This window comes from Shinella agrisoli (assembly GCF_046557955.1).
GTDB lineage: Bacteria > Pseudomonadota > Alphaproteobacteria > Rhizobiales > Rhizobiaceae > Shinella.
Genome location: NZ_JBJIEP010000003.1, coordinates 110,845 through 166,138, shown reverse-complemented (window position 1 = coordinate 166,138; position 55,294 = coordinate 110,845). Strand labels below are relative to the sequence as shown.

The 55,294-nt window shown below is 67.1% G+C and carries 55 protein-coding genes (1 of these 55 cut by a window edge); 35 read left to right on the top strand and 20 right to left on the bottom strand.

The annotated features are described in order from the left end of the window. Positions 1–19, top strand: the 3' portion of a protein-coding gene (locus tag ACIIOY_RS03600) for an ATP phosphoribosyltransferase regulatory subunit (protein WP_411033255.1). Its footprint begins 1,115 nt before the window's first position; only the last 19 of its 1,134 coding nucleotides appear in the window; the start codon falls outside the window, past its left edge; it ends in the stop codon at positions 17–19. Continuing rightward, entirely contained in the window at positions 16–711 is a 696-nt protein-coding gene (hisG, locus tag ACIIOY_RS03595) for an ATP phosphoribosyltransferase (protein WP_411033254.1), read from the top strand. The genes ACIIOY_RS03600 and hisG overlap by 4 nt, the downstream gene beginning before the upstream one ends. A gap of 3 nt (positions 712–714) precedes the next feature. Here hisG and ACIIOY_RS03590 read toward each other — a convergent pair whose 3' ends face one another. After that, the gene (locus ACIIOY_RS03590) at positions 715–1,089 is read right to left on the bottom strand and encodes a VOC family protein (RefSeq protein ID WP_411033253.1); all 375 of its coding nucleotides are present in this window, start codon (positions 1,087–1,089) and stop codon (positions 715–717) included. Between the two features lie 99 nt (positions 1,090–1,188). Between ACIIOY_RS03590 and ACIIOY_RS03585 the strand changes: the two genes are divergently transcribed. From ACIIOY_RS03585 to ACIIOY_RS03575, 3 genes are all read left to right on the top strand, one after another. After that, positions 1,189–1,896: a glutathione binding-like protein gene (locus tag ACIIOY_RS03585; protein ID WP_411033252.1), complete on the top strand. Its 708-nt coding sequence runs from the start codon at positions 1,189–1,191 to the stop codon at positions 1,894–1,896. 92 nt (positions 1,897–1,988) lie between these two features. Continuing rightward, a complete protein-coding gene (locus ACIIOY_RS03580) occupies positions 1,989–3,206 on the top strand; it encodes an NAD(P)/FAD-dependent oxidoreductase (RefSeq protein WP_411033251.1) in 1,218 nt (405 codons plus the stop codon). 187 nt (positions 3,207–3,393) lie between these two features. After that, positions 3,394–6,195 carry a bifunctional diguanylate cyclase/phosphodiesterase gene (locus tag ACIIOY_RS03575; protein WP_411033250.1) on the top strand — a complete coding sequence of 934 codons (2,802 nt, stop codon included), beginning with the start codon at positions 3,394–3,396 and terminating at the stop codon, positions 6,193–6,195. A 6-nt stretch (positions 6,196–6,201) separates the two neighbouring features. On the opposite strand, the gene ACIIOY_RS03570 is transcribed toward ACIIOY_RS03575, so the two are convergent. The 3 genes from ACIIOY_RS03570 to groES form a co-directional block, all read right to left on the bottom strand. Beyond that, the gene (locus tag ACIIOY_RS03570) at positions 6,202–6,648 is read right to left on the bottom strand and encodes a hypothetical protein (protein ID WP_411033249.1); all 447 of its coding nucleotides are present in this window, start codon (positions 6,646–6,648) and stop codon (positions 6,202–6,204) included. A 493-nt stretch (positions 6,649–7,141) separates the two neighbouring features. Then, complete coding sequence (gene groL, locus ACIIOY_RS03565; RefSeq protein ID WP_411033248.1) at positions 7,142–8,779, bottom strand: chaperonin GroEL; 1,638 nt, start codon at positions 8,777–8,779, stop codon at positions 7,142–7,144. Positions 8,780–8,835: 56 nt separating this feature from the next. Then, positions 8,836–9,132, bottom strand: a complete 297-nt coding sequence (groES, locus tag ACIIOY_RS03560) for a co-chaperone GroES (protein WP_004109735.1) — start codon at positions 9,130–9,132, stop codon at positions 8,836–8,838. A gap of 489 nt (positions 9,133–9,621) precedes the next feature. On the opposite strand from groES, the gene ACIIOY_RS03555 reads away from it, so the two are divergent. The 5 genes from ACIIOY_RS03555 to ACIIOY_RS03535 all read left to right on the top strand — a co-directional run bounded on the left by ACIIOY_RS03555 (position 9,622) and on the right by ACIIOY_RS03535 (position 16,082). Next, entirely contained in the window at positions 9,622–10,470 is an 849-nt protein-coding gene (locus ACIIOY_RS03555) for a TIGR01459 family HAD-type hydrolase (RefSeq protein ID WP_411033247.1), read from the top strand. A gap of 20 nt (positions 10,471–10,490) precedes the next feature. Further along, positions 10,491–11,471 carry a bifunctional riboflavin kinase/FAD synthetase gene (locus ACIIOY_RS03550; RefSeq protein WP_411033246.1) on the top strand — a complete coding sequence of 327 codons (981 nt, stop codon included), beginning with the start codon at positions 10,491–10,493 and terminating at the stop codon, positions 11,469–11,471. A 421-nt stretch (positions 11,472–11,892) separates the two neighbouring features. Then, positions 11,893–14,784, top strand: a complete 2,892-nt coding sequence (gene ileS / locus ACIIOY_RS03545; protein ID WP_411033245.1) for an isoleucine--tRNA ligase — start codon at positions 11,893–11,895, stop codon at positions 14,782–14,784. A 193-nt stretch (positions 14,785–14,977) separates the two neighbouring features. Beyond that, positions 14,978–15,592 carry a hypothetical protein gene (locus ACIIOY_RS03540; protein WP_411033244.1) on the top strand — a complete coding sequence of 205 codons (615 nt, stop codon included), beginning with the start codon at positions 14,978–14,980 and terminating at the stop codon, positions 15,590–15,592. Positions 15,593–15,596: 4 nt separating this feature from the next. Further along, positions 15,597–16,082 carry a GNAT family N-acetyltransferase gene (locus ACIIOY_RS03535; RefSeq protein ID WP_411033243.1) on the top strand — a complete coding sequence of 162 codons (486 nt, stop codon included), beginning with the start codon at positions 15,597–15,599 and terminating at the stop codon, positions 16,080–16,082. A 7-nt stretch (positions 16,083–16,089) separates the two neighbouring features. Here ACIIOY_RS03535 and ACIIOY_RS03530 read toward each other — a convergent pair whose 3' ends face one another. Continuing rightward, on the bottom strand, positions 16,090–16,386 hold the full coding sequence (locus tag ACIIOY_RS03530) for a hypothetical protein (RefSeq protein ID WP_411033242.1): 297 nt from the start codon (positions 16,384–16,386) through the stop codon (positions 16,090–16,092). Beyond that, positions 16,386–16,835, bottom strand: a complete 450-nt coding sequence (locus ACIIOY_RS03525; RefSeq protein ID WP_411033241.1) for a nucleoside deaminase — start codon at positions 16,833–16,835, stop codon at positions 16,386–16,388. The genes ACIIOY_RS03530 and ACIIOY_RS03525 overlap by 1 nt, the downstream gene beginning before the upstream one ends. A 70-nt stretch (positions 16,836–16,905) precedes the next feature. Here ACIIOY_RS03525 and ACIIOY_RS03520 point away from each other — a divergent pair, with 70 nt between their 5' ends. Genes ACIIOY_RS03520 through ACIIOY_RS03510 form a run of 3 tightly spaced genes read left to right on the top strand, consistent with a single transcriptional unit; the run spans position 16,906 to position 20,094 of the window. Next, entirely contained in the window at positions 16,906–18,627 is a 1,722-nt protein-coding gene (locus ACIIOY_RS03520) for a pseudouridine synthase (RefSeq protein ID WP_411033240.1), read from the top strand. 6 nt (positions 18,628–18,633) lie between these two features. Continuing rightward, a complete protein-coding gene (gene rsmD, locus ACIIOY_RS03515) occupies positions 18,634–19,194 on the top strand; it encodes a 16S rRNA (guanine(966)-N(2))-methyltransferase RsmD (protein ID WP_411033239.1) in 561 nt (186 codons plus the stop codon). Positions 19,195–19,224: 30 nt separating this feature from the next. After that, positions 19,225–20,094 carry a patatin-like phospholipase family protein gene (locus tag ACIIOY_RS03510; RefSeq protein ID WP_411033238.1) on the top strand — a complete coding sequence of 290 codons (870 nt, stop codon included), beginning with the start codon at positions 19,225–19,227 and terminating at the stop codon, positions 20,092–20,094. On the opposite strand, the gene ACIIOY_RS03505 is transcribed toward ACIIOY_RS03510, so the two are convergent. Next, positions 20,091–21,872, bottom strand: coding sequence for a monovalent cation:proton antiporter-2 (CPA2) family protein (locus ACIIOY_RS03505; RefSeq protein WP_411033237.1), 1,782 nt, complete (start codon positions 21,870–21,872; stop codon positions 20,091–20,093). The two genes, ACIIOY_RS03510 and ACIIOY_RS03505, sit on opposite strands and share 4 nt — an antisense overlap. Before the next feature lie 105 nt (positions 21,873–21,977). On the opposite strand from ACIIOY_RS03505, the gene ACIIOY_RS03500 reads away from it, so the two are divergent. The 6 genes from ACIIOY_RS03500 (at position 21,978) to lpxK (ending at position 27,815) form a co-directional block, all read left to right on the top strand. Continuing rightward, complete coding sequence (locus ACIIOY_RS03500) at positions 21,978–23,324, top strand: TldD/PmbA family protein (protein WP_411033236.1); 1,347 nt, start codon at positions 21,978–21,980, stop codon at positions 23,322–23,324. A gap of 4 nt (positions 23,325–23,328) precedes the next feature. Further along, positions 23,329–24,135, top strand: coding sequence for a 3'(2'),5'-bisphosphate nucleotidase CysQ (locus ACIIOY_RS03495; RefSeq protein WP_411033235.1), 807 nt, complete (start codon positions 23,329–23,331; stop codon positions 24,133–24,135). Positions 24,136–24,249: 114 nt separating this feature from the next. Then, positions 24,250–24,486 (top strand): DUF4170 domain-containing protein, encoded by a 237-nt coding sequence (locus tag ACIIOY_RS03490; RefSeq protein ID WP_411033234.1) that lies wholly within the window; start codon positions 24,250–24,252, stop codon positions 24,484–24,486. Between the two features lie 104 nt (positions 24,487–24,590). Then, positions 24,591–25,904 carry a lipid IV(A) 3-deoxy-D-manno-octulosonic acid transferase gene (gene waaA, locus ACIIOY_RS03485; protein WP_411033233.1) on the top strand — a complete coding sequence of 438 codons (1,314 nt, stop codon included), beginning with the start codon at positions 24,591–24,593 and terminating at the stop codon, positions 25,902–25,904. Positions 25,905–25,915: 11 nt separating this feature from the next. After that, complete coding sequence (locus ACIIOY_RS03480; RefSeq protein ID WP_411033232.1) at positions 25,916–26,650, top strand: HAD family hydrolase; 735 nt, start codon at positions 25,916–25,918, stop codon at positions 26,648–26,650. Between the two features lie 106 nt (positions 26,651–26,756). After that, the gene (gene lpxK, locus ACIIOY_RS03475; RefSeq protein WP_411033231.1) at positions 26,757–27,815 is read left to right on the top strand and encodes a tetraacyldisaccharide 4'-kinase; all 1,059 of its coding nucleotides are present in this window, start codon (positions 26,757–26,759) and stop codon (positions 27,813–27,815) included. Positions 27,816–27,930: 115 nt separating this feature from the next. On the opposite strand, the gene ACIIOY_RS03470 is transcribed toward lpxK, so the two are convergent. Further along, positions 27,931–28,164 carry a DUF2093 domain-containing protein gene (locus tag ACIIOY_RS03470; protein ID WP_411033349.1) on the bottom strand — a complete coding sequence of 78 codons (234 nt, stop codon included), beginning with the start codon at positions 28,162–28,164 and terminating at the stop codon, positions 27,931–27,933. 109 nt (positions 28,165–28,273) lie between these two features. Next, the gene (mutL, locus tag ACIIOY_RS03465) at positions 28,274–30,073 is read right to left on the bottom strand and encodes a DNA mismatch repair endonuclease MutL (protein ID WP_411033230.1); all 1,800 of its coding nucleotides are present in this window, start codon (positions 30,071–30,073) and stop codon (positions 28,274–28,276) included. Between the two features lie 264 nt (positions 30,074–30,337). On the opposite strand from mutL, the gene ACIIOY_RS03460 reads away from it, so the two are divergent. The 3 genes from ACIIOY_RS03460 to ACIIOY_RS03450 all read left to right on the top strand — a co-directional run bounded on the left by ACIIOY_RS03460 (position 30,338) and on the right by ACIIOY_RS03450 (position 34,025). Then, positions 30,338–32,077: a response regulator gene (locus tag ACIIOY_RS03460; protein ID WP_411033229.1), complete on the top strand. Its 1,740-nt coding sequence runs from the start codon at positions 30,338–30,340 to the stop codon at positions 32,075–32,077. Positions 32,078–32,217: 140 nt separating this feature from the next. Further along, the gene (locus ACIIOY_RS03455; protein ID WP_411033228.1) at positions 32,218–33,573 is read left to right on the top strand and encodes a putative bifunctional diguanylate cyclase/phosphodiesterase; all 1,356 of its coding nucleotides are present in this window, start codon (positions 32,218–32,220) and stop codon (positions 33,571–33,573) included. A 116-nt stretch (positions 33,574–33,689) separates the two neighbouring features. Beyond that, positions 33,690–34,025 carry a PilZ domain-containing protein gene (locus tag ACIIOY_RS03450; protein WP_411033227.1) on the top strand — a complete coding sequence of 112 codons (336 nt, stop codon included), beginning with the start codon at positions 33,690–33,692 and terminating at the stop codon, positions 34,023–34,025. Positions 34,026–34,134: 109 nt separating this feature from the next. On the opposite strand, the gene ACIIOY_RS03445 is transcribed toward ACIIOY_RS03450, so the two are convergent. Together ACIIOY_RS03445 and ACIIOY_RS03440 are read right to left on the bottom strand one after the other, a co-directional pair. Then, positions 34,135–34,440 carry a hypothetical protein gene (locus ACIIOY_RS03445; protein ID WP_411033226.1) on the bottom strand — a complete coding sequence of 102 codons (306 nt, stop codon included), beginning with the start codon at positions 34,438–34,440 and terminating at the stop codon, positions 34,135–34,137. 86 nt (positions 34,441–34,526) lie between these two features. After that, positions 34,527–35,459: a LysR substrate-binding domain-containing protein gene (locus ACIIOY_RS03440; protein ID WP_411033225.1), complete on the bottom strand. Its 933-nt coding sequence runs from the start codon at positions 35,457–35,459 to the stop codon at positions 34,527–34,529. Between the two features lie 88 nt (positions 35,460–35,547). Between ACIIOY_RS03440 and ACIIOY_RS03435 the strand changes: the two genes are divergently transcribed. Next, on the top strand, positions 35,548–37,098 hold the full coding sequence (locus ACIIOY_RS03435) for a trimethylamine methyltransferase family protein (protein WP_411033224.1): 1,551 nt from the start codon (positions 35,548–35,550) through the stop codon (positions 37,096–37,098). A 91-nt stretch (positions 37,099–37,189) separates the two neighbouring features. Here ACIIOY_RS03435 and ACIIOY_RS03430 read toward each other — a convergent pair whose 3' ends face one another. The 5 genes from ACIIOY_RS03430 to ACIIOY_RS03410 form a co-directional block, all read right to left on the bottom strand. After that, positions 37,190–37,897 (bottom strand): PRC-barrel domain-containing protein, encoded by a 708-nt coding sequence (locus ACIIOY_RS03430; protein ID WP_411033223.1) that lies wholly within the window; start codon positions 37,895–37,897, stop codon positions 37,190–37,192. 207 nt (positions 37,898–38,104) lie between these two features. Then, on the bottom strand, positions 38,105–38,989 hold the full coding sequence (locus ACIIOY_RS03425; RefSeq protein WP_411033222.1) for an SMP-30/gluconolactonase/LRE family protein: 885 nt from the start codon (positions 38,987–38,989) through the stop codon (positions 38,105–38,107). Next, positions 38,986–39,624, bottom strand: a complete 639-nt coding sequence (locus ACIIOY_RS03420) for a 2-dehydro-3-deoxy-6-phosphogalactonate aldolase (protein ID WP_411033221.1) — start codon at positions 39,622–39,624, stop codon at positions 38,986–38,988. The genes ACIIOY_RS03425 and ACIIOY_RS03420 overlap by 4 nt, the downstream gene beginning before the upstream one ends. A 76-nt stretch (positions 39,625–39,700) precedes the next feature. Next, positions 39,701–40,651, bottom strand: a complete 951-nt coding sequence (locus ACIIOY_RS03415) for a 2-dehydro-3-deoxygalactonokinase (RefSeq protein WP_411033220.1) — start codon at positions 40,649–40,651, stop codon at positions 39,701–39,703. Then, on the bottom strand, positions 40,651–41,412 hold the full coding sequence (locus ACIIOY_RS03410; RefSeq protein ID WP_411033219.1) for an SDR family NAD(P)-dependent oxidoreductase: 762 nt from the start codon (positions 41,410–41,412) through the stop codon (positions 40,651–40,653). Before ACIIOY_RS03410 ends, ACIIOY_RS03415 begins: the two co-directional genes overlap by 1 nt. A gap of 102 nt (positions 41,413–41,514) precedes the next feature. On the opposite strand from ACIIOY_RS03410, the gene ACIIOY_RS03405 reads away from it, so the two are divergent. The 12 genes from ACIIOY_RS03405 to ACIIOY_RS03350 all read left to right on the top strand — a co-directional run bounded on the left by ACIIOY_RS03405 (position 41,515) and on the right by ACIIOY_RS03350 (position 52,988). Beyond that, positions 41,515–42,306, top strand: a complete 792-nt coding sequence (locus ACIIOY_RS03405; RefSeq protein WP_411033218.1) for an IclR family transcriptional regulator — start codon at positions 41,515–41,517, stop codon at positions 42,304–42,306. 262 nt (positions 42,307–42,568) lie between these two features. Then, on the top strand, positions 42,569–43,306 hold the full coding sequence (locus ACIIOY_RS03400; protein ID WP_411033217.1) for a helix-turn-helix transcriptional regulator: 738 nt from the start codon (positions 42,569–42,571) through the stop codon (positions 43,304–43,306). A 73-nt stretch (positions 43,307–43,379) separates the two neighbouring features. Further along, a complete protein-coding gene (locus tag ACIIOY_RS03395; RefSeq protein WP_411033216.1) occupies positions 43,380–44,135 on the top strand; it encodes a helix-turn-helix transcriptional regulator in 756 nt (251 codons plus the stop codon). A 127-nt stretch (positions 44,136–44,262) separates the two neighbouring features. Then, positions 44,263–45,429 (top strand): iron-sulfur cluster carrier protein ApbC, encoded by a 1,167-nt coding sequence (apbC, locus tag ACIIOY_RS03390; RefSeq protein WP_411033215.1) that lies wholly within the window; start codon positions 44,263–44,265, stop codon positions 45,427–45,429. 189 nt (positions 45,430–45,618) lie between these two features. After that, on the top strand, positions 45,619–46,602 hold the full coding sequence (locus tag ACIIOY_RS03385) for a magnesium transporter CorA family protein (RefSeq protein ID WP_411033214.1): 984 nt from the start codon (positions 45,619–45,621) through the stop codon (positions 46,600–46,602). 17 nt (positions 46,603–46,619) lie between these two features. Beyond that, positions 46,620–48,521, top strand: coding sequence for a potassium transporter Kup (locus ACIIOY_RS03380; protein ID WP_411033213.1), 1,902 nt, complete (start codon positions 46,620–46,622; stop codon positions 48,519–48,521). Between the two features lie 345 nt (positions 48,522–48,866). Continuing rightward, on the top strand, positions 48,867–49,988 hold the full coding sequence (locus tag ACIIOY_RS03375; RefSeq protein WP_411033348.1) for a cell wall hydrolase: 1,122 nt from the start codon (positions 48,867–48,869) through the stop codon (positions 49,986–49,988). Between the two features lie 278 nt (positions 49,989–50,266). After that, a complete protein-coding gene (locus ACIIOY_RS03370; protein ID WP_411033212.1) occupies positions 50,267–50,662 on the top strand; it encodes an AtpZ/AtpI family protein in 396 nt (131 codons plus the stop codon). A 60-nt stretch (positions 50,663–50,722) separates the two neighbouring features. Then, positions 50,723–51,475 (top strand): F0F1 ATP synthase subunit A, encoded by a 753-nt coding sequence (locus ACIIOY_RS03365; protein ID WP_411033211.1) that lies wholly within the window; start codon positions 50,723–50,725, stop codon positions 51,473–51,475. A gap of 66 nt (positions 51,476–51,541) precedes the next feature. After that, positions 51,542–51,769 carry a F0F1 ATP synthase subunit C gene (locus tag ACIIOY_RS03360; RefSeq protein WP_024270186.1) on the top strand — a complete coding sequence of 76 codons (228 nt, stop codon included), beginning with the start codon at positions 51,542–51,544 and terminating at the stop codon, positions 51,767–51,769. A gap of 90 nt (positions 51,770–51,859) precedes the next feature. Beyond that, complete coding sequence (locus ACIIOY_RS03355) at positions 51,860–52,492, top strand: F0F1 ATP synthase subunit B (protein WP_411033210.1); 633 nt, start codon at positions 51,860–51,862, stop codon at positions 52,490–52,492. 10 nt (positions 52,493–52,502) lie between these two features. Next, a complete protein-coding gene (locus ACIIOY_RS03350; RefSeq protein ID WP_411033209.1) occupies positions 52,503–52,988 on the top strand; it encodes a F0F1 ATP synthase subunit B in 486 nt (161 codons plus the stop codon). Positions 52,989–53,041: 53 nt separating this feature from the next. On the opposite strand, the gene ACIIOY_RS03345 is transcribed toward ACIIOY_RS03350, so the two are convergent. The 4 genes from ACIIOY_RS03345 to rnhB form a co-directional block, all read right to left on the bottom strand. Next, positions 53,042–53,665, bottom strand: coding sequence for an ATP-dependent Clp protease proteolytic subunit (locus ACIIOY_RS03345; protein WP_411033208.1), 624 nt, complete (start codon positions 53,663–53,665; stop codon positions 53,042–53,044). Positions 53,666–53,710: 45 nt separating this feature from the next. After that, on the bottom strand, positions 53,711–54,058 hold the full coding sequence (locus ACIIOY_RS03340) for an SRPBCC family protein (RefSeq protein ID WP_411033207.1): 348 nt from the start codon (positions 54,056–54,058) through the stop codon (positions 53,711–53,713). Continuing rightward, a complete protein-coding gene (locus tag ACIIOY_RS03335; RefSeq protein ID WP_411033206.1) occupies positions 54,055–54,369 on the bottom strand; it encodes an ArsR/SmtB family transcription factor in 315 nt (104 codons plus the stop codon). Before ACIIOY_RS03335 ends, ACIIOY_RS03340 begins: the two co-directional genes overlap by 4 nt. A gap of 196 nt (positions 54,370–54,565) precedes the next feature. Further along, complete coding sequence (gene rnhB, locus ACIIOY_RS03330; RefSeq protein WP_502226611.1) at positions 54,566–55,216, bottom strand: ribonuclease HII; 651 nt, start codon at positions 55,214–55,216, stop codon at positions 54,566–54,568. Between the last annotated feature and the right edge of the window lie 78 nt (positions 55,217–55,294).

The following is a 55,294-nucleotide window of genomic DNA, read 5'->3' as shown; positions in this document are numbered from 1 at the left end:
GAAGGGAGCCGCCGCATGACCGTCACCATCGGCCTTCCCTCCAAGGGGCGCATGAAGGAAGACTCCTCGGCCGTGCTGGCCCGCGCCGGCTTCACCGTCACGGCCGTCGGCAACGACCGCTCCTATCGCGGCCGCGTCGAGGGCCGCGACGACATCGAGATCGCCTTCCTCTCCGCCTCGGAAATCTCCCGCGAGATCGCGGCCGGCACCGTCGATTTCGGCGTGACGGGCGAGGACCTCGTGCGCGAGGGTCTGGCGGAGGCCGATGCCCGCGTTGAGTTCTGCGCCCGCCTCGGGTTCGGTCATGCGGATGTGGTCGTCGCCGTGCCGGAAATCTGGCTCGACGTCGACACGATGGCCGACCTCGGCGACGTCGCCGCCGATTTCCGCGCCCGCCACGGCCGGCGCCTGACCATCGCCACGAAATACTGGCGGCTCACCCAGCAGTTCTTCTCCGGCAACCACGGCATCCAGCTCTACCGCATCGTCGAGAGCCTGGGGGCGACGGAGGGCGCGCCGGCCTCGGGCTCCGCCGACATCATCGTCGACATCACCTCGACCGGCTCGACGCTCAAGGCCAACCACCTGAAGATCCTCTCCGACGGCGTGATCCTGAAGTCGGAGGCCTGCCTCGTGCGCGCCCGCAAGCCGGGGCACGATGGCGACCCGGTGGTGGCGGAGATCATCGAGCGGGTGCGCAAGGCGCTCTGACCGTCACGCCTCGGGTGCGGGGCTGCACATTTGCAGCCTGTTGCCGAAAGGGTCGTAGAAGCTCGCGAAGGTGACGAAGCCGGGAAAATCCTGCGCGTCGTCGCAGCGCACCCCGCGGCCGCGCAGTTCCTCGACCGCCGCCCGGCAATCCTCGACGTTGAGGACGATGGTCGTGCCGAAGTCCGGCCGCCTGCCCGCTTCGGCACGCGTCAGCGCGATGTTGCCGCCCTGCGCGCCGGCGGAAAACTCGATCCATCCCGCCTCCGGCAGGTCGTAGACCGGTGCGCCGAGCCCGAGGGTATCGCGATAGAAGATGCGGGCCGTGTCGAGATCGTCGACTGAGACCGAGACGACGTTGATGCCCTGGAAGATCGTCATGCGCCCTCCGTTTCATCGGCGTTGGAATGTTTTCGACCTGGGCCTGACAAACCCGATTTCAATGTCCTATCTATGAACTCCCACCGCAAGGAGCCCCCCATGGCAGACCTGTCGTCCTTCCCCATCACCAAGAAGTGGCCCGCCAGCAATCCCGACATCATCCAGCTCTATTCGCTGCCGACGCCGAACGGCGTGAAGGTGTCGATCGCGCTGGAGGAGCTTGGCCTTCCCTACGAGCCGCACCGCATCGAGTTCGGGCCGGAGGGCGTGAAATCGCCGGAATTCGTCTCGCTCAACCCGAACGGCCGTATCCCCGCGATCATCGATCCGGACGGGCCGGGCGGCAAGCCGATCGGCCTCTTCGAGTCCGGCGCGATCCTGATCTACCTTGCGGAGAAGACCGGCAAGCTGATCCCCGCCGATGCGGCCGCGCGCTACGAGACGATCTGCTGGGTCATGTTCCAGATGGGCGGCATCGGGCCGATGTTCGGCCAGTTCGGCCATTTCTACAAGTTCGCCGCCGACAAGGTCGCCAACAATTCCTACCCGATGGAGCGCTACCGGGACGAGACGAAGCGCCTGCTTTCGGTGCTCGAAGGACGATTGAAGGACCGCCGCTGGATCATGGGCGACGAGCACACCATCGCCGACATCGCGACCTACCCGTGGGTGCGCGGTGCCGACGTCTTCTACGGCGGGCGCGAGGTCCTCGACTATGCGGGCTTCCCCGCGGTCACGGCCTGGCTGGAGCGGTGCCTTGCCCGTCCGGCGGCGCAGAAGGGCCTCGACATACCGGCGAAAGCCTGACGCAAACGAAGGAACGGGCGGCGCGACGGCACGTTGACGCCGCCTGCCGGGGCGCATTACCTCTTGCATGACGAAGGACGGGACGTAGCATCGTGACGGGAAGACTGGTTGTTGTGGGCGGCGGTCAGGCCGCGTTTGCGCTCGTTGCCAAATTGCGTGCGCTGAAGGACGAGCGGCCGATCACGATCGTTTCCGCCGAGGCCAGCCATCCCTATCAGCGTCCCCCCCTTTCCAAGAAATACCTGCTCGGCGAGGCCGACCTGTCCCGCCTGATGTTCCGCCCGGAAAACTGGTATGCGGAAAACAACGTCGACATCCGCCTGTCGACCGAGGTCACGTCCATCGACCGGGCGGAGAAGACGGTGACGCTCGGCGACGGCTCGGCCCTGCATTACGGCGTCCTGGCGCTCGCCACCGGCGCGACGCCCCGCCGCCTGCCGGCCGAGATCGGCGGCGACCTCGACGGCGTCTTCACCGTGCGCGACTACCGCGACGCCGACCGCCTCGGCGTCGAGATGCAGGAGGGCCGCCGGGCGCTGGTCGTCGGCGGCGGCTATATCGGGCTCGAAGCGGCGGCCGTCGCGCGGGGCAGGGGCCTCGACGTCACCGTCATCGAGATGGCCGACCGTATCCTCGCCCGCGTCGCCTCGCCGGCGACCGCGACCATCCTCAAGGCGATCCACACGGCGCGCGGCGTCGACGTGCGCGAGAAGACCGGCCTCGTGCGCCTCATCGGCGAGAACGGCCGCGTCACCGGCGCGGAGCTGACCGATGGCTTCGTGCTGCCGGTCGACGTGGTCATCGCCGGCATCGGCGTCGCGCCCAACGACCGGCTTGCCCGCGATGCGGGCCTGGAGGTCGCGAACGGCATCGTGGTCGATGCCCATGCCCGCACCTCGGATCCTTCGATCTTCGCCATGGGCGATTGCGCCGTCCTGCCGTTCGAGGGCAACCGCGTGCGGCTCGAATCCGTGCAGAACGCCGTCGACCAGGCCGAAGCGGCGGCCGCCATCATCGCCGGCGGCGATGCGCCCTACGAGCCCAAACCCTGGTTCTGGTCCGACCAGTATGACGTGAAGCTGCAGATCGCCGGCTTCTGCATGGGCTTCGACGATACATTCGTGCGCCCCGGCCAGCGGGAAGGCAGCGTCTCCGTCTGGTACTTCCGCCAGGGCAGGCTGATCGCGGTCGATGCGGTCAACGACGCGAAGGCCTACGTGGTCGGCAAGAAGCTGATCGAGATGGGCCGAACGCCCGATCGCGCCACCCTTGAGGATCCGGCGGCCGACCTCAAGGCGCTCACGCTCTGAGGCCTCTTCCGCCGCGTGGGTTGAACGGCATAATTGTTATATGTTGAAACAGTTGTATTGTTTTGACATTCGTTAAGTATGACAAAACGCAAGTCGCGCCGCCCCGGCGCGAAGGTTTCTCAATTCACTCATTTTTTAGTGTTCTCCGGCTGAGTGGGGCCATCTCGATCCTGCCCGGTGACCTTTCATGTTCCGCATTCTGACCTGCCTGACTGTCGAGCACGACCTGCGGCTCGTGCTCCTTGCGGCCTTCATCTGCTTCCTGTCCTGCTTCGTGGCGGTCACGCTGGCGCAGAGGGCGCGGGTGGCCGAGGGCATGGCCCGAACGCTGTGGCTGGGAGCGGCGGGCACGTCGAGCGGCTTCGGCATCTGGGCGACGCACTTCATCGCCATGCTGGCCTATGACCCCGGCGTGGTCATGGGCTACGACATGGCGCTCACGCTCGTCTCGCTTGCCGTCGCCATCGTGGTCACGACGGTCGGGCTTGCGCTCGCCACCTGCATTTCCGGTACGAGCGCGGTGGTGGCCGGCGGCCTCGTGCTCGGCGCCGGCATCACCTCGATGCACTACATCGGCATGTCCGCCGTGGAACTGCCGGGCACCATCCATTGGGACAGCGCCTATGTGCTGGCCTCGGTCGCCTCTGCGGGCCTCTTCGGCGCGCTCGCGCTCCTTGCCTGCATGCGTGCGCAGCCGCGTGCGCGCGACCGGGCCTATGCGACCGCCCTGATGGCTATGGGCGTCGTGTCGCTCCACTTCACGGCGATGGCGGCCGTGACGGTCGAGCCGGGCCTCGTGCCGGTAAGCGACGATACGTTGATTTCGACGGGCCTTATGGTGCCGTTGATCGCGGCCGTCGCCTTCTCGCTGCTCTTCACCGGCCTGACGGCCGCGGTTTTCGCGCGGCAGGCGGAGCTCGCCGCAAGCGAGAGCACGCGCCAGTTCGCCATGCTCGTCCAGGGCGTCAAGGATTACGCCATCTACATGCTCGATCCGGAAGGCCGCGTCGCCAACTGGAACGAGGGGGCCGAGCGCAACAAGGGCTACAAGGCGCACGAGATCGTCGGCCGGCATTTTTCCCAGTTCTACAGCGCTGAGGACCGCGCGGCCGGCCTGCCGGAACGCGCGCTCAGGACCGCCCGCGAAGAGGGCAAGTCCGAGTACGAAGGCTGGCGCTACCGCAAGGACGGATCGCGCTTCTGGGCGAACGTCGTCATCGACCCCATCCATGATGCCGGCGGCACGCTGATCGGCTATGCCAAGATCACCAAGGACGTGACGAAGGAAAAGACCGATGCCGACCGCCTCGCGGAGGTGACGAAGAACCTCGACCTGGCGCTGGAGAACATGTCGCAGGGGCTCTGCCTGTTCGACCGCGACGAGCGCCTGCTGCTCGCGAACAGGCGTTACGGCGAAATCTTCCGCTTTCCCGAAGGCCGCATCCGTCCCGGCATGACGTTCCGCGAGATCATCGAGCGCGGCCTTGCCGACATCTATCCCGACCCGGATGTCTGGCAGCCCAAGGCGCGCGACGTCTATGCACGCCACCGCGCCGCCATCCAGGCGAACGGCGGCGGCACGATCGTCGAGAAGCTGTCGAGCGGCGCCTCGGTGCAGATGCGCTACCGCACGCTGCCGGACGGTGCCTGGGTCGCGACCTATGAGGACATTTCCGAGCGCCTGCGGTCCGAAGAGCAGATCTCCTTCCTCGCCCGCCACGACAGCCTGACGGGGCTGCCGAACCGCGCGAGCTTCCACAACCGGCTGGAAGCCGATCTCGATTCGGCCGGCCGGTCCGGCGGCAAGGTCGCGGCCATCGGCATCGACCTCGACAAGTTCAAGGAGATCAACGATACGCGCGGCCATGCGGCGGGCGACGAAGTGCTCGTCACGCTCTCCAGGCGCATGCAGGCCTGCCTCCAGGCGGACGAGACGGTCGCCCGGTTCGGCGGCGACGAGTTCGCGGCGGCCAAACGCTTCGAGGACATGTCGGACCTCACCGACTTCATCCAGCGCCTCGAAACCTGCCTCAAGGAGGAAATCCGCATCGACGGCTACGACATCAAGCCGGGCGCCAGCCTCGGCGTGGCGATCTATCCGCAGGACGCGGACAACATCGAAGCGCTGCTCAACAATGCCGACCTTGCCATGTACCGCGCCAAGGAGGCGCTGACGGAGACGGTCTGCTTCTACGAGGTGTCGATGGACGAGGCCGCCCGCAGCCGCCGCCTCATCGCGAACGATCTCTGGCAGGCGGTGGAGCGCGGGGAGTTGCAGCTTCACTACCAGGTCCAGAAGGCGGTCCATTCCGGCGAGACGGTCGGTTACGAGGTGCTGCTGCGCTGGCACCACCCCGTGCGCGGCACGATCCCGCCATCCGAATTCATCCCGATCGCGGAGGAGTGCGGCGCCATCCTGCCGATCGGCGAATGGGTGCTGCGCGAGGCCTGCCGCGAGGCGGCGACCTGGGACAACGACCACAAGATCGCCGTCAACCTGTCGCCGGTCCAGCTCGGCAACGCCGATGTCGCCGACCTCGTGCACCGCGTCCTCCTGGAAACCGGCCTCAGCCCGCACCGCCTCGAACTGGAGATCACCGAATCGACCATCATCGGCGACAAGGAGCGCGCCCTCAACACGCTCCGCCGGATCAAGGCCTTCGGCGTTACCATCGCCATCGACGATTTCGGCACGGGATACTCGTCGCTGGAGACGCTGCGCGCCTTCCCCTTCGACAAGATCAAGCTCGACCGCAGCTTCATGAACGAGGTCGAGGCGAGCCCCGAGGCGAAGGCGATCATCCGCGCCATCCTGGCGCTGGGCCAGACGCTGCGCGTGCCGGTGCTGGCGGAAGGCGTGGAGACGCGCAGCCAGCTCGACATCCTTCTCGACGAAGGATGCGACGAGGCGCAGGGCTATTTCCTGGGGCGCCCGGTGCCGATCGAACGGATCCGGGTCGGCGAGGGGGCGGTGGTCGAAGCGGCCTGAACCGCTCTACTGCCGCTTGAAGCGCCGGCCGGCGAGGTCGATCTGGAAGCGCGGGAAGATGAAGACGCCGATGATCGTGCCGGCATATTTCTCCTCCAGGCCCGTCGATTCGCCGACGCAGAACACCGGCTGGCGCGGCGCGCCGTCGAGGTGGATCGTCGTGGAGAAGCAGAAGGACGAGGAGGAGGCCGCCGCCTGCTCGAAGAGTTCCAGCACGCGCGTGCGGTCGAGCGGCTCGTAGCAGCGGATGAGGTTCAGCAGGCCGCAGGTGCGCTGCGGCAGGCCGTGCGCCAGCGCCGCCTTGTCGCCGAGCGTGAAGAGGCCGTTGGAAAGATCGCCGGTCCAGCGCTCCGTCACGCAATATTGCGTCAGCAGCTCGTTGTCCGTCTCGTCGAATTCCATCGATCCCGGCAGGAACGGAGACGAGAGATCAGTCTTGATTATCTTGAACACCGACAACCCCAGGGCAGTTGCTCGAATTTGGTCCCCACGTCTCACCCTCTTGCGGCGTGCGACATGCTAAAAGAGAGTGCCGGCTGACATCCCTCGAAGTCCGCCGAACCACTTTCTCATGTACTGAACTTCGTCCGGCTCCGTCTGTCTTCAGCGGATCGGACGTACGCGTGAAGACCGCCGATGCCTCTCCATTCGGGCCGCACGGCGGTTCTTTCGAAACTTCAGGGATTGCCGCCGCAGGGCCGGCCGGCATGTCCTGCCGCCAACCAGTGCTTGAATCCCGCGTGAACATTAAAGTTCACTTGGAGCGCCTTTATAATTGGTTTTTTTATGCCAGCAACGGGTTTTTGAGAATTATTGTACAAATGAAAAAATTCTTTTCACGGCAACGATACAGGTCCGGTTGCGGCGAAAAACAGAAAGGGCGGCCCGAAGACCGCCCCTTCCGAAACCGAACCGGATGGCTCGAATGCGACAGGCTTTCGGCCTATCACATCATGTCCATGCCGCCCATGCCGCCCATGCCGCCCGGCATGGCCGGAGCGTCCTTCTTCGGCAGTTCGGCGATCATGGCTTCCGTCGTGATCAGCAGCGAGGCGACCGAAGCGGCGTTCTGGAGCGCCGTGCGGACGACCTTGACCGGGTCGACGATGCCGAGCTGGATCAGGTCGCCGTATTCGCCGGTCTGGGCGTTGTAGCCGTAGTTGTCCTCGTTCTTCTCGAGGATCTTGCCGACGACAATGGAGGCCTCGTCACCGGCGTTGTCGGCGATCTGGCGGACCAGCGACTGCAGCGCCTTGCGGACGATGTTGATGCCGGCTTCCTGGTCGTCGTTCTCGCCCTTGACGGCGATCTTCGTGGAGGAGCGCAGCAGGGCGACGCCGCCGCCCGGCACGATGCCTTCCTGAACGGCAGCGCGCGTCGCGTTGAGGGCGTCGTCGATGCGGTCCTTCTTTTCCTTCACCTCGACTTCCGTCGAGCCGCCGACGCGGATGACGGCGACGCCGCCGGCGAGCTTGGCCAGGCGCTCCTGGAGCTTCTCGCGGTCGTAGTCGGAGGTGGTTTCCTCGATCTGGGCCTTGATCTGCGCGACGCGGCCTTCGATCTCGGCCTTCTGGCCGGCACCGTCGACGATCGTCGTGTTTTCCTTGGAGATCGAGACCTTCTTGGCCTTGCCGAGCATGTCGAGCGTCACGTTCTCGAGCTTGATGCCGAGGTCTTCGGAGATGACCGTGCCGCCCGTCAGGATGGCGATGTCTTCCAGCATGGCCTTGCGGCGGTCGCCGAAGCCCGGGGCCTTGACGGCGGCGATCTTCAGGCCGCCGCGCAGCTTGTTGACGACGAGCGTCGCGAGGGCTTCGCCTTCGACGTCTTCAGCGACGATGACCAGCGGCTTGCCGGTCTGGACGACGGCTTCGAGAACCGGGAGCATGGCCTGGAGGTTCGAGAGCTTCTTCTCGTGCAGGAGAATGTAGGCGTCCTCGAGGTCGGCGACCATCTTTTCCGGGTTGGTGACGAAGTAGGGCGAGAGGTAGCCGCGGTCGAACTGCATGCCTTCGACGACTTCGAGTTCGGTCTCGGCGGTCTTGGCTTCCTCGACCGTGATGACGCCCTCGTTGCCGACCTTCTGCATGGCTTCGGCGATGTCGAGGCCGATCTGGCGCTCGCCGTTGGCCGAGATCGTGCCGACCTGCGCGACTTCTTCCGAGGTGTTGATCTTCTTGGCCTTGGCCTGGAGATCCTTGACGACTTCCGCGACGGCGAGGTCGATGCCGCGCTTCAGGTCCATCGGGTTCATGCCGGCGGCGACGGCCTTGGCGCCTTCGCGCACGATCGCCTGGGCGAGAACGGTTGCGGTGGTGGTGCCGTCACCGGCGACGTCGTTGGTCTTCGAAGCGACTTCGCGGACCATCTGCGCGCCCATGTTCTCGAACTTGTCTTCCAGTTCGATTTCCTTGGCGACGGAAACGCCGTCCTTGGTGATGCGCGGAGCGCCGAAGGACTTGTCGATGACGACGTTACGGCCCTTTGGGCCGAGCGTTACCTTGACTGCATCTGCGAGGACGTCGACGCCACGCAGCATCTTTTCGCGCGCGGTGCGGCCGAACTTGACTTCTTTGGCTGCCATTGTGAGAACTCCTGAAAAGAGGTGTCAGCGGATTTCGGAAGGGAATTACCGGCCGATCAGCCGATGATGCCCATGATGTCGGCTTCCTTCATGATCAGAAGGTCTTCGCCGTTGAGCTTGACTTCGGTGCCCGACCACTTGCCGAACAGGACGCGGTCGCCGACCTTGACGTCGAGCGCGACGACCTTGCCGCTTTCGTCACGGGCGCCGGAGCCGACGGCGACGATTTCGCCTTCCTGCGGCTTCTCCTTGGCGGTATCGGGGATGATGATGCCGCCCTTGGTCTTTTCCTCGGACTCGACGCGACGAACGACGACGCGGTCGTGAAGCGGGCGGAAGTTGGTGCTTGCCATTGTCTTTTCCCTCGATCAAATGACATTGCGGATCGCGATGCGGATCCGTTGGATTGATGTTAGCACTCGTCGCTTGTGAGTGCTAGCGCAGCCGAGATAGGCGGCTGCGCGTTTCGAGTCAAGAACGGCGGCCCGAAATTATTTCGCCGGGAATGGTTATCGGCGGGGGATGAGGGGTCTTCGCAACGCCCCCACCAGATGGGAAAGCCATCGCGCGCCATCAAGCCGGCTCGATGAATGTTCGGCAGTTTGCCTGTCGATGGGGCAAAATTGTGTGGAGAGGCGGTTCGATGGCAAATATCGCCCCAGATACGCCGTCGTCCTCGGCTTGACCCGAGGCCCATTCTTTTCAAAGGCTTATGGATGGCCGGGGCAAGCCCGGCCATGACAAAGGAGAGGTTTGGCGGACTTTGCCGGCAGTCTGGAGGCTTGTTTTCTTGCCGTCGCTTTGCAATGTCAGCCGGGCTCGACCTCGACACGGGATTCCTTATGGCTCAACGCATCCAATCCTTCGGCGACATCGCCTCGTTGTACGACGTGGTGCTTTGCGACGTCTGGGGCGTCCTGCACAACGGCGTGGAGGCTTTTTCGCAAGCCTCCGAGGCGCTTGCCGCCGCCCGCGCCGCCGGCCTCACGGTCGTCCTCATCACCAATTCGCCGCGTCCCCATCCGGGGGTGAAGGTGCAGATCCGCGGCCTCGGCGTGCTGGACGAAGCCTATGACCGCATCGTCACCTCCGGCGACGTCACCCGCGCGCTGATCGCCGAGGGCCCGAGGGAGATCTACTTCATCGGCGCGGAGAAGGACCTGCCCCTGCTCGGCGGCCTCGATGTCGAACCGGTCGGCCTCGATGAGGCCGGCATCGCGGTCTGCGCGGGCCTGCGCGAGGACGAGGCGGAAACCGTCGAGGACTACCGAGGGGAGCTTGCCCGGCTCGCCGCCCGCAAGCTGCCCTTCATCTGCGCCAATCCGGACCTGGTCGTCGAGCGCGGCCACCGGCTCATTCCCTGCGCCGGGGCGCTCGCCGCGCTCTATGGCGAGCTCGGCGGCACGACGCAGATCGCCGGCAAGCCGAACCGGCCGATCTACGAGAGGTCGCTCGCCGAAGCGCACGAGGTGCGCGGCGCCTTCGACCTGTCGCGGGTGATCGCCATCGGCGACGGCATGCCGACCGACGTGCGCGGCGCGGAAGCTTTCGGCCTCGACGTGCTCTACATTTCCGGCGGCATCCACGCGAAGGAATATGTGGACGCCGGCCGCACGGATGAGGCAAGGCTGGACGCCTTCCTCGCCCGGGAAGACGCCCGCCCGAAATGGTGGATGCCCCGGCTGCAGTGACGGGACGGAGACGGTCGGCCATGACGGTATTTCACAGGAACGAGACGAAAGAGCCGCTGCCGGAGCATCTGCGCGGCGGCGTCGTCGCCATCGGCAATTTCGACGGCGTGCACCGCGGCCACCAGGCGGTGTTGCAGCGTGCGCTCGACATCGCCACGAGCCGCGGCATCCCCGCGCTCGTGCTCACCTTCGAGCCCCATCCGCGCACGGTCTTCCGGCCCGAGCGCCCCGTCTTCCGCCTGACGCCGGCGCCCCTGAAGGCGCGCATCCTCGAAGGCATGGGCTTTGCCGCCGTCATCGAATATCCCTTCGACCGCACCTTCTCGGAAATGTCGGCGCACGACTTCATCCGCTCGGTGCTGCTGGACTGGCTGCACGCCTCCGAGGTCGTCACCGGCTTCGATTTCCATTTCGGCAAGGGCAGGGAAGGCGGCCCGGCCTTCCTGATGGCGGCGGGCCAGGAGAACGGTTTCGGCGTCACGCTGGTCGATGCCTTCCGCGACGAGAACGCCTCGGTCATCTCCTCCAGCTTCATCCGCGCGCTCCTCGGGGAAGGCGCGGTCGCGGAGGCGGCGGGCCAGCTCGGCTACCGCTATACGGTCGAGGCCGAGGTCATCGGCGGCAAGAAGCTCGGCCGCACGCTCGGCTACCCGACCGCCAACATGCAGCTTCCGCCGGAAGTGGAACTGCGCAACGGCATCTATGCCGTGCGTTTCCGCCGCCCCGACGGCAGCCTCCACGACGGCGTCGCCAGCTACGGCCGCCGCCCGACGGTCGATGCGGACGGCGCGCCGCTGCTCGAAACCTTCCTCTTCGATTTCTCCGGCGATCTCTACGGCGAGGTCTCAACCGTCTCCTTCTTCGGGCACCTGCGCGACGAGTTGAAATTCGACGGCCTCGACGCGCTCGTCGTGCAGATGAAGCGCGACGAGGAGGAGGCGAGGACGCTCATTGCCGGCGTCAGGCCGCTGGGGCCGATCGACGCGCGCCTCTGTTTCTGAGCTTTTCCGTGCGGATTGCCCCTCACCCCAACCCTCTCCCCGCAAGCGGGCAGAGGGGACTTGCCTCACGAACCGGCATTGTTTGAGGAATACGGTGCGGCATATCCCTTCGCCCCGCTTGCGGGGAGAAGGTGGCGGCAGCCGGATGAGGGGCAATCCGCTGCCAACCGCCGACAGCGCCCAAAATATCTCCGCCGTCTTTTCAAAACGCCGAAAAGGCCGTAAGACCGCGCGCATGATGCTCCACCGGCCGACCATCGATCTGCGAATTAGTGGCCCGGCCTTCCGCGCGCTCTGAGCGAGGCCGGAAGGTCCGGGATTTCGGGCGTTCTTGAAAGCGCCCCCGCCGTCACTGCCGGTGCATTGACCGATATTCCCCCGCATGCGCGAAGATGCGCGCGATGAGACGATAGCCATACCCATGACCGATACGCCCGAAAAAGTCGATTATTCGTCCACCCTCTACCTGCCGCAGACGGACTTCCCGATGCGCGCCGGCCTGCCGCAGAAGGAACCGGAGACGGTGGCCCGCTGGCAGCAGATGGACCTCTACCGGAAGCTGCGCGCCTCCGCCGCCGGCCGCGAGAAGTTCGTGCTGCACGACGGCCCGCCCTATGCCAACGGCAACATCCATATCGGCCACGCGCTGAACAAGATCCTGAAGGACGTCATCACCCGCTCCTTCCAGATGCGCGGCTACGACGCCAACTACGTGCCCGGCTGGGACTGCCACGGCCTGCCGATCGAATGGAAGATCGAGGAGAAGTACCGCGAGAAGGGCAAGAACAAGGACGAGGTCCCGGTCAACGAGTTCCGCAAGGAATGCCGCGACTTCGCGGCCGGCTGGATCAAGGTCCAGACCGACGAGTTCAAGCGCCTCGGCATCGAGGGCGACTTCGAGAACCCCTACACGACGATGAACTTCCACGCCGAGGCCCGCATCGCCGGCGAGCTCTTGAAGATCGCCAGGTCCGGCCAGCTCTACCGCGGCTCCAAGCCCGTCATGTGGTCGGTCGTCGAGCGCACGGCGCTGGCCGAGGCGGAAGTCGAATATGCCGACGTCGAGAGCGACACGATCTGGGTGAAGTTCCCGGTCGTCGAAGGTCCGGCCGACCTCCAGGGCAACCATGTCGTCATCTGGACGACCACGCCCTGGACGATCCCCGGCAACCGCGCCATCGCCTTCTCCTCGCGCTACCCTTACGGTCTCTATGAAGTCGAAACCGCGCAGAACGATTTCGGCCCGCAGCCGGGCGAGAGGCTGATCTTCGCGACGCGCCTTGCCGACGAGGCGGCTGCCAAGGCGAAGCTCACCTTCAGGTTCGTCCGCGACGTCGCGCCCGAGGAACTCGCCGCCATCACCTGCGCCCACCCGCTGAAGGACCTCGGCTACACCTTCCCCGTCCCGCTGCTCGACGGCGACCACGTCACCGACGATGCCGGCACGGGCTTCGTGCACACCGCGCCCGGCCATGGCCGCGAGGACTTCGACGCCTGGACGGCGGCGGCCCGCGAACTGGAGGCGCGCGGCATCCCGACCCGCATCCCCTTCACCGTCGACGACGCCGGCTTCTACACCGCCGACGCGCCCGGCTTCGAGGGCGCGCGTGTCATGGACGACAACGGCAGGAAGGGCGATGCCAACGAGCGCGTCATCAAGGCGCTGATCGCGGCCGACAAGCTGTTCGCCCGCGGGCGCCTCAAGCACTCGTACCCGCATTCCTGGCGCTCCAAGAAGCCGGTCATCTTCCGCAACACGCCGCAATGGTTCGTCTACATGGACAAGGAGCTCGGCGACGGCACCACGCTGCGCTCGCGCTCGCTTTCCGCCATCGACGCGACCCGCTTCGTGCCCGCCGCCGGCCAGAACCGCCTGCGCGCCATGATCGAGAGCCGCCCGGACTGGGTGCTCTCGCGCCAGCGTGCCTGGGGCGTGCCGATCGCCGTCTTCGCCGACGACAACGGCGAGGTGCTGGTCGACGACGCCGTCAACGCCCGCATCCTCGAAGCCTTCGAGAAGGAGGGGGCCGACGCCTGGTTCGCCGAGGGCGCCAAGGAGCGCTTCCTCGGCAACGACCACGACCCGGCAAAATGGCACCAGGTCATGGACATCCTCGACGTCTGGTTCGATTCGGGCTCGACGCACACCTTCACGCTGGAGGACCGCCCGGATCTCAAATGGCCGGCCGACGTCTATCTCGAAGGTTCCGACCAGCACCGCGGCTGGTTCCATTCCTCGCTGCTGGAAAGCTGCGCGACGCGCGGGCGCGCGCCGTATGACGCCGTCGTCACCCATGGCTTCACCATGGACGAGAAGGGCGAGAAGATGTCGAAGTCCAAGGGCAACGTCGTCTCGCCGCAGGACGTGATGAAGGAATCGGGCGCCGACATCCTGCGCCTGTGGGTGATGACGACCGACTACTGGGAGGACCAGCGCCTCGGCAAGACGATCATCCAGACCAACATCGACGCCTACCGCAAGCTCAGGAACACGATCCGCTGGATGCTGGGCACGCTCGCGCACGACACGGGCGAGGAGATCGCCCATGCCGACATGCCGGAGCTGGAGCGGCTGATGCTGCACCGGCTCTCCGAGCTGGACGCGGTCGTGCGCGAGGGCTACGACGCCTTCGACTTCAAGCGGATCACCCGCGCGCTGATCGATTTCTCCAACGTCGAGCTCTCGGCCTTCTACTTCGACATCCGCAAGGACGCGCTCTATTGCGACGCCCCGTCCTCGCTGAAGCGCCGCGCCGCCCTCTGCGTCATCCGCAAGCTGTTCGAGTGCCTCGTCACGTGGCTCGCGCCCATGCTGCCCTTCACCATGGAGGAAGCCTGGCTGTCGCGGAGGCCCGATGCCGTGTCGGTCCATCTCGAACAGTTCCCGGCGGTGCCGGCCGAGTGGCGCGACGACGCGCTCGAAGCCAAGTGGGAGAAGATCCGCGACGTGCGCTCGGTCGTCACCGGCGCGCTGGAGATCGAGCGCCGCGAGAAGCGCATCGGCGCCTCGCTGGAGGCGGCTCCGGTCGTCCATGTGAACGACCCGCAGCTGTTGGCGGCCCTCGAAGGCCAGGATTTCGCGGAGATCTGCATCACCTCGGCCATCGCCGTGGTTGCCGGCGAGGGACCGGCCGAAGCCTTCCGGCTGCCGGATGTCGCCGGGGTGTCCGTCGAGCCGAAGCTCGCCGAAGGCCGGAAATGCGCCCGTTCCTGGCGCATCACGACCGATGTCGGCTCCGACCCGGATTATCCGGACGTGTCGGCCCGCGATGCCGCGGCGCTGCGCGAGATCGGCTTTCGCCGCGCCGCCTGAGGGCGCGCCTGTTGACGGCCGGCGCTTTCCGGCCGTCGATTTGCCCGGATGAATTGCGCTTGGCGGCTTCATCCGGTATTGCTGCCTGAAAATGGTCGGATTGTTCCGCCATGGCACGGCGAATTAACGTTTTACGTTATTGCTAATGTCGTGCGATAGGTCTCGGCGTACCGGCTCTGCTGGAAGGGTGTTCATGGGAATGACGCGAAATATTCGGGTGCGTACCGGCCTTGTCGGCCTCTTCGGCGCAAGCCTCCTCCTGACCGGCTGCATGGGACCCACCTACGGCACGAGCAAGACGGCCGGCGAGCAACTGATCGACGACCTCGGCAACGCCGTCATGATCCAGCCGGACAACGAGGACGCCAAGAACATCCGCTACCAGCCGCGCGGCAGCCTCGTCGTGCCGAAGGACAAGCAGGCCCTTGTCGGCCCGCAGCAGTCCGTTGCCGGCAAGGACAATCCCGAATGGCTGGAAAGCCCCGAGGAGATGCGCGAGCGCCTGCGCGCCGAGGCGGACGAGAACATCGACAACCCCAACTATCGTTCGCCGCTCGTCACCCAGGGGGCGACGAACCGCAGGCTCTCGACCGCCGAGCAGACGGCTGCCTATCGCGAGGCCCGCCGGCTTCAGATGGGCGCCTATTCCGACAAGCGGCGCTTCCTGAGCGATCCGCCGATCGAATATCGCCGCCTGCCGGAAGAGGCGCAGGCCGATCTCGGCGAGCCGGAGAAGCAGAAGGAGCGCCGCCGCAAGAAGGAAGCGAAGGCGGCCAAGCAGAGCAAGTCCGGCTGGTGGCCTTTCTAGTCCCATGACGGCCTACCGCATCCGTCCGGCGACCGCGGCCGACGCCGCGGTCATCCTGCGTTTCATCCGCGAACTTGCCGAATACGAGAAAGCGCTCCACGAAGTCGCCGCGACGGAGGAGACCGTCGCCGCGTCGATCTTCGGCGAGGGGTCCGTGACCCGGGCGGTTATCTGCGAGACCGACGGGGGCGAGCCGGCCGGATTTGCCGTCTGGTTCAAGACCTACTCGACCTGGCAGGCGAGGAACGGCCTCTATCTCGAAGACCTCTATGTGACGCCCGGCCATCGCGGCGCCGGCGTCGGCAAGATGCTCCTGCGCCATCTGGCGCGTGTCGCCCTCGATGAAGGCTGCGGCCGCTTCGAGTGGAGCGTGCTCGACTGGAACGAGCCGGCGATCCGCGTCTATGACGCGATCGGGGCCGAACCGCAGGGCGAGTGGATCCGCTACCGGCTGGCCGGCGACAGGCTGAAGCGTTTCGCCGAGGGCTGAGAGCCGGTCATCCCCCGCGTTTGGCCAGCAGGAAGAGATGAAGCCCATGCACGCCGACGAAGGCGGCGCAGACCGGCAGGATGGCCGCGGCCGTCCCGTCGCGCGCCGCCACGATGGCAAGCACGATGGCCGCGAAGGCCGGCGTGAAGGCGAGGGCCGCATTTCGCGGCAGGGACCAGTTCGGCCTGCCGTCCCATTTCCATTGCATGGTGAGGCGTTCTGCACCGGGCGCGATGCGGCGCGCGGCGAGGGCCGACATGAGGGCGAGGAAAGCGACGGTGGCGAGGATGAGGGCGAGAGACATCAGGGATCACGCCTTTCCTTGAAGAAGTCCTTGAGAATCTCTGCCGCCTCCACGCCGCCGATGCCGGAATAGACGTCCGGCGCATGGTGGCAGGTCGGCTGGGCGAAGAAGCGCACGCCATTGTCCACCGCGCCCCCCTTCGGGTCTTCCGCGCCGTAATAGAGCCGGCGGATGCGGGCGAAGGAAATGGCCGCCGCGCAGAGCGTGCAGGGCTCGAGCGTCACGTAGAGGTCGGCGCCCGCCAGCCGTTCCTGCCCCAGCTTGCGCGCGGCTTCGCGGATGACGGCGACCTCGGCATGGGCGGTCACGTCGTTTTCCGCCCGCGTCCGGTTGCCGGATTGCGCGACGACCGCCCCGTCCAGCACCAGCACCGCGCCGACCGGCACCTCGCCCCGCGCGCCGGCGGCGCGGGCCTCGGCAAGCGCGATCTCCATGAAGCGATTTGTCATGACGGGCACGAATTCCTCTTAACCCCGGACGCCTGACCTGATAGGACACGGCAAAACGCAGGCAGCACAAATGACATCCAAAGACAAGCTAAAACGGCCGGGCGCCAAGCCCGCGGGCCGCAATACCAAGCCGCGTGGCGCCGCTTCGGCGGCCGCGGGCAAGAAACCCTTCCCCGCCGGCAAGCAGGGCGGCAAGCCCTTCGCCGGCAAGCCCGCGCGTGACGCCAGGCCCGCCCGCGCCGAAAGACCGGCGCCGGCCGCGTCCGCGGGCGCCGAGCTTGCGCCCGAGCGCATCTCCAAGCTCCTGGCGCGCGCGGGCGTCGCCTCGCGCCGCGATGTCGAGCGCATGATCATGGAGGGCCGCGTCAGCGTGAACGGCAAGGTGCTGGACACGCCCGTCTTCAACGCCACCTTCGCCGACCATATCGAGGTCGACGGCGAGCAGGTCCGCGGCATCGAGCGCACGCGCCTCTGGCTCTATCACAAGCCCGCCGGCCTCGTGACCACCAATGCCGACCCGGAAGGCCGGCCGACCGTCTTCGAGAACCTGCCCGCGGACCTGCCGCGCGTCATGTCCGTCGGCCGCCTCGACATCAACACCGAGGGGCTCCTGCTGCTCACCAACGACGGCGGCCTTGCCCGCATGCTGGAGCTGCCGACGACCGGCTGGCTGCGGCGCTACCGCGTGCGCGCCCACGGCAAGATCGAGCAGGCCGACCTCGACAAGCTGAAGGAAGGCATCGCCGTCGACGGCGTGCTCTACGGCGCGATCGACGCGACGCTCGACAAGGTGCAGGGCTCGAACGTCTGGCTCACCCTCGGCCTGCGCGAAGGCAAGAACCGCGAGGTCAAGAACGTGCTCGGCGCGCTCGGCCTCGACGTGAACCGCCTGATCCGCATTTCCTACGGCCCCTTCCAGCTCGGCGAGTTGCCGGAGGGCCATGCCCAGGAAATCCGCGGCCGCACGCTGCGCGACCAGCTGGGTCCGCGCCTCATCGAGCAGTCCAAGGCGAATTTCGACGCGCCCTTGTTCGACCGCAAGGCGGCCGAGGAGGAGGACGAGGCGCCGGTGAAGAAGACCCGTGACGCCGAAAGGCCGGCCCGCGGCGAAAAGCCGGCCGAGCGCCGCGAGAAGGCCCGCGCGCGCCTCGACACCAGGCGCGACGACCGTTTCGCCGACAAGTCGCGCGAGCCGCGCGGGCGCGACGACGACCGGTCGGAGGCCAGGCCGAAGCGCGAGCCCGGCGGCCGCGCCCGCAAATCCAATGTCTGGATGGCGCCCGGCGCCCGTCCGGTGGCCGAGAAGAAGGCGGAGGCTTCCGAAGGCGTGAAGCGCGCGCCGCGCCAGCGCCCGGAAGGCGCGCCGAAGGGCAAGCGCTACGGCCGCACCGCCGAGGGCGCGCTGGCCCGCCCGGCCCAGAAGTTCGATCCGGACCGCAAGGGCCCGGCCCGCGGCCCCGCGGGCGGCAAGGCCGACAAGCCGCGCATCCTGAAGACGCGCGACGAGGACGGCGAGTGGATCCGCGCCACCGAGCCGGAGAAGCGCGACCGCGACGAAGGCGGCCGCGGCGGCTTCGGCCGCAAGCGTTCCGGTGCCGGGGACGAACGCGCGTCCCGCGATTTCGGCGACCGCCCGGCGCGCGGCGATCGCAAGCCCCGTGCCGAGGGCGGCCGCGCCTTTTCGGATCGTCCGCCGCGCCGTGACGCCGGCAAGCCGTTCGGCGGAAAGCCCGGCGGCAAGTCCTTCGGCGGCAAGCCGGGCGGCGGGCGGCCGCGCGGCAAGGGGAAGTAAGCGCCCGTGCGGATCGTCGGCGGAGAGTTTCGCGGCCGGACGCTGGCGACGCCGAAGTCGGACGCCATCCGCCCGACGACGGACCGCACGCGCGAGAGCCTGTTCAACATCCTGTCGCACACCTATCCGGAGGCGCTGGACGGCACGCGCGTGCTCGATCTCTTCGCCGGAACGGGCGCCGTCGGGCTGGAGGCGCTCTCGCGCGGGGCGCGCGCCGTGCTCTTCGTCGAGCAGGGCGTCGAGGGCAGGGGGCTCCTGCATTCCAATATAGAAGCGCTCGGCGTGATCGGCCGGGCCAAGATCTTCAGGCGTGACGCCACGTCGCTCGGCGGCATCGGCACGATGGAGCCGTTCCATCTGCTCTTCGCCGATCCGCCCTATGCGCAGGGCCTCGGCGAGCGCGCGCTCGATGCGGCGGCGCGCGGCGGCTGGCTCGTCGACGGCGCCCTTGCGATCCTCGAGGAGCGTGCCGATATTCAGCCTGCCGCCGTCGACGGTTTCGAGCCCCTGGAGGTTCGCACTTTCGGCGATACGCGCATGCATTTCCACCGCTATCGGCCCGGCTGACAGTCCGGGCCTGCGCAGGAGACCCGAGCGATGACCGGTGCCCTCGTTTCCGTTGAACATCCGCGGGCGGGCGGGCCGACCGTCGCGCTTGCGCTCGGCGGCGGCGGCGCGCGGGGGCTTGCCCACATCCATGTCATCGAGGTGCTGGACGAACTCGGCATCCGCCCGGTGCTGATCGCCGGCGCCTCTATCGGTGCCATCATGGGCGCCGCCATGGCCGCGGGCATGACCGGCAGGGAGATCCGCGAGCACACGCTCGCCGCGGTCGGCCGCCCCAGCCAGATCATGAACCGGCTCTGGAGCCTGCGCCCGACGCGCTTTTCCGACGTCGTCGCCGGCGGTTTCCGCGTCGGGCAGTTCAATCTGGAGCGCGTGCTGAAGGCCTTCCTGCCGGACCGCCTGCCGGAGACCTTCGAGGCGCTCGGCATCCCGCTGAAGGTCATCGCGTCGGATTATTACGCCCAGTGCGAGTGCGTGCGCGAAAGCGGCCCGCTGCTGCCGGCCATCGCCGCTTCCGCCGCGTTGCCGGCCGTCTTCCGCCCGGTGGTGATCGACGGCCGCGTGATGATCGACGGCGGCCTCTGGAATCCGGTGCCCTTCGACCATCTCGCCGGCAAGGCCGACATCACCATCGGCGTCGACGTCATCGGCCATCCGCCGGCCGGCACGGCGGACCTGCCGAACAGCATCGACAGCCTCTACGGCGCTACCCAGCTCACCATGCGCTCCATCGTCACGCTGAAGCTCGAAAGGAGCGCGCCGGACATCTTCCTGCGGCCGGATGTCGGCCGCTTCCGGGTGCTCGACTTCGTCAAGGCCGAGGAGGTGCTCGCCGCCTCCGCCGGCATCCGCGACGAGCTGAAACGGGCGCTCGACGGGAAGCTGTCCACCCTCGGCTAGACCTCCTCCTCGTCCGCCTGCTTCTTCTTCGGCTTCACCAGCGGCTCCGGCGTCACCGGCTTGGAATGCAGCATGTGCCGACCGGCCGAAATCCCCTCGACCGCCTGCAATTCCAGCCGCGCCACGTCGCGCCGGCGGATGTCGTCGCTGATCGCCAGCGCGGCGTCGGGCTCGACGCCCAGCTCCTCCAGCGTCTCGCGGCCGAAGACGAGGGCGGATTCGAAGGTCTCGCGCACGTCGTGCTGTACGCCGCGGGCGCGCAGCGACAGGGTGTGCACGCGGTCGTAGGAGCGCACGAAGAGCGTGGCGTTCGGATATTCCGACTGCACGAGGTCGACGATGCGGTCGGTGGTTGCCTTGCCCTGCGTGCAGACGGCGACGATCTTGGCCCGCTCGATGCCGGCCGCGCGCAGCACGTCCTTGCGTGTGCCGTCGCCGAAATAGATGCGGAAGCCGAAGCTTGCCGCCTGGCGCACGCGGTCCGTCGAATGGTCGATGACGGTGACCTCGCGCCCGCCGGCGAGCAGGATCTGCGCGGCGATCTGCCCGAAGCGCGAGAAGCCGATCATCAGCACGTCCGCGCCCGCGCCCTCGAAATCCTCCTCCATCTCCTCCGCCGCGTCCTCGACGAGCAGGAAGCGCGAGAGGGCGGCGGCGATCGGCGTCAGCGCCATGGAGACGGTGACGATGGCGATCAGCAGCGAGGCGAGCCCGCCGGAGAAGATGCCGGCGGCGGAGGCCGCGGTGAACAGCACGAAGCCGAATTCGCCGCCCTGCGGCAGCACCAGCGCGATGCGCACGGCATCGTTGTGCGGGGAGCCGGTGAAGCGGCAGAGGGCGTAGATGACGAGGCTCTTCACCAGCATGACGGCGGGCGTGGCGACGAGGATCGTTAGCCAGCTGGAAAAGATCACGTCGAGATGCAGCGACAGGCCGACGGCCATGAAGAAGAGGCCGAGCAGGATGCCGCGGAAGGGCTCCACATCCGCCTGCAATTCGTGGCGGTAGGAGGAATCGGCGAGCAGCACCCCGGCAAGGAAGGCGCCCATCGCCATGGAGAGGCCGGCCATCTGCAGGAGCATGGCGGCGGCGAGCACGACGAAGAGCGCCGCCGCGATCATCGCCTCGCGCGCGCCGGTGCGGGCGATGACCTGGAACAGCGGGTTGAGCAGGTAGCGGCCGGCGACCAGCAGGGCGGCGATGGCGGAGACGGCGACGAGGAAGTCCTGGAAGGCGGTGGTCGTGTCCTCCGGCGCCTGCTCGGCGAGCAGCGGGATCAGCGCCAGCAGCGGCACGATGGCGAGGTCCTGCAGGAGCAGCATGGAGAAGGCGCGCTGGCCGTAGCGCGTGTTGGTGTCGCCCCGCTCGTCGAGGATCTGCATGGCGAAGGCGGTGGAGGAAAGCGCAAGGCCGAAGCCGATGATCAGCGCCCCGTCCCACCGTTCGAGGCCGAAGAGCCAGGCGAGCCCGGCAAGCACGAGCCCGGTCGCCGCCACCTGCGCGATGCCGAGCCCGAAGATGTCGTGCCGCATCGCCCACAGGCGCGAGGGCTTCAGCTCCAGCCCGATCAGGAACAGCAGGAAGACGACGCCGAGCTCGGCGACGCCCAGAAGCTCCTCGCCGTCGCGGATCTGGTGCAGGATCGGGCCGATGACCACGCCGGCGGCGAGATAGCCGAGGATGGTGCCGAGCCCGAGCCGCTTGAAGATCGGCGCGGCGAGAAGCGCGCCGCCGAGCATCATGAGGACCTCGCTGTACGGGCTGTGGGTATAGGTCATGCGGAAGGCTTTCTTCGAGGGGACCGGACCGGGCAAAAAAGGCGCGCCTGCCCTTGATGCCCGTGCCGGCGCACAATAAATGGGGCAGCAAAGAAAGGCCAAGTCATGTCAGAGACGATCGATTCCGCAAGCCTTCTCGCGCGCGCCGGCGAGCTCATCGACCGCGCCATCCAGGCAGGGGCGGATGGGGCCGATGCCGTGGTCGTCCGGGGCCGCTCCTCGTCGGTCAGCGTACGGCTCGGCAAGGTCGAGGGCACCGAATCGTCCGAGAGCGACGACTTCTCGCTGCGCGTCTTCGTCGGCCGGCGCGTCGCCAGCGTCTCGGCCAATCCGGGCTTCGACCTCAAGGTGCTCGCCGAGCGCGCCGTCGCCATGGCCAAGGCCTCGCCGGAGGACCCTTACGCCACGCTCGCCGACGAGGCGGATCTTGCCAGGGAATGGCCGGACCTCGACCTTTACGACCCGACCGAAGTTTCCGCCGACGAGCTTACGGAGGCCGCGCTTGCCGCGGAAGCGGCGGCGCTCGCCGTCTCCGGCGTCACGAATTCCGGCGGGGCGGGCGCCTCCGCCGGCATGGGCGGCCTCGTGCTCGCCACCTCGCACGGCTTTTCCGGCGCCTACAGCGCCAGCCGCTTCGGCCGCTCCGTCAGCGTGATCGCCGGCGAGGGCACGAAGATGGAGCGCGACTACGATTTCGATTCGAGCCTCTACTTCGCCGAGCTGCGCGATGCGCAGGAGATCGGCCGCGAGGCGGCGGCGCGCGCCGTACGGCGCCTCAACCCGCGCCAGGTGCCGACGGCGAAGAACGTCACCGTCGTCTACGATCCCCGCGTGGCGCGCGGCATCGCCGGCCACATCGCCGGCGCGATCAACGGTGCCTCCGTCGCCCGCAAGACCAGCTTCCTGCGCGACCGCATGGGCCGGCAGGTGCTCAAGGCGGGGCTGACCGTCACCGACGATCCGCTGATCGTGCGGGGACCTTCCTCCCGGCCCTTCGACGGCGAGGGCATCACCGGAAAGCGCCTCGCCATGATCGAGGACGGCGTGCTGCAGCACTGGTTCCTCTCCACCTCCACCGCCCGCGAGCTCGGCCTCAGGACCAACGGCCGCGGCGTGCGCGGCGGAACCGCGGTGAACCCGGCGTCCACCAACCTTGCGCTGGAGCCCGGCGACATCTCCCCGCAGGACCTCATCCGCTCCGTCGGCACCGGCTTCTACGTCACCGAGCTGATCGGCCAGGGCGTCAACATGGTGACGGGCGAATACAGCCGCGGCGCCTCCGGCTACTGGATCGAGAACGGCGAGCTGACCTTCCCGGTCTCGGAGGTGACGGTCGCCTCCAACCTCGCCGACATGTTCCTGCGCATCACGCCGGCGAACGACATCGACCGCTCCTTCGGCACCGCCGCGCCGACGCTCGCCATCGAAGGCATGACGCTTGCCGGGAAGTGACGCCATGCCCAGCCCCGCCTCCGCCTGGACCGCCGATCTCGATCTTCTCGTCGGCGCCGCGCGGCTTGCGGGCGCCCGGGCGCTCGATTTCTTCCGCAAGGGGCCGGACGTCTGGTGGAAGAACGGCGGCCGCTCGCCGGTGAGCGCGGCCGATTTCGCCGCCAACGACATCCTCAAGAAGGAGCTGCTCTCCGCCCGGCCGAACTACGGCTGGCTGTCGGAGGAGACGGACGACGACGCCGGCCGGCTCGATTGCGAGACGGTCTTCGTCATCGACCCGATCGACGGCACGCGCGCCTTCATCGCCGGCAAGGACATCTGGTGCGTCAGCGCCGCCGTGGTGCACGGGGGCCGCCCGGTCGCCGGCGTACTCTTCGCCCCCTCGCTCGACGAGCTCTTCACCGCGGCGCTGGACAGGCCGGCGCTGAAGAACGGCCAGCCGATCGCCGCGACCGGGCCGGATGCGGCGCGCCCGATGCGCATGGCAGCGCCCGAGGACATGGCGCACGGCATCGACCGCCACATGTCGGGCGGCGTGCACCGCATCTCGCATGTGCCCTCGCTCGCCTATCGCCTCGCCATGGTGGCGGACGGACGCATCGATGCCACTTTGGTGAAGCGCAATTCGCACGATTGGGACCTGGCGGCGGCCGACCTCATCCTGTCGCGGGCCGGCGGCTCGCTCGTGACGCTCGACGGCAAGCCGCTTTCCTACAACCGGCCGACCGTCAGCCACGAGACGCTGTGCGCGGCCGGCCTGTCCCGGCTTTCAGGGCTTGTGGAGGCTTCCCGGCACCTCGCCGACCATTGACCTTTCATGCGGAATACCGCAAACCGTCTGCCGGAATCGGCACAATGAAGCAACTGCTGAAAAAAGCGCAAACCGGTTTTCCGCCGGAGTTGCGAAAGAACAAAAGAGAGAGACATGACCGACTCGATCGAACCGAAACAGCTTCTCCATCTCGTGTTTGGCGGCGAACTGAAGACCCTCAAGGACGTCCAGTTCCGCGACCTCGACAATCTCGACATCGTCGGAATCTTTCCCGATTATGCCAGCGCGCTGACGGCCTGGAAGGCGAAGGCCCAGCAGACCGTCGACAATGCGCACATGCGCTACTTCATCGTGCACATGCACCGTCTCCTGGATCCGCAGCAGGACTGAGCGCCTTCCCCGCCACCGTCCCGCGCGGCCCGGCCGCGCCGGACAGAAAGACCGGCCTCCATGATCTTCGACACCTCCAACGCCGCCAGGAAGGTATTCCGCCGATGAGCAGACGGCTCGCCCGCGCCGCGCTTTCGCTCTACCGCTGGGGCGGCGTCGCGCTTTATCCGGTCGTCGGCCCCTATCTCGCGCTCCGTGCGGCCAAGGGCAAGGAGGAGCGGTCCCGCCGCCGCGAGCGCTACGGCATCGCGAGCGTCGAGCGCCCCGCGGGCCCCCTCGTGTGGTTCCATGCCGCGAGCGTCGGCGAGACCAATGCGATCGTGCCGCTGATCAAGGAAGTGCGCCGCCGCGGTATAGCCGTCGTGCTCACCACCGGCACCGTCACTTCCGCCAGGGTCGTCGAGAACCGCCTCGGCTCCGACGTCATCCATCAATACGTGCCGCTCGACCTAAAGCCGGCGGTCAGCCGCTTCCTCGAATACTGGCATCCCGACCTGGCCATCATGGCGGAGTCGGAAATCTGGCCGATGACCATTCTGGAGCTCGGCAGGCGCCACATCCCGCAGGTGCTGGTGAACGGCCGCATCTCGGACCGCTCCTTCCCGCGCTGGAAGCGCCGGCATGCCTTCGCCGACGCGCTCTTCGAGAACTTCGCGCTCGTCATCGCCCAGTCGGAGGTCGATGCCGACCGGTTCCGCACGCTCGGCGCCCTGCCGGTCATGGTATCCGGCAACCTCAAGGTCGACACCGATGCGCCGCCGGCCGACCCGGCCGTGCTGAAATCCTATCTCGACCAGATCGGGACGCGCCGCACTTGGGCGGCGATATCGACCTTCGAGGGCGAGGAGGCGGCGGCCGGCAACGTGCACCGGGTGCTGAAGGAGCGCACGGGACTGCTCACCATCATCGTGCCGCGCCATCCCGAGCGCGGCGACGCCATCGCCGACATGCTGACGGCCCGCGGCCTCAAGGTCGCCCGCCGCACGCTGGGCGATCCGCTGACGCCCGAGACGGACATCTTCCTCGGTGACACGATCGGCGAGATGGGGCTCTACCTGCGCATGACGGAGATCGCCTTCGTCGGCCGCTCGCTCTTCGCCGAGGGCGGGCAGAACCCGCTGGAACCGGCGATGCTCGGCTGCGCGATCCTGTCGGGCGCCAACGTGCAGAACTTCCGCGAGGCCTACCAGCAGCTCGCCCGCAGCGGCAGCGCCAAGATGGTGCGCGACGTCGAGATGCTGGCCAAGGGCGTGCACTATCTCCTGATGAACGACGAGACGCGCAAGCGCATGATCGAGGCGGGGCAGGAGACCGTGCAGGAGATGCGCGGCGCGCTGCGCGCCACGATCAAGGGGCTGGAGCCCTATATCAACCCGCTTACCGTCAAGGCGCGGCTCCATCCGCGCCAGACCTCCTGAAAGGACGGGACATGAGCAAGGCAGCGACCATCTCCGGCATCCTCTTCGACAAGGACGGAACGCTGCTCGACTATGCCAGGAGCTGGGTGCCGGTGAACTACGAGCTCGCCCGCATCGCCGCGGCGGGCGACGAGGCGCTTGCCCGCACGCTGCTCGTCGCGGGCGGCATGGACCCGGATACCGGCCACGTCACGCCGGACAGCCTGCTTGCCGCCGGCAACACGGTGGAGATCGCCGCGGGCATGGTCGCCGCCGGCTCGCCCTTTGCGGTCGAAGCGCTGACCGAGCATTTCGACGGCCTCTTCGCCAATTCCGCCGAGCTTGCCGTCGCCGTCACCGACCTAGCCGCCTTCTTCGCCGCCATGCACGCCCGCGGCTATCGGCTCGGCGTCGCCTCCAGCGACAACGAGGCCTCGATCCGTGCGACCGCCAGGCGCTTCGGCTTCGAGGGCTACCTGCACTATGTCGCGGGCTATGACAGCGGTTTCGGCGTGAAGCCCGAGCCCGGCATGGTGCTCGGCTTCTGCGCGGCGACCGGCCTCAAGCCGCACCAGGTCGCCGTCGTCGGCGACAACAACCACGACCTTCACATGGGCCGCAACGCCGGCGCCGGCCTCACCGTCGCCGTGCTGACGGGAACCGGCTCGCGGCAATCCCTGTCCGGGGCCTGCGACTATTGCCTCAACGACATCACCGAGCTCCTCCCGCTCTTTCCCGAGGCGGCCGCCGCCCGGCCGGCGGCGTGAGCACGCGCGTACGCCCCCTGAGGCCATTTCCCGCAGTTGATCTTCCTCGACTTTTCACGTTTCTTGGGGCCGCAGCGACCGGGCAGAAGCGCCCGCGGGGGATCGAATGGTAAGTGAAGCGCCGCCGTTCTGGTGGACGAAGCCGGACTGGCGGGCCTATGCGCTCTGGCCGGTCTCGCGCCTCTACGGCCTGATTGCCGGCCATCGCATGCGCAAGGGCCGCCGCGCCGAGGTGCCGGTGCCCGTCATCTGCGTCGGCAATTTCACGGTCGGCGGGGCCGGCAAGACGCCGACGGCGATCGCGCTCGCCCGCGCCGCCAAGGCGCGCGGGCTGAGGCCCGGTTTCCTCTCCCGCGGCTACAGCGGCTCGCTCGACGTGACGACCGTCGTCGATCCGCACCACCACCGCGCCCGCGCGGTGGGCGACGAACCGCTGCTGCTCGCCCGCGAGGCGCTAACCGTCATCTCGCGCAAGCGGGTGAAGGGCGCGCAGAAGCTGGTGGAGGAGGGCGCCGACCTCATCATCATGGACGACGGGTTCCAGAGCGCGCGGCTCGTCTTCGATTATGCGCTGCTGGTCATCGACACGCGCCGCGGCATCGGCAACGGCCATCTCGTGCCGGGCGGGCCGGTGCGCGCGCCGATATCCGAGCAGATGCGGCAGGCAAGCGCCCTGCTTGCGATCGGCGACGGCGATGCGGCCGACCGGCTGATCCGCCAGGCGGCGCGCGCCGGCAAGGCCATCCATCCGGCCACGCTCGTCACCGTCGCGGCGGGCGACCTCAAGGACCAGGCCGTCATGGCCTGGTCGGGCATCGCGGACAACGAAAAGTTCATCCGCACCGTCGACGAGACGGGCGCGCATCTCTACGTCACCCGCGGCTTCCCCGACCATCACCATCTCAGCGACGACGAGGTCGCGGACATCCTCGACCATGCCGAGGCGCACGGCTACCGGCTCGTCACCACGGCGAAGGACAGCGTGCGGCTCGCCGGCGGCCACGGCCGTTCGGAGGAACTGAGGGAAAAGAGCCGGGTGATCGAGGTGGAAATCCGCTTCGACGACCCGAAGGGACCGGACGCGATCATCGATGCGGCGATTGCGAATGCGAGGCGGCGCAGGCTGGCCGGAATCAGGAAGCAGCCAATGGGGACTAGCCAGTAGGCATTAGGCATTAGCCAATAGGGATTGACGCCCTCGCACCTTTCGGCAGCCTCTACTGCCTACTGCCTACTGCCTACTGCCTACTGCCTACTGCCTACTGCCTACTGCCTACTGCCTACTGCCTCTTCTGCCTCGGCAGCGCGCCCGCGCGCTTTTCCGCCTCCAGCGAGGCGGCGCAGCTGGCATAGGGCTCCTGCCGCGCAACGCTCCAGTAGCGCAGTTCGTCGACCGGGATCGTCTCGCCGGTCATCGCGCAGATGACATGGGAGCCAGGCATCAGGATCTGGAAATCGCCGTCGAGATAGCGGATCTTCGCTTCGCGGCTGCCGCGACCTTCAAAACGGTTCATCATCGACTTCAACATCCGTGTCATATGCCTGTCATGCCATATCGCGGCGACCGGCAAATATCCAGCATTTTCGCGGGTCTCCGCCCGGCGCGATCCTGCCGGAACCGCTTCAGCTCCTGCCGAACAGGCGCTCGATGTCGGAAAGCTTCAATTCGATGTAGGTGGGGCGCCCGTGGTTGCACTGGCCGGAGCCGGGTGTCGCCTCCATCTGGCGCAGGAGCGCGTTCATCTCCTCCGGCCGCATGCGCCGGCCGGAGCGCACCGAGCCGTGGCAGGCCATCGTCGCCGCCAGATATTCGAGCTTGGTCTTCAGCCCGCTCGCCGTGTCCCATTCCGCCAGTTCGTCGGCGAGCTGGCGGATGAGGCCGGCCGCGTCCATCTCGCCGAGCATGGCCGGCGTCTCGCGCACCGCCACCGCGCCGGGGCCGAAGCGCTCGATGGTGAGGCCGAGCTTGGCGAACTCCTCGGCATGCGAGACGAGCCGGTCGCAATCGTCCTCCGGCAGGTCGACGATCTCGGGGATCAGCAGCGCCTGCGCCGGAACCGGGCGCGAATGCAGCGCATTGCGCATGGCCTCGAAGACGAGCCTTTCGTGCGCCGCGTGCTGGTCGACGATCACCAGCCCGTCCTCGGTCTGCGCGACGATATAGTTCTCGTGCAGCTGCGCCCGCGCCGCGCCGAGCGGGTGGCGCTGCGGCGGCTCCTCTTCCCTTGCGGCGGCCGGCGGCGTGAAGGCCGGCTCGCTGCGCGCCGAGGGCGCGGCGAATTCGGCAAAGCCCGCCTGCCGCTCGCGGAACGGGGCGGGCGCCGCGGCCTCGAAGGGGCGATAGGGCGAGGCGGCGGGCGTCCACGGCGCGGAGGGCCGCGCCGCTTCCGGCCGGAAGGCGCGCATCAGCCCGGCGGCCCCGGTGGTGGAGGCCCGGTCGCCCTCGCGGGCAAGCGCCTCGCGGATCGCTCCCACGATGAGGCCGCGCACGAGGCCGGGATCGCGGAAGCGCACGTCGGATTTGGCCGGATGCACGTTGACGTCGACCAGCGCCGGGTCGATCTCGACGGCGAGCACGGCGACCGGATAGCGCCCGTGCGGGATGGTCTCGGCATAGGCGCCGCGCAGCGCCGACCAGACGAGCTTGTCCTGCACCGGCCGTCCGTTGACGAAGGCGAACTGGTTGAGGCTGTTGCCGCGGTTGAAGGTCGGCACGCCGGCAAAGCCGGTCAGCCGCACGCCCTCGCGCTCGGCGTCGATCTCGATGGCGTTGTCGCGGAAATCGCGCCCGAGCACCTGCGCGATGCGGGCGAGCCGGTCCGTGCCGGTCGCCGGGAACTCCAGCGTCGTGCGGTCGGAGCCGGACAGCACGAAGCGCACATGCGGAAAGGCGATCGCCATGCGCCGCACCACGTCGGAAATCGCCGAGGCCTCGGCCTTCTCGCTCTTGAGGAACTTGAGCCTCGCGGGCGTAGCGAAGAACAGGTCGCGCACCTCCACCACGGTGCCGCGGTTGGCGGCGGCCGGCCGGACCGGCTCCACCCTGCCGCCCGTCACGCTGATGATCGCGCCTTCGCCCGCCTCCGCCGTGCGGCTGAGCAGCGAGAGCTTCGCGACGGAGCCGATGGAGGGCAGCGCCTCGCCGCGGAAGCCGAGCGTGCGGATGTCGAGGAGGTCCTTGTCGAGCTTGGAGGTGCAGTGCCGGCGGATCGCCATTTCGAGGTCGGCCGGCGTCATGCCGCTGCCGTTGTCGGTGACGCGCAGGAGCGTCTTGCCGCCGCCGGCCGTGGCGATCTCGATGCGCGTCGCGCCGGCGTCCAGCGCGTTCTCGATCAGTTCCTTGGCAGCGCTTGCCGGCCGTTCGATCACTTCGCCGGCGGCGATCTGGTTGATGAGGGTTTCGGAAAGCTGCCTGATGGTCATGCGGCTATTTTCGCGGATTCGCCGGCCGCCCGCCAGTGGCAACTTGGCTTATCCCGCCCTCGTGCGCACCCGCGGGCCGGAATCGTTTAATCAGGCTTTAATAAAATGCTGCCAACGTGCCCTGGCGCTTGTATGAGCACAAGCCGGCCGGTCTCCCGGCGGACAATTTCAGCGTCGCTGGCCGCTGTCATTCCCCAAAGTCCAAGGTGCGCGAGCACCGATCAGCATGTTTCCGGGAATGCCAGACAGGCGAGGAATGCCACCATGAATGATGTAGCGTCGTCAGACGCGCACATCCGGCTGGGAATGTTCGAGGCCGCGTGCGATATCCTCGCCGCCGCCGTGATCGTCTACGACAGGGACGATTGCCTCGTCTTCGCCAGCCGCCAGGTTCTCCGCTATTTCCCGATTCCCGCCGACACGCTCAAGCCCGGCACGCGGCTGCGCGCCGTGCTCGGCGCCATCTTCGACAGCGGCGTGCGCTACGGCATCGCGCCCGAGCAGCGCCACAGGGCGGTGAACCGCGAGGAGTGGATCTCGAACCAGATTTCTGCGCATTGGCGCGAGCAGTACGACGCGATCGAGCGGCTCGGCCGCGACCGCTGGATCCATTTCCGCAAGCGCCGCCTGCCGAACGGCTACAACGTGACGACGCTCGTCGACGTGTCCGAGCAGAAGAAGCAGGAAGAGCAGTGGCGCTCGGATCTCGATCGCGTGGCGCTCACGGAGGAAATCCTCGAGACCCTGCCCTCGCCGGTGGTCATCAAGGACCGCAACCTCACCTATATCGCGGTGAACAAGGCCTTCTGCGCGATCTACAATGCCAATGCCGACGGCATTCTCGGCCGCACGGTCTGGGACCTTGCCGATGCGGAGAACGCCGAGCGCATCGAGCGCAGCGACCGCATGGTGCTGGAAACGGGCGAGCCCTTCACCCAGCCGGAACACGTCATCGGCGCCGACGGCTCCGATTTCTACGCCATCACCCGCAAGTACCGCATCGGCGCGCCGGGCCATCATGCCGTCGTGACGGTCATGGAGGACGTGACGGCGCTCGTGGCCGGCAACAGGGCGGTGTCGGACGAGGGGGATGCGTTCCTGCGGGTGCCGGGCGGCTTCGTGGAAGGGCAGAACTGCTTCGATCCCGTGCGCGACGCGGAACGCCGGCTGCTGCTGGAGCAGCTGGGCACCGAGGATGTGCGGGCGGCGGCCGGCAAGCGCATCCTCGTCGCCACGCCCAATCCGCGCATCGAGGACATCCTCGTCAGCGAGTTCAAGGCGCGCGGCGCCGATTGCTGCGCCGTCGCCAGCGTCGAGGAGCACGACGCCTTCCTTGCCCTTGCCGCCAGCCACGGGCTTTCGATCGACCTCGTCGTCATCGACGACAACCTGCCGGGCCACGAGGCCATCAGCGATAACGGCCGCGGCATCGCCACCCGGCTGATCGCGCCGGACGGCATCGGCCCGGATTTCATGCGCGTCCTCGTCGAGGAGCACGAGCTTTTGTCGCAGAACGCCTCGCCGCTCGGCGACATCGTCACGCCCGCCTCGCTTGTCGACGACTGGTACATCGCCACGGACATCACCACCATGCTGCCGGCGGCCATCGGCGACGTGGAAGTGCTCGTCGCCGAGGACAACCAGATCAACCAGTTCGTCTTCTCGCAGATCCTCGAAGGCATGGGCATCTCGCACCGCATCGCCGAGAACGGCGAGGAGGCGGTGATGCTCTGGCGCAAGCACCAGCCGCGCCTCGTGCTGATGGACATTTCCATGCCCGTGATGAACGGCATCGACGCGGCGAAGGAGATCCGGGAGGCCGAGAAGCTGACGGGAACCCATACGCCCATCGTCGCCGTCACCGCCCAGGCGCTCAACGTCGACATGCAGAACTGCATGGACGCCGGCATGGACGACTACATCACCAAGCCGGTCAGCCCCGACATGATCGAGGCCATCTACCGGCGCTATGCCGCCAGGGAACCGGAGAAATCTGTCGCATAAGTTGAGAAGGGGCGGTCAACTCCCCAGAAATGGGGAGGCTTGAGGGCAGGACTGACGATTGCTTGCTATGCATTTGTTAACGGTCATGCCTCATCGTGGAGCAATCGTCGGAGGTCGGGTACAAGTACGGGAAATCATTGATGAAGTCTGCTGATCATGCGGCGCTGGATGTTTCCCAGACTGACCTCCATGCCATGGCCTATACCGACCCGCTGACCGGGCTCGGCAACCTCTACCGCCTGCGCGACAAGGTGCGCCAGATCGCCAAGGAGCGCGAGGAGGACCCGGCTCCCTTCGCCATCGGCATCGCCAACCTCGACGGCTTTAAGCCCATCAACGACCTGTTCGGCCCGCGCGCCGGGGACGAGATCCTCTGCCAGGTCGCGCACCGGCTGAAGGCCTGCGTTCCGGACGGCGCGACCGTCACCCGCCACGGCGGCGACGAGTTCGCCTTCGTGCTGCCGCTCGTCTTCGAGCGCAAGGGCGCGGAGAAGATCGGCCAGATGCTGCGCGAGGTGCTGTCCGCCCCCTTCGACCTCGGCGACCGCAACGTGCGCCTTTCCGCCTCCTTCGGCTTCGCCATCTATCCCTTCGCCGGCGAGGATTTCACCGAGCTCCTGAAGAGCGCCGACACCGCGCTCTACCGCTCCAAGCGCCGCGGCCGCGGGCAGATCACCGTCTATTCGCAGGAGATCGCCCAGGAGATGAAGCGCGCCACGCAGCTCGAACAGGCGCTGCGCAACGCCATCATCGCCAACGAGGTGGACGTGCATTTCCAGCCGATCGTCAGCCTGCGCGACGACACGGTCGTCGGCTTCGAGGCGCTGGCGCGCTGGTGCGACGCCGATCTCGGCTATGTCTCGCCCGCCGTCTTCGTGCCGCTCGCCGAGGAGCGCGGCTTCATCGATGCCCTCTCCGACACGCTGCTGCGCAAGGCGGCGGAGGCGGCCCTGTCGTGGCCGAAGGAACTCTTCCTGTCCTTCAACCTCTCTTCGGCCCAGCTCATGGACCCGAAGACCGCCTTCAACACGCTGGCGATCCTCAACCGCGTCGGCCTCGATCCGCGCCGGCTGGAACTGGAGATCACCGAGACGGCGGTGATGACGGACGCCGATACGGCGCAGAAGATCGTCGGCGAACTGCGCGCCGCCGGCGTGCGCATCTCGCTCGACGATTTCGGCACCGGCCAGTCGAGCCTCGGGCGGCTGCGCGACTTCACCTTCGACAAGGTGAAGATCGACCGCGCCTTCGTCTCGCGCATCTCCAACGACAAGGCGTCCGAGCACATCATCAAGGCGATCGTCGCCATGTGCGAGGGGCTGGATCTGGCCGTCGTCGCCGAAGGCATCGAGGATTTCTCCGAGGCCTTGAAGCTGAAGGCGCTCGGCTGCGGCATGGGGCAGGGCTATTTCTACGGCAAGCCGGCGGACGCCGTCGCGACCATGCGCTTCCTCGCCGACCGCTACGTGGCCGTCGAAGGCCGGGCAGCGTCCTGAGCGGGACTGTCCCCAAACAAGCCAGTTCGCTAAAATTGTATGTTTCCGTTTAGCCGGGTTGCAAAGAACTCGCGCTATGGTTGGCCCCGTACAGCAATTCGTGAGGGGAGCCACGGATGACAACCATCAAGGATATGCCCGTCAGGGCGACCGATCGTTCCAAGGTGCGTATTTTCGCGACGGTGCGGGTGATGCACCAGACGAGCCGCGGCCGCGTGGTCGACCTGTCGCCCTCGGGCATGGCGATCGATCTGGAAAAGCCGATCCAGGTCATGCCGGGCCAGCTTGTGACCATCGAGAGCGAGGAGCTTGGCCGCCTCAGCGGCACGGTCCGCTGGTTCGGCAACGGCCGCCTCGGCATCCAGTACAAGCTGTCGACCAATGCGCTGGCGCAGATCACCTCCTATTTCCGCTTCTTCCACGAGGAGGTGCGGCCGGTCCTGCGGCGCTAGGACATTTCCGGCCGAAGCGGCGTCGCTTCGGCGTCGGGTAATGTGGCAAAACAAGAATCCAGAGAGATTTCGGTGGCTGGATTCCATCGGAATCTCTCCAGGCGCCGCCTCAGAGTTTCTTTTCGAGGACATCGACCCTTCGAGCAAGTCCGTCGACGCTTTCCTCGATGCGGGAGAGCGAATTCTCTATCGATGTGTGGATGTTCGCCAACGAGCCGCCGAGCTCCATTTTGACCATCAGTTCGAGATCGTCGCGAAGCTCCGTTTCTCTTCGCTCTATCCTTCTCGTCAGTTCGTAGGTCGCGTTGAGAAGCCGCATCATGTCCGCGGTCTCCCTTCGCAGGAGACGCAGCTCGTCCATCTGGATCTTTGCCTGCTTGGCAAGAAAATCGAGGCTTATCGCGTCCGCTGCCATTGCTCGTCTTCCTTCGAACCGCTTCTAATCTAAGCGCTCATCGGACAAAGCACAAATCCCCCTTGATTTGTGGCTGTCGACGCAACTCACGCGCCTCGTGTCCCGTCCCGGCTCAGCCGGCCTTCCTCTACCAGCCAGTCGCGCACGCGCCGGGCCGGGCCGTTGAGCTCGCGCGAGCGCGGCCAGACCACGTGAAAGGCGTCGTCCGTCTTCAGCGCGTGCCCGCCGACGGTGACGAGCGCGCCGGAGCGCACCTGCCCTTCGATGAGGTGCTGCCAGCCGAGCGCGACGCCTTCGCCCGCCAGCACCGCCTGGATCACCAGCACATAGTCGTTGATCGCGAGCCGCCGGGCCTGCGCGGGATAGCGCACGCCGGCGCTGGCGAACCATTCCGGCCAGTCGCAGGCCGCCCGCACCGGCTCCTCCAGATGGATGAGCGGCAGCTTCAGGAGCTCCTCCGGCGTCTTCGGATGTCCGCGGCTCTCCACGAAGGCAGGGCTCGCGACCGCCGTGACCACCTCCGGCGCGAGCAGCGCGGCATGGTAGCGCGGCCATTTCGCCGGATCGCCGCCGCGGATGGCGAGCGGTATCGGCTCCTCGTCGAGGTCGAGATCGCGCACGCTGGTCTGGATCCTGAGGTCGATGTCCGGCAGGTCGGCGCGAAGCTTGGCGAGCCGCGGCAGCATCCACATCGAGGCGAAGGCGGTGGAGGCGGCGAGCGTGACGTTCGCCTCGCGCCCCTTGGCGCGGATGTCCTCGGCCGATTTCTGGATGCGCGAAAGACCGAGCGTCACATCCGCGTGGAAGCGCTCGCCGGCATCGGTGAGCTCGACGGCGCGGTGGACGCGGTGGAAGAGCGAAACGCCGAGCTGTTCCTCGAGGTTGCGCACCGCATAGGAGACGGCGGCCTGCGTCATGCCGAGCTCACCCGCGGCGCGGGTGAAATTCTGGTGCCTTCCGGCGGCCTCGAAGATGATGAGGCTGGAGGCGGAGGGAAGCAGGCGGCGCAGGGTTTCCATAATTCGAGCTTATAGTGTCGAATAATTTTTTCCAGCGTTACAGCGGGGTTTTTCGCGCCTAGCCTCGTCGTGGATTATGGAGGCGAGCATGGGCGAGGCAGCGGCGATCGAGACACCGGCCCGGCGGGGCAGGGGCGCACGCCCGGCGCGGCGCGAGGGTGCGGCCAAGGCGATGGGCGTGCCCTATATCGTGCGCGGCATTCCGACCTATGACGTGCTCTCGGAGGAGAACCTGCAGAAGATCGAGCACGCGGCCGACCGCATCCTCGCCGAGGTCGGCATCGAGTTCCGCGACGACCCCGCCGCCATCGCCCACTGGAAGCGCGCCGGCGCGAAGGTGGAGGGCGATCTCGTGCGCTTCGAGCCCGGCATGCTGCGCGAGATCGTCGCCTCCGCGCCGAGCGAGTTCACGCAATATGCCCGCAACCCGGCCAACAATGTCCGGATCGGTGGAAAGAACGTCGTCTTCTCGCCCGCCTACGGTTCGCCCTTCGTCATGGACCTCGACAAGGGGCGGCGCTACGGCACGCTGGAGGATTTCCGCAATTTCATCAAGCTTGCCCAGTCGAGCCCCTGGCTGCACCATTCCGGCGGAACGATCTGCGAGCCGGTCGACATTCCGGTCAACAAGCGCCACCTCGACATGGTCTACAGCCATATCAGATATTCCGATCGTCCCTTCATGGGGTCGATCACGGCGGAGGAGCGCGCGGAGGATTCCATCGAGATGGCGCGCATCCTGTTCGGCGCCGGTTTCGTCGACGAAAACTGCGTCATCCTCGGCAATGTCAACGTCAACTCGCCGCTCGTGTGGGACGGCACCATGACGAAGTCGCTGCGCGCCTATGCCCGCGCCAACCAGGCCGCCGTCATCGTGCCCTTCATCCTCGGCGGCGCCATGGGGCCGGTGACGAATGCCGGCGCCATCGCCCAGTCCTTCGCCGAGACGCTGGCCGGCTGCGCGCTCACCCAGCTCGAAAGGAAGGGCGCGCCGGTCATCTTCGGCAATTTCCTCTCCTCCATGTCGCTGCGCTCCGGCTCGCCCACCTTCGGCACGCCGGAGCCCGCCATCGGCTCCATGGTCGTCGGCCAGCTCGCCCGCCGGCTCGGCTTGCCCCTGCGCTGCGCCGGCAATTTCTCCAATTCCAAGCTGCCGGACGGCCAGGCCATGCAGGAAGGGCTCATGTCCATGCTGTCGGCCGTGCATTGCGGCGCGAACTTCATCCTGCATTCGGCCGGCTTCCTCGACGGCCTGCTCTCCATGTCCTACGAGAAGTTCGTCATGGACGCCGACCTCTGCGGCGCGCTGCATTCCTACCTCGCCGGCGTCACCGTCGACGACAACACGCTCGCCATGGACGCCTTCCTGGAGGTCGGCCCCGGCAGCCACTTCCTCGGCTGCGGCCACACGATGCGCAACTACCAGACGGCGTTCTGGGATTCCGCGCTCTCCGACAACGAGCCCTTCGAGAAATGGAGCGAGGAGTGCGGTTCGACGGACATGGCAGCCCGCGCGAACCGCCAGTGGAAGAAGACGCTTGCCGAATACGAAGCCCCGCCCCTCGATGCCGCCGTCGACGAGGCGCTTTGCGACTACATGGACCGCAAGAAGTCGGCCATGGCCGACGCCTGGTACTAGCGTTTCCACCGCCACTCACCGCGCGGACGTGAAAAAGCCCGGCGGCGCAGGGAGTGCCACCGGGCTCAAGGAGGTCAGGAAACCTGCCGGATTATTCGGCCGGCTCGGTCGTCGTGGGCATCGTGCCCGTGGTGGTCGTCGACGAGGTCGTCGAGCTGTCGACCGGGGTGTTGGCCTGGCGTTCGGCGACCTGCTGCGCCTTGGTCTTGAATTCCGGCGCAGCCTGCAGGCTTTCGGCCGTTTCGGTGGTCGTCAGCTTGACGTCATCCGAGTCGGGAACCTGCGTGATCGAGATCTTGTCGAACGGGACGGCCACCCACTTCTCGCCGATGCCCAGGAAGCCGCCGACACCGATGATGGCTGCGGTGATGCCGCCATCCTTTTCCATGATCAGGTCGGAGATCTTGCCGATACTTTCGTCGGCGCTGTTGTAGACCGCCTGGCCGATATAGGTGTTGGCGCTGATCTGCTCGTCCGACTGGGCCGTCAGATAGTCACCGCCGGCGGCCGGTGCCTGGGCGGTATCCTCGCTCGGCGTTGCCGGGGTCTGAGCCGTATCTTCGGGTGCCGTGCCGGTCTCCGGCGTCTGGGCCGTATCCTGGGTCGGAGTCGTGCCCGGCGTGGCTGCCGTGTCGTCCGGGGTCGTGCCCGTGGCTGCGTCACCGGTCGTGCCCGGCTGCTGTTCGATGGTCTGGCCACCGGCCGGCTGGTTGGTGTCCTGCGCATAAGCTGCCGGAGCAAGAGCCGCGCCCAGGAAAACTGCACCAGCGGCAACGGAAGTAAGAAGTTTGTTCGTCATCGTAAACCTGCCTTTCGTCTCGTTGGCATCAAGGCGCGGCGGAGGTCTTGGAAGGACCTGTCCGCACCGGCTGATGCACAAGGAACGACGACCCCCGGCTTTGGTTCCGATGAAAATTGCCTTCTTTTTGATTGCAGCCATGCGCCGGAAGCGGCCCACAGCCGGCAAGGCCGGCCGGTCCTGCCCCGTTTTGCAGCAGAAACGGCCTCAGAGCGCGAATGCCGACTCGAAACGCCCCTTCACGGCGATCCCGAGCTCGAAGGTCTGCCCGGCATGCGGATCGGCGCGGCGGCCCGCCGCGTCCATGTCCTGCCAGGCGGAGGTCACCAGCAGCCGGTCGGCCTTTTCGCCGATGAAGGCCGGGCAGCTCGATTGCGAGGCCGGCACGAGGTAGCGCGCGATCTTCGTGCCGTCCGGCCTGTAGACCTCGACCGCATTCGCCCCCCAGCGCGCGTTCCAGATGAGCCCGTCCGCATCGCAGACCGAGCCGTCGACGTCGCCCGGCCCGCCGCTCTCGTCGCAGAGCACCTCCGGTTCGCCCGCCGGAAGGCCCGTCTTCGGGTCAAGCGCCACGCGCATCAGGTGGTCGACGTCCGTGTCGGTGAAGTAGCCGATGCTGCCGTCCGGCGAAAAGCAGATGCTGTTCGGGATCGTGAGGTTGGAGTAGAGCTTCGTCACCCGGTCGCCCGCGACATGGTAGATCGCGCCGGCATGCTTTTCGGCGTTGCGGCCCATCGTGCTCGCCCAAAGCGCGCCGCACGGGTGCACCCGTCCGTCGTTGGAGCGGTTCTGCGGCTTGTCCTCCAGCGTGAGGAAGGGGGACAGCGTGCCGTCCGCGACCTTGCGGATGAAGAGGCCCCGGTCGGAGACGATCAGCTGGCGTTCCGCATCGATGACGGCAAGCACGCTGCCGAGAAAGGGCAGGTCGTGCACGGCCTTCGTCATGGTGGGAAGGTGAAGCTCGTGCAGCTTCTGACCCTTGATGTCGAACCAGAAGGCCTTGCCGGTCGCCGGATCGTAGGTCGGGCCTTCGCCGAGCTGGCAGGCCGTCTCGCAGAGAACGCGGCCGGTAAAGGAATGGGTTTCGGTCATCGGGCTCCTCCATGGACGGCATCGTAGGCTTCGATCGTGGCCTTTGCGCGGGCCCGGACCTCTTCGGCGCCCATGCCGGGCTTGTAGAGGCTGGAGCCGAGGCCGAAACTGCGCACGCCGGCCGCGGCATAATCGGCGAAGTTCTTCTCCGACACGCCGCCGACGGCGGCAATCTCCAGCTCCGCCGGCAGCACGGCGCGGATCGCCTGGATGCCCGAGGGGCCGAGCACGCTGGCGGGGAAGAACTTGAGGCCCGTCGCGCCGGCGCGGGCGGCGGCGAGCGCCTCCGTCGGGGTGAAGACGCCGGGCATGGTCACCATGCCCTTGGCGGCGGCGGTGGAGATGACCTCCGGCTCGACGTTCGGGCTCACCATCAGCCGGCCGCCGACATCGGCAAGGCGGCCCACATCGGCGACGGTCAGCACCGTGCCGGCGCCGATCAGGCAGCCTTCCGGCGCCATCTTCACGGCGGTCTCGATCGACCTGAACGGCTCCGGCGAGTTGAGCGGGATTTCGATTGCGGTAAAGCCGGTCTCGATCAGCGCGCCGACGACATCCTCGGTCTCGCCCGGCTTCAGGCCGCGCAGGATGGCGATCAGCGGATATTTCATGGGGGGGAAGGGGATGCGGCTCATCTTTTCCAGCTTTCTCGGAGCCGTTCCGGAAACTGCGCGAAGCGGTCTGCGTCCGGAACTGCGTTGAAATTCATGCTCAAAGGGACCAGAGCGCCTTGGCGCCCGCGGCAAGGCCGTTGCGCACGGCGGTATCGGCATCGATGACGGTGGGCGAAAGGCCGGCGGCGGCGAGCGCCGCCTCGTAGAGCGCGCCAAGCCCGCCCGAGACGACGAGCGCGACGGGGGTGCCTTCGGCGACCAGCGAGCGCGCGCCGGCGATCTCCAGGCCGATGAGCGTGCCGGAGAGGCGCGCCTTGGCATCCTGCGGGGAAAGCCCGGCGATCAGCGAGCCGGCGCGCACGGAAAAGAGCTGGCTCGTCGCAAGCGCGGGCTTTTCGACCATGCGCGCCACAGCCGCGCGGAAGGCGGCGCTGTCGCCGGAAATCGCGCCGGCATCGGCGATGGCGTGGCTGAGGATCGTGTTCTTCGCGACGGCTTCGAAGAGCTCGCCGGTCATGAAGGTGGAAAAGCCCTCGACCCGCCCGCCCGAAAGGCGCACCCACTTGCTGTGCGTGCCGGGCATGCAGACGAGGTGGTCGCCATCGCCGAGTTCGCCGGCGGCGCCGAGAAGCTGCGTCTCCTCGCCGCGCATGACGTCCGGCGCGGCGGCCTCGCGCTGGGCAAGGCCGGGCAGGATGCGGATATCCGCCTCGACGCCGGGAATGCGCACCGCCGAGGCTGGAATGCGCACCGCCGCGGCCGGGATGTCGGCAAGCGCGGCGGGCGTGTCGAGATAGCCGGCCTCGATCCAGCCCTGCTTGGCGCCGGCCATGCCGCAGATCAGCACGGGCAGGCCCGCGGGCGCGCGGACGGCGGCAAGATGGCCTGCCAGCACCTCGGCAAAGCCGGTGCGCGCGGCGGTCGTCATGCCTTCGCCGCTGCGCCGTTCGGCGCATACGCTGCCGTCCTTGCCGATGAGCCAGAGCCGGAAGCTGGAGGTTCCCCAGTCCACCGCGGCATAGGCGGGTTGGGGCGCGGATTGGGTCATCAGAGCATGCCTCCATCGACGATGAGCGTTTGGGCGGTGATGGCGGCGGAAGCCTCCGACGCCAGGAAGAGACAGGGGCCGACCATGTCCTCGGCGACGAGCGAGCGCTTCAGGCACTGGCGCGCGATTCCGGCGGCCATGTCCGCCTCGCTGATCCACAGGCGCTTCTGCCGCTCGGTCAGCACCATGCCGGGCAGGATGGCGTTGACGCGGATATTGTCCGGGCCGAGCCTGCCGGCAAGCGATTTGGTGAGGCCGACGATGCCCGCCTTGGCGGTGGCATAGCCGGGAAATTCGCCCATGTTGAGGAGGAAGGCGATCGAGGAGAAATTGACGATCGCGCCGCCGCCGCCGTCGCGCATGTGCGGGGCGGCGGCCTGGGCGGCGAAGAAATGGTGGCGCAGGTTGACCGCCTGGTTCTCGTCCCAGTAGCCGGGCTCGACCGTCTCCAGGTCGTGCCGGTCGTCGCGCGCGGCGTTGTTGACGAGCACGCGCAGGCCGCCGAGCACCGAAGCCGCCTCCTTCACGGCCGCGCGCAGCGCGTCGATGTCGCGCAGATCGGCACTTATATAATGCGGCAGGTGCTCGACCTTGCCCTCGAGCGTCGAGACGAGGGTGCGGCTCTCCGCCTCGGCGATGTCGAGGAAGGCGACGCGGGCGCCAGCGGCCGCAAAGCCCGCCACCAGCGCGGCGCCGATTCCCGAGCCGCCGCCGGTAACCAGCACGCCCTGTCCTGCGAGGTCCGGATAGCGGCCAGCCATCGCTGTTCTCCTTGGTGTTCCATTATTTGGAACTGAGTTTGATTATTCGGAATTATTCCGTTACCATGCCGGCCTGTCAAGGGATCGGCGGGAGTTGCGGCGATGGCGGCGGAACGGGAAGAGGAGGGCGGCGGCACCGGCACGCTCGGCAAGGCCATGGCCGTGCTGGAGACGGTGGCGCTCGCCGACCGGCCGATGCGTTTCACGGACGTGCTCGCCGTCAGCGGCCAGCCGCGCGGTACGCTGCACCGCCAGCTTACCCATCTGGTGCAGGAAGGGCTCCTGGAACTGCGGCCCGACCTTGCCTATGTGCCGGGCCTGCGCCTCCTCAAGCTCGCGTCGGCAAGCTGGGCGCGCAACGAGTTCCGCGCCGTCGCCGCGCCCTTCCTCGAGGCGCTGCACAGGCAGACGGGCGAGACCGTGCATCTCGGCGTGCTGCGCGGGCGGGAGATCATCTATCTCGACAAGGTGGAGAGCCGGCAGGCCGTGCGCATGAATTCGCAGATCGGCAACGCCTCGCCCGCCTATTGCACGGGCGTCGGCAAGGCGGCGCTCTCGGCCCTCGATCCGCAAGCGCTCGACACGGTCCTGTCGGGACTGGAGTTCCACCGTTTCACGCCGCAGACGATCACCGACCGCGCGTCGCTCCTTGCCGAGCTTGCGCAAATCCGTTCGAGCGGCATCGCCTTCGACCGGGAGGAGCACGAGCCGGGCATCCGCTGCGTCGCCGCTCCCCTCGTCGATGCCGGCCGTTCGCTCGTCGCGGGCGTTTCCGTCACCGGGCCGGCCTACCGCGTCGGGCAGGAACAGCTCGATGCCTGGGCGCCGCGCGTCCGTCACGCGGCCCGCGCGATCATGGAGGAACTGTCGGCAAGACTCGGTCCGCAACGGTAAGTCGATTACGAGGGTCCGTCGCTGGTCGCAGAGTTGTCTTATCAACCTATTTTACGGTAAATTAGAAAATCGCGCTGGACGTGGATTGGGGTCGCCATTAGCTTCCCTCACGAGCCACTCATGCGTTGCGTCGCTCGCCGCGGACTTGAGGCGCGGTTCTTAAAAATACTTGCACTGGGATACGGGGGTTCCTGAGGCAAGCAAGTGCATTGTGCGGGCAAACTCTGCCGTGCAGTCGCGTGCATTGCTGAAGGAAAAGGACATGGCGGATCGATTCCATACGACATCTGCGAAGTTCCAGAACCGATGGGGCACCGGCCTCTCGGCCCTGGGGTCGGAAGAGGACGTCGCCGAAACGCTGGACGACATCGTCAAGCGCTACGGCTTTCGCGGTTATCTCCTGATCAATGTCCCGTCCGAGACCTCGACGGATTTCTCCTCCAACGTCCTGCTGACGTCCTGGCCGGGCGAGATGCTCGAGACCTACGACCATGCCGGGCTGATCTTCGGCAGCCCCGTCGTCGAGCATCTGCGCCAGAGCACCACCCCCTTCGCCTATGACGCGGACCGCACGAACCGGCGCCGCGCCGACGGCAAGGCGGCGATCGCGGCAAGCCTCTTCGAGCGGCACGGCCTGTCGCGCGGCGCCTATTTCCCCGCGCACAATTCGGCCGGCCTTCGCGGGGCGCTCGCCTTCGGCGGCATGCGCGAGGCGCTCAACCCGCGCGAGATGGCCGAGCTCAACGCGATGGCCAACCTCATCTTCACCGAGGTCGTCGATATGCGCGCCGGGCGCCGGCAGAACGTCTCGCTCTCGCGCCGCGAGATCGAGTGCCTGTCCTGGGCGTCGGCCGGCAAGACGAGCGTGGAAATGTCCGAAATCCTCGGCCTGTCGGAATATACTGTCAATCATTACCTGAACCGGGCGACGCGCAAGCTCGACGCGGTCAACCGGGTTCAAGCGGTCGCCAAGGCGATCCGCGCCGGACTTTTGAACTGATGCATAAAAAAACCTTGCGACTTTCTGGAATGCGTGCGGTCCCGCTCCAACTGCCCAAGGCGAGGAATAACCAATGCGGGGCACCATGACAGCGGACGAGACCAGCAGCGGCGAGAACCAGGTACAGGACGAGGGCGCCGAGATCGCCGCCCTCGAGACGCAGTTCGACATCGTGCGCTACATGCGCCGCAAGTGCGAGGAATACGGCCTCAGATATTTCATCGCCTTCACCCTGCCGGGTTTCGAGGCGGAGAAGCTTTCCGCCTATTCCATCGTCAGCAACTGGCCGCAGGAAATGCTGGCCAAGTACGACGCCATTCGCATGGTCCGCCACAGCGCGGGCATCCGTAAGCTGCGGCTGACCACGGTTCCCTTCTCCTACGACATGCGGGAATGGATCGGCGAATCCTCCGAGGACGCGGATTTCACGGAGCTGCTCGATGTCATGACCGCTCACGGCATGCTGGTCGGCCACTTCTTTCCGGTGCACGATGCGCTCGGCAACCGCGGCGCCATCGTCTGGGGCGGCGAGAGCGCGACGCTCAGCCGCGACGATCGGCTGATGCTCCAGATGATCTCCGTCCATCTCTTCAACCGGCTGGCGGAGATAGGCTCGGCCTGGAAATCCAGCCAGGTCGTGCTCACCGAGCGCGAGATCCAGTGCCTGAGTTGGACGGCGGCGGGCAAGACGAGCCTGGAGATCGCCGAAATCCTCGGCCTGTCCGAGCACACGGTCAACCACTACCTCAACCAGGTCACCCGCAAGCTGGAGGCGGTCAACCGCACCCAGGCCGTGGTCAAGGCCATCCGCCGCGGGCTGATCGCCTGAACTGAGGCAACCTGCCGCAAAGCCGAAGCCGTTGGTCGCAGGGAAATCGTTTGGCGGCGGCCTTTCCGTGCACTATCTACGCAAAAGGGCAGCGGTCTGCCGCCGCGACGGGATGTTCGAGGGTTTCATGACGGATGTAAGCAAGGAACAGGTGCTGGAACGGCTGCGCACGGTGCGCGGCCCGGACATGGACGGCAACATCGTCGATCTCGGCCTCGTCTCGGACGTCTTCATCTCCGACGGCAAGGTCTATTTCTCGATCACCGTGCCGGCCGAGCGCGCCCGCGAGCTCGATCCGATGCGTGCGGCCGCCGAGCGCGTCGTCAAGGAGATTCCCGGCATCAAGGCCGCCATGGTGGCGCTGACGGCGGACAAGCGCGCCGCCTCCGGCCCGGCCGCAACCCGCGCGCCGGCCCCGCCGCCCGGCCGCGGCCATGCCGCCCACGGCCACGCCGCGCCCGGCCAGCCGCAGCAGCGCGCGAAATCCGGCATTCCCGGCGTCGGCGCCATCATCGCGGTGGCCTCCGGCAAGGGCGGCGTCGGCAAGTCGACCACCTCGGTCAACCTCGCCCTGGCGCTGAAGGCGAACGGCCTTCGGGTCGGCATCCTCGACGCGGACATATACGGCCCCTCCATGCCGCGCCTCCTGAAGATCTCCGGCCGGCCGCAGCAGCTCGAAGGGCGCATGATCAAGCCGATGGAGAACTACGGCATCAAGGTCATGTCCATGGGCTTCCTCGTCGACGAGGAGGTGGCGATGATCTGGCGCGGGCCGATGATCCAGTCGGCGCTGATGCAGATGCTGCGCGAGGTCGCCTGGGGCGAGCTCGACGTGCTCGTCGTCGACATGCCGCCCGGCACGGGGGACGCCCAGCTCACCATGGCCCAGCAGGTGCCGCTCGCCGGTGCCGTCATCGTCTCCACGCCGCAGGATCTCGCGCTCATCGATGCGCGCAAGGGCCTCAACATGTTCTCGAAGGTCGAGGTGCCGGTGCTCGGCATCGTCGAGAACATGAGCTATTTCATCGCGCCCGACACCGGCAACCGCTACGACATCTTCGGCCACGGCGGCGCGAGGAAGGAGGCCGAGCGCATCGGCGTGCCCTTCCTCGGCGAGGTGCCGCTGACCATGGACATCCGCGAGACCTCCGACGCGGGAACGCCCGTCGTCGTCTCCAACCCGGACGGCGCTGCGGCCAAGGTCTACCGCGAGATCGCCACCCGCGTCTGGCAGGAACTCCAGGCGGTGCAGGGCAAGGGCGCCCGCGGCGCGCCGGCCATCGTCTTCGAATAGGCGGCCTCGGACGTATCCAGCCCGCCGCCCGGCACGACGGAGGGGGATAACCCTCCCGCATTCCTCAAGGACCTTCAGCCGGGCCTTGATTTTCATGTTGCACCGCGCAATATCCCCTGCCTGCCGCGCGTGGTGCGGCGGCGTCCATTCGGGAGTATGAGCGATGGTCCGCCCCGGAGCCGATCGCCGGTGATTACGGTTTTCCGTTCCAACGGCGAGGCGCGCCCCCTGCCGACAGAAGCCGATTCCGCCGCTGCCGACGCGCTCGCCGGCGCCGTCTGGGTCGATCTCGTCGAGCCGGACCGCGGCGAGGAAGCCCTGATCGAGCGCATGCTCGGCATCGAGGTGCCGACCCGCGACGAGCTCAAGGACATCGAGCCGTCGAGCCGCCTCTATACGGACGGCAGCGCCGCCTACATGACCGCCTCGCTGATGGTGAACGCCGAAAGCCACCTGCCGCACCTGACGGACGTCGCCTTCATTCTGACGGCCGAAAGGCTGTTGACCGTGCGCTATGCGGAGCCGCGCTCCTTCGCCCTCTTCAAGAGCGCGATGCATCGCATTCCGGGCGGCTGCTCCTCGCCGACGGTGATGATCACGCGCCTTCTCGAAACGATCGCCGACCGCACGGCGGAAATCCTGGAAATCGCCGTGGCGCGGGCCGACAAGCTCTCCCTCGAGGTGTTCGGCGACAAGCGGCACCTCTCCCGCCGTCCGCCGCGCTACCTGGAGGACCGCGTCGTGCAGGTCTCGGCGCTCCACCGCCTCGTCGCCAAGACGCGCGACAGCCTCATGTCGCTCTCGCGCGTGCTGACCTTCCTGCATGCGCTGCCGGCGCTCCAGTCCGACCGCGAGAGCCTGGAGCTGTGCCGCACGGTGACGCGCGACGTGCAGTCGCTGTCCGAGCACGCCAATTTCGTCGCCGGCAACATCACCTTCCTGCTCGACGCCTCGCTCGGCCTCATCAACCTGGAGCAGAACGCCATCATCAAGATCTTCTCGATCGCCGCCGTCGTGCTGCTGCCGCCGACGCTGATCGCCTCGATCTACGGCATGAACTTCGAGCACATGCCGGAACTGCGCCTCGTCTACGCCTATCCGCTGACGCTCGTGGCGATGGTGCTGTCGGCAATCCTGCCGTTCTTCTTCTTCCGCTGGAAAGGCTGGCTCTAGCTTGAGCCTGATCGCCCATGCAAGCACATTCCGGTAGCGCACCGCATTTCCACGGCCGGGGGCGCACGCTGTTTCTCCTCGCCCTCGGCTCCGTCGGCGTCGTCTACGGCGACATCGGCACGAGCCCGCTCTATGCCTTCCGCGAGGCCCTGCGCCCCGTCGCGCATGACGGCGTGTCCCGCACGGAGATCATCGGCCTCATCTCGCTGATCATCTGGACGCTGACGGTCATCGTCACGATCAAATACGTGCTCTTCCTGCTGCGCGCCGACAACCACGGCGAGGGTGGCACGCTCTCCCTGCTGGCGCTGCTCATGAAGACCGCGGGCCGCAGGGCGACCGTGCTCTTCTTCATGGGCGCGGCGGGGGCCGCGCTCTTCATCGGCGATGCGATGATAACGCCGGCGCTTTCGGTTCTCTCGGCCGTCGAGGGCCTGAAGCTCGTGACGCCGACGCTCGGCGACTACGTCGTGCCCATCTCGGTCGTCATCCTCGTCGTGCTGTTCGCCGTGCAGTCGCTCGGAACGGCGGCGGTCTCGAAGTTCTTCGGGCCGATCACCGCCGTCTGGTTCGTCGTCATGGGGCTTGGCGGCATCGTCCACATCAGCGACGATCTCGCCATCCTTTCGGCCTTCAATCCCTATTACGCCGTGCTCTTCATGGTGCACGAGGGCTATGTCGGCCTCGTCGTGCTCGGCGCGGTCTTCCTGACGGTCACCGGCGCGGAGGCGCTCTATGCCGACCTCGGGCATTTCGGCCGCCGGCCGATCCAGTGGGCCTGGTTCTGTCTGGTGTTCCCGGCGCTGACGCTCAATTATCTGGGCCAGGGCGCATTGGTGCTCGCCCATCCGGAGACGATCGCAAATCCGTTCTTCCTGATGTTCCCGAAATGGGCGCTGCTGCCCGTCGTCATCCTCGCGACGGCGGCGACCATCATCGCCAGCCAGGCCGTCATCACCGGCGCCTTCTCGCTGGCGCGCCAGGCCATCCACCTCGGCTTCCTGCCGCGCATGGAGATCTTCCACACCTCGGAGACCCAGACCGGGCAGATCTACCTGCCGGGCGTCAACACGGTGCTGCTGTTCGGCGTCATGCTGCTCGTCTTCATCTTCGGCTCGTCCGAGGCGCTGGCGACGGCCTACGGCATATCCGTCACCGGCGCGATGGTGGTGACCACCGTGCTCGCCTTCGAGTTCCTGCGCGCGCGCTGGCGCTGGACGCCGCTTGCCGCCGCCGCCGTGCTCATGCCGCTCTTCCTGCTCGAGCTCACCTTCCTCGGCGCGAACCTCCTGAAGGTGCACGACGGCGGCTATGTGCCGGTGATGATCGCCGCCGCCGTCGTCGTGGTGATGTGGACCTGGACCCGCGGCACGCGGATCCTGCGCGAGAAGACGCGCCGCATCGAGGTGCCGCTGCAGGCCTTCGTCAAGTCGGTGGAAAAGCAGGGTGCCCATGCGCCGGTACAGGTTTCCGGCACGGCGGTCTTCCTGACCAGCGATCCGGATTTCGCGCCGGCCGCGCTCCTGCACAACATCAAGCACAATCACGTCCTGCACGAGCAGAACTTCATCCTGACGGTCAAGACCGCCAACACGCCGCGCGTCGTTCCGGCCGAGCGCTTCACCGTGGAGAGGATCTCCGAACGCTTCTCGCGCATCGAGATGCGCTTCGGCTTCATGGAGACGCAGAACGTCTCCCAGGCGCTCGGCCTGATGCGCAAGGCCGGCCACAAGTTCGACATCATGTCGACCTCGTTCTATCTCGGCCGGCGCAAGCTGGTGCCCGATGCGCAGTCCGGCATGCCCATGTGGCAGGACCGGCTCTTCATCGGCCTTGCCAACCTCGCCACCGACCCGTCCGACTACTTCCGCCTGCCGACCAACCGCGTCGTCGAGCTGGGCTCGCACGTCGTCATCTGACGAAAACGGGAAGGGACGGTGAGCGGCCTCCCCAAACCCGTCCATCAGCATTAACCAAGCATCAAGGTTAATGCATCATTTTACCCCGAGAACGAGCCGCTTCGGGCCCGTGCCTCGGCACGGCAGGCTCCCATACGAACATTATCCGGGCAGGGAGACACGCCGGTCTGAGGCCGGCGCAGGAGCCTGCACGCGCATCAGGTGCGGAGTAGTCAGTTGCGTAAGCGTAGCATTCGTCGTGCAGGTGCAGGCCGCCTTTTCGGGTATCTCCAGCAGTTCCGGCAAACCTGCGCCGCGGTCTTGCCGCCGCAATTGCGCGAAGGCGTCCGGGCGCTCGAATGGAAGATGCCGCTCGCCCTCGGTCTTTGCCTTGCCGCGAGCCTTCCCACGCAAGCGGCCCATACCGACCTTGCCACCTACCTCGCCGGCCTCAACCGCAAGGGCGGCAACCAGACCATGGTGCTGACCCGCTCGCCGGCCGGCTCCGTGCACGAGGTCGAGATCGCCTTTGCCGACGCCATGATCACGGGGGGCGTGGAGAGCGGGGCAGGGGTGGAGCTTCCGGGCGGCGTCAAGGCCGCGCTGCGCAGCGAGCACAAGGGCAGGGGCGCGATCCCCGACGAGGACCGCGTCAACCGCCGCGACAAGAAGGGCCGCATCGTCGCCGTCCTGCCGGTCACGCCGCCGAAGGGGTTTGCCGCCGGCTCGATCCTCGACCGCACCAGCTCGCTCTTCTCGCCGGCCTTCGATACCGGCCAGCGCATGGCCTTCGCCAAGCCGAACATCAAGGGCAAGGAAATCGAGATCGCGACCGCCTTCTACAAGAAGAAGCCCGTTTACAAGGATGCCGGCGTCTCGCCGGTCATCGCAAGCCTCGTCACCAACGACAAGGCCGACGTGCTGGCGACCGCCTATGCGCGCATCGAGCCGGACTATGCCCGGGAATCGCCCTTCGATTCGATCCTGAAGCCGAAGAAGGAGCTCGGCCGCTTCATTCCCGACATCTCTCCCGACGACCACGCCTGGGCCGCGACGGCGCTGCCGGCCGAGGTCTTCTCCGCCAAGGAGCAGAAGTGCCTGGCCGAAGGCATCTATTTCGAGGCGCGCGGCGAGGAGCTGAAGGGCCAGGCCGCCGTGGCGCAGGTCATCCTCAACCGCGTGCGCAACCCCGCCTATCCGGACACCATCTGCGGCGTCGTCTACCAGAACGAGAACTGGCGCAACCGCTGCCAGTTCTCCTTCGCCTGCGACCGCATCCCCGACCTGATCCTGTCCCCGTGGCACTGGAAGACCGCCAAGGAGATCGCCATGGCGGTCACCGCCGGCAAGATCTGGTTCGAGGAGGTCGGTTCCGCGACCCACTACCATGCCACCTATGTACGCCCGCCGTGGGGCCGGACCATGAAGCGGGTGGCGAAGATCGGCAAGCACATCTTCTACCGCACCTATGGCGGCGGCTGGAGCTGACGCCTTCCCGAGGGAACAGGCCGGGGCGTGGTGAGTCCGCGCCACGGCGCCCGCGATTTGCGGGGCGGAGAGTCGCGCCTGCCGCGCGATTCTTTCTAACGAATTGATTTTGCTTGATATATTTGCTGTGGCGCAAAGCTCCGCCATGCCTTGACTATGCCGGCACCTAAAACTATGTTGCGCCCGACTTCAAAAGGGGTCGGATATGGCTTGAACCCTAGCCTTCAATATGTCCGCAATGGGGCGAAAGCTCCGCCGGAACCAACAGGGAGGGTGCCATGGCCGACGATCGAAAGGGAAGTCTGGAAGACCGGCTGAAACGCCTGGACGCGGAGCTCGCGGAACGGCGCAGGGAGGACGGGGCGGACAAGGCCGCCGAGACGCGGGCATCCGAAAGCCGCAAGGGCTACGCGGTCGCCATGAAGCTCTCGAGCGAGTTCGTCGCGGCCGTCATCGTCGGGGCGCTTCTGGGCTATCTTTTGGACCATTTTGCGGGTACAGGGCCTTGGGGGATGATCGTTCTTCTGCTCCTCGGCTTCTGTGCCGGCGTTCTGAACGTCATGCGCGCGGCCGGCATGGTGGCATCGCCCCATCCCGTCGACAGGCTGGCGGGCCGCGAGCCCGCCAAGGCCCGCAGCGGACGGGAAGAGACCGAGACGAGGGACGATGCCTGAGGGCACGTCCGCATAGTGGGTGACTTCCGCCGCAAGGCGGGCAAGCGAGAGAGATAGACGGTGGCAAACGATCCGACCCATCAGTTCCTGGTCAACAAGATTGTTCCGATCGAGATCGGCGGCATCGACTTCTCCTTCACCAACGCCTCGCTCTTCATGGTCGCCACCGTCGCGGCCGCCGCGGGCTTCCTCTACTTTACGACGGGCCAGCGCGGCCTCGTGCCGAGCCGCATGCAGTCCGTCTCGGAAATGTCCTACGAGTTCGTCGCCTCGATGCTGAGGGAAGGGGCGGGCAGCCACGGGATGAAGTTCTTCCCGCTCGTCTTTTCGCTCTTCATGTTCGTGCTGACGGCGAACCTGCTCGGCATGGTGCCCTACTTCTTCACCGTCACCAGCCAGATCATCGTCACCTTCGCGCTCGCGCTCCTCGTCATCGGCACGGTCGTGGTCTACGGCTTCTACAAGCACGGCTTCGGCTTCCTGAAGCTCTTCGTTCCCTCCGGCGTGCCCGGCGCGCTCCTGCCGCTGGTCGTCTCGATCGAGGTCATCTCGTTCCTCTCGCGTCCGATCAGCCTGTCCATCCGTCTCTTCGCCAACATGCTGGCGGGCCACATCACGCTCAAGGTCTTCGCCGGCTTCGTCACCTCGCTCGGCGCGCTCGGCGCCGTCGGCGTGGTCGGCTCGATCCTGCCCCTACTCATGACCGTCGCCCTGACCGGTCTCGAATTCCTCGTGTCGTTCCTGCAGGCCTACGTCTTCGCAGTTCTGACATGCATGTACCTCAACGATGCCGTGCATCCGGGTGGTCACTAGGAAACAGTCGTCGGCGCCTCCCCGGCGTCGCTCATAAGCCGCAACAACCCATTCAAGGAGTTCAACATGGAAGCGGAAGCAGCAAAGTTCATCGGCGCAGGTCTTGCCACGTTCGGTCTCGCCGGCACGGCTCTCGGCCTCGGCAACATCTTCGGCAACTATCTCGCCGGCGCTCTGCGCAACCCGTCTGCTGCTGACAGCCAGTTCGGCCGTCTCGTATTCGGCTTCGCCGTTACGGAAGCTCTGGGCATCTTCTCGCTGCTCATCGCTCTCCTCCTCCTCTTCGCCGTCTGATATCGGCTGAGGACTGGGCCATGGCCCCTTCGGGGCCGTGGTCCGCCGTACGCTTGAGTACATGATTGAGAGTGCCCCCTGGAGGTGAGCATGTCCGTGACCCCGGCGTCGGCCGAGTCCACCCCTTTCGAAATCGCCCAGGCCGAAACTCCTGCCGTCACGCATGAGGCCCAGCCGGCAGGCGAGGTGCACACCGAGACGGGTGTGGCACATGGCGACGAGCACGCCACCGGCGTCTTCCCGCCGTTCGACCAGACCACGTTCGCATCGCAGCTCCTGTGGCTGGCGATCACCTTCGGTCTTTTCTACCTTCTCATGTCGAAGGTCGTCATTCCGCGCATCGGCGGCATCCTCGAGACGCGCCACGACCGCATCGCGCAGGACCTCGACGAAGCCTCGCGCCTGAAGGCGGAAGCGGATGCCGCGATCGCCTCCTACGAGCAGGAGCTCGCCAGCGCCCGCGCCAAGGGCAACGCGATCGCCTCGAGCGCCCGCGACGAAGCCAAGGCCAAGGCCGACGCCGAGCGCGCCAAGATCGAAGCCTCGCTGCAGGACAAGATCGCCGGTGCCGAGACCCGCATCGCCGAGATCAAGGCAAAGGCCCTTGCCGACGTCGGCACGATCGCCGAGGAAACCACGGCGGCCGTCGTCGAGCAGCTGATCGGCGTCAAGGCCACCAAGGCCGAGGTCGCCTCGGCCGTCAAATCGGCCGCAGGCAAGTAAGGAGGCTCCCATGGCATTCGACGCAACATTCTTCGCCTTTGTCGGCCTCCTGCTGTTCCTCGCCCTCATCGCCTATCTCAAGGTTCCGGGCATGATCGCCAAGAGCCTCGATGCGCGCGCGGAGAAGATCCAGAACGAGCTGGCCGAAGCCAAGCGCCTGCGCGAGGAGGCCCAGCACCTGCTCGCCGAATACCAGCGCAAGCGCAAGGACGCCGAGGCGGAAGCCGCCGGCATCGTCGCCGCCGCCGAGCGCGAGGCGAGCGCGCTGACGGCCGAAGCCAAGCAGAAGACCGAGGAATACGTCGCCCGCCGCACGGCGCTCTCCGAGCAGAAGATCCGCCAGGCCGAGGCCGACGCGATCAACGCCGTCCGCGCCGCCGCCGTCGACCTCGCGGTCGCCGCCGCCGAAAAGGTCATCGCCTCCAAGGCCGATGCCGCGACCGGCAGGAAGCTCTTCGACAACGCCATCAGCGAAGTGAAGACCCGCCTCAACTGAGGGTGCTTCACGGAACGAATTGAGAAGGCCGGAGCGATCCGGCCTTTCTTGTTTCATGCTTCAGGCAGATACAGCTCGCCGGCATCGCGCTCGGTCAGGATGCGGTCGATCAGGCCCCATTCCAGCGCCTCCTCGGCCGTCATGAAGCGGTCGCGATCCATCGCGCTCTCGAATTCCTCGTAGCTGCGCCCGCAGTGCTTAGCATAGAGCCGCGTCATGCGCTGCTTGGTCTTCAGGATTTCCTCGGCATGGATGAGCATGTCCGACGCCTGCCCCTGGAAGCCGCCCGACGGCTGGTGGACGAGGATGGAGGCATTGGGCAGTGCGGCCCGCGTGCCGGGCTCGCCCGCCATCAGCAGGAACGAGCCCATCGAGCGCGCCGTGCCCATGCAGAGCGTGTGCACGGGCGCGCGGATGAACCGCATCGTATCGTACATCGCAAAGCCGCTCGTCACCACGCCGCCGGGCGAGTTGATGTAGAGCTGGATCGGCTTCTTCGGGTTCTCCGCCTCCAGGAACAGGAGCTGCGCGCAGACAAGGGCGGAGACGGTGTCGTTCACCTCGCCATTGAGGAAGATGATCCTTTCGCGCAGCAGGCGGGAATAGATATCGAAGGAGCGTTCGCCCCGGCTGGATTGCTCGACGACCATGGGGACGAGCTGCATCGCTTCGCGCATAGGCGAACTCCTGTCTTGTTGAAGATGGCGGGGGGGGGGGTGGTGTCAGGCGGCGCGCATCAGCGCGGGCCCGTTGTCGTTCAGGGCGGGTGGCCTCAGCTGCGCATCGTCGAGGCCGTGGACGATCCGCAGCGTGGTGCCGCCCACGCCGTTGGGGCGAAGCTGGAAGGCCACGAGGCTTTCGAGATGGGGCGGGTCGTCATCCCGCATCCGGTAGCGCACCTCCTCGCCGGGCACCGTGGAGACCGGCGCGCCGTCGGCGAGCTGCCCGTCCGGCAGCCATCGCTCGCGAAAGGCGGGAATGCTGATCGCCCGCCAGACCTTTTCCGGCGGCGCGTCGAGGTCGTATTCGAGCACGAGGTCCTTCGCCTGCCTGCCTGTCCTGTCGTTCATTGGTCCATGTCCCTCAGCAAATCCCGCAAGGCATCGATGCGCGCCGGCCAGTAGGCGCGGTATTTCGCGAGCCACCCGGCAATGAGCGCAAGCCCGTCCGGGTCGACCTCGTAGTTCACGAAACGGCCCTGCCGCTCCTCGCGCACCAGCCCCGCACCGCGGAGCACCGCCAGATGCTGGGACATGGCCGGCTGGCTGATCTTCATGCCGTCGCGCAGCGCGCTGGCGTTCATCGCCCCGTCCGCCAGCTTCTCGAAGATCGCGCGGCGCGTGGGATCGGCCAGGGCTTTGAATATCTCGTTCTCGATCATGGGAGTGAGATAAGCATACACTTATTTGATTTGCAATGGCGATGTGAGGAGGGCAGAGACGGAAAAACGGCGCGGCCCATTCCTTCTCCGCTTGCCGAAAGAAATGGCCGGCTGGCCGAATGAGGGGCTCGACGTGGAACCGCGCCCCGCGTTTTCCCTGAGGCGACGGCTGCGCCAGACGGCGACGCCTGCCGCTTCAGTCCTGCTTTAACGGCCGGAAACTCATCCTGTGCAGGCGGCAGGGGCCGATGGCCTCGATGGCCCTGCGGTGAATCTCCGTCGCATAGCCGGCATGGATGGCGAAGCCGTAGCCGGGGAAGGTGGTTTCCGCGCGGGCCATCATGCGGTCGCGCATGACCTTGGCGACGATGGAGGCGGCGGCGATGGAGAGCGACCGGGCGTCGCCCTTGACGACGGCGCGGCCCTCGCAGGCAAGGCCCGGCGGCACGTCGCGCCCGTCGGTCAGCACGAGCTTCGGGGCGACCTCCAGGCCCGCGACGGCGCGCCGCATGGCATCGAGGCTCGCCTTGCGGATGTCGACGACGTCGATGCGGCGCGACGAGCTGGAGGCGACGGAGACGAAGGCGGTCTGCATGATGAGCGCGAACAGCGCCTCGCGCCGTGCCGCGCTCAGCTGCTTGGAATCGTTGAGCCCGCCAGGGATGTTGCCGGGATCCAGCACCACGGCGGCGGCCACCACGGGGCCGGCAAGCGGCCCGCGGCCCGCCTCGTCCGTCCCGGCGACCGGCCAGAGACCGCGCCTGCGGGCCGCAAGCTCCATCGAGAAATCCGGCCCTTCAGGCAGGTCGAAAAGAAGGCGGGAATCGGAGGACATGCTTTTGGCCATGGCGGAGACCTTGCACATCCATCCGATTTCCCGCAAGTCCTCCGAGCGATGCGGCGGCCTCGGAGGACATCCGGAGCG

Bases quoted from the DNA above. Each gene is read 5' to 3' on its own strand.
- hisG (WP_411033254.1), top strand. From the start codon at position 16: ATGACCGTCACCATCGGCCTTCCCTCCAAGGGGCGCATGAAGGAAGAC.
- ACIIOY_RS03590 (WP_411033253.1), bottom strand. From the start codon at position 1,089: ATGACGATCTTCCAGGGCATCAACGTCGTCTCGGTCTCAGTCGACGAT.
- ACIIOY_RS03585 (WP_411033252.1), top strand. From the start codon at position 1,189: ATGGCAGACCTGTCGTCCTTCCCCATCACCAAGAAGTGGCCCGCCAGC.
- ACIIOY_RS03575 (WP_411033250.1), top strand. From the start codon at position 3,394: ATGTTCCGCATTCTGACCTGCCTGACTGTCGAGCACGACCTGCGGCTC.
- groL (WP_411033248.1), bottom strand. From the start codon at position 8,779: ATGGCAGCCAAAGAAGTCAAGTTCGGCCGCACCGCGCGCGAAAAGATG.
- groES (WP_004109735.1), bottom strand. From the start codon at position 9,132: ATGGCAAGCACCAACTTCCGCCCGCTTCACGACCGCGTCGTCGTTCGT.
- ACIIOY_RS03555 (WP_411033247.1), top strand. From the start codon at position 9,622: ATGGCTCAACGCATCCAATCCTTCGGCGACATCGCCTCGTTGTACGAC.
- ACIIOY_RS03550 (WP_411033246.1), top strand. From the start codon at position 10,491: ATGACGGTATTTCACAGGAACGAGACGAAAGAGCCGCTGCCGGAGCAT.
- ileS (WP_411033245.1), top strand. From the start codon at position 11,893: ATGACCGATACGCCCGAAAAAGTCGATTATTCGTCCACCCTCTACCTG.
- ACIIOY_RS03540 (WP_411033244.1), top strand. From the start codon at position 14,978: ATGGGAATGACGCGAAATATTCGGGTGCGTACCGGCCTTGTCGGCCTC.
- ACIIOY_RS03535 (WP_411033243.1), top strand. From the start codon at position 15,597: ATGACGGCCTACCGCATCCGTCCGGCGACCGCGGCCGACGCCGCGGTC.
- ACIIOY_RS03530 (WP_411033242.1), bottom strand. From the start codon at position 16,386: ATGTCTCTCGCCCTCATCCTCGCCACCGTCGCTTTCCTCGCCCTCATG.
- ACIIOY_RS03525 (WP_411033241.1), bottom strand. From the start codon at position 16,835: ATGACAAATCGCTTCATGGAGATCGCGCTTGCCGAGGCCCGCGCCGCC.
- ACIIOY_RS03520 (WP_411033240.1), top strand. From the start codon at position 16,906: ATGACATCCAAAGACAAGCTAAAACGGCCGGGCGCCAAGCCCGCGGGC.
- ACIIOY_RS03510 (WP_411033238.1), top strand. From the start codon at position 19,225: ATGACCGGTGCCCTCGTTTCCGTTGAACATCCGCGGGCGGGCGGGCCG.
- ACIIOY_RS03505 (WP_411033237.1), bottom strand. From the start codon at position 21,872: ATGACCTATACCCACAGCCCGTACAGCGAGGTCCTCATGATGCTCGGC.
- ACIIOY_RS03500 (WP_411033236.1), top strand. From the start codon at position 21,978: ATGTCAGAGACGATCGATTCCGCAAGCCTTCTCGCGCGCGCCGGCGAG.
- ACIIOY_RS03495 (WP_411033235.1), top strand. From the start codon at position 23,329: ATGCCCAGCCCCGCCTCCGCCTGGACCGCCGATCTCGATCTTCTCGTC.
- ACIIOY_RS03490 (WP_411033234.1), top strand. From the start codon at position 24,250: ATGACCGACTCGATCGAACCGAAACAGCTTCTCCATCTCGTGTTTGGC.
- waaA (WP_411033233.1), top strand. From the start codon at position 24,591: ATGAGCAGACGGCTCGCCCGCGCCGCGCTTTCGCTCTACCGCTGGGGC.
- ACIIOY_RS03480 (WP_411033232.1), top strand. From the start codon at position 25,916: ATGAGCAAGGCAGCGACCATCTCCGGCATCCTCTTCGACAAGGACGGA.
- lpxK (WP_411033231.1), top strand. From the start codon at position 26,757: ATGGTAAGTGAAGCGCCGCCGTTCTGGTGGACGAAGCCGGACTGGCGG.
- ACIIOY_RS03470 (WP_411033349.1), bottom strand. From the start codon at position 28,164: ATGAACCGTTTTGAAGGTCGCGGCAGCCGCGAAGCGAAGATCCGCTAT.
- mutL (WP_411033230.1), bottom strand. From the start codon at position 30,073: ATGACCATCAGGCAGCTTTCCGAAACCCTCATCAACCAGATCGCCGCC.
- ACIIOY_RS03460 (WP_411033229.1), top strand. From the start codon at position 30,338: ATGAATGATGTAGCGTCGTCAGACGCGCACATCCGGCTGGGAATGTTC.
- ACIIOY_RS03455 (WP_411033228.1), top strand. From the start codon at position 32,218: ATGAAGTCTGCTGATCATGCGGCGCTGGATGTTTCCCAGACTGACCTC.
- ACIIOY_RS03450 (WP_411033227.1), top strand. From the start codon at position 33,690: ATGACAACCATCAAGGATATGCCCGTCAGGGCGACCGATCGTTCCAAG.
- ACIIOY_RS03445 (WP_411033226.1), bottom strand. From the start codon at position 34,440: ATGGCAGCGGACGCGATAAGCCTCGATTTTCTTGCCAAGCAGGCAAAG.
- ACIIOY_RS03440 (WP_411033225.1), bottom strand. From the start codon at position 35,459: ATGGAAACCCTGCGCCGCCTGCTTCCCTCCGCCTCCAGCCTCATCATC.
- ACIIOY_RS03435 (WP_411033224.1), top strand. From the start codon at position 35,548: ATGGGCGAGGCAGCGGCGATCGAGACACCGGCCCGGCGGGGCAGGGGC.
- ACIIOY_RS03430 (WP_411033223.1), bottom strand. From the start codon at position 37,897: ATGACGAACAAACTTCTTACTTCCGTTGCCGCTGGTGCAGTTTTCCTG.
- ACIIOY_RS03425 (WP_411033222.1), bottom strand. From the start codon at position 38,989: ATGACCGAAACCCATTCCTTTACCGGCCGCGTTCTCTGCGAGACGGCC.
- ACIIOY_RS03420 (WP_411033221.1), bottom strand. From the start codon at position 39,624: ATGAGCCGCATCCCCTTCCCCCCCATGAAATATCCGCTGATCGCCATC.
- ACIIOY_RS03415 (WP_411033220.1), bottom strand. From the start codon at position 40,651: ATGACCCAATCCGCGCCCCAACCCGCCTATGCCGCGGTGGACTGGGGA.
- ACIIOY_RS03410 (WP_411033219.1), bottom strand. From the start codon at position 41,412: ATGGCTGGCCGCTATCCGGACCTCGCAGGACAGGGCGTGCTGGTTACC.
- ACIIOY_RS03405 (WP_411033218.1), top strand. From the start codon at position 41,515: ATGGCGGCGGAACGGGAAGAGGAGGGCGGCGGCACCGGCACGCTCGGC.
- ACIIOY_RS03400 (WP_411033217.1), top strand. From the start codon at position 42,569: ATGGCGGATCGATTCCATACGACATCTGCGAAGTTCCAGAACCGATGG.
- ACIIOY_RS03395 (WP_411033216.1), top strand. From the start codon at position 43,380: ATGCGGGGCACCATGACAGCGGACGAGACCAGCAGCGGCGAGAACCAG.
- apbC (WP_411033215.1), top strand. From the start codon at position 44,263: ATGACGGATGTAAGCAAGGAACAGGTGCTGGAACGGCTGCGCACGGTG.
- ACIIOY_RS03380 (WP_411033213.1), top strand. From the start codon at position 46,620: ATGCAAGCACATTCCGGTAGCGCACCGCATTTCCACGGCCGGGGGCGC.
- ACIIOY_RS03375 (WP_411033348.1), top strand. From the start codon at position 48,867: ATGCCGCTCGCCCTCGGTCTTTGCCTTGCCGCGAGCCTTCCCACGCAA.
- ACIIOY_RS03370 (WP_411033212.1), top strand. From the start codon at position 50,267: ATGGCCGACGATCGAAAGGGAAGTCTGGAAGACCGGCTGAAACGCCTG.
- ACIIOY_RS03360 (WP_024270186.1), top strand. From the start codon at position 51,542: ATGGAAGCGGAAGCAGCAAAGTTCATCGGCGCAGGTCTTGCCACGTTC.
- ACIIOY_RS03355 (WP_411033210.1), top strand. From the start codon at position 51,860: ATGTCCGTGACCCCGGCGTCGGCCGAGTCCACCCCTTTCGAAATCGCC.
- ACIIOY_RS03350 (WP_411033209.1), top strand. From the start codon at position 52,503: ATGGCATTCGACGCAACATTCTTCGCCTTTGTCGGCCTCCTGCTGTTC.
- ACIIOY_RS03345 (WP_411033208.1), bottom strand. From the start codon at position 53,665: ATGCGCGAAGCGATGCAGCTCGTCCCCATGGTCGTCGAGCAATCCAGC.
- ACIIOY_RS03340 (WP_411033207.1), bottom strand. From the start codon at position 54,058: ATGAACGACAGGACAGGCAGGCAGGCGAAGGACCTCGTGCTCGAATAC.
- ACIIOY_RS03335 (WP_411033206.1), bottom strand. From the start codon at position 54,369: ATGATCGAGAACGAGATATTCAAAGCCCTGGCCGATCCCACGCGCCGC.
- rnhB (WP_502226611.1), bottom strand. From the start codon at position 55,216: ATGGCCAAAAGCATGTCCTCCGATTCCCGCCTTCTTTTCGACCTGCCT.